The organism is Paradesulfitobacterium ferrireducens (assembly GCF_017310645.1).
GTDB classification, from domain to species: domain Bacteria; phylum Bacillota; class Desulfitobacteriia; order Desulfitobacteriales; family Desulfitobacteriaceae; genus Paradesulfitobacterium; species Paradesulfitobacterium ferrireducens.
Window position 1 is genome coordinate 1 of sequence record NZ_JAFLRH010000007.1, and the last position, 57,671, is coordinate 57,671.

General features: G+C 48.1%; 57 protein-coding genes and 1 riboswitch (1 of these 58 running past the window's edge). Of the genes, 52 read left to right on the plus strand and 5 right to left on the minus strand.

The window, feature by feature from the left end:
- From J0X21_RS02640 to pyk, 26 genes are all read left to right on the plus strand, one after another.
- Nucleotides 1-726 (plus strand): IS1634 family transposase (locus J0X21_RS02640; protein WP_206810271.1); only part of this gene is annotated, 726 nt, incomplete at its 5' end.
- 200 nt (nt 727-926) lie between these two features.
- Nucleotides 927-1,157, plus strand: coding sequence for a hypothetical protein (locus J0X21_RS02645; protein ID WP_328812111.1), 231 nt, complete (start codon nt 927-929; stop codon nt 1,155-1,157).
- A 193-nt stretch (nt 1,158-1,350) separates the two neighbouring features.
- Nucleotides 1,351-2,517 carry a cobalt-precorrin-5B (C(1))-methyltransferase CbiD gene (gene cbiD, locus J0X21_RS02650; RefSeq protein WP_206810280.1) on the plus strand — a complete coding sequence of 389 codons (1,167 nt, stop codon included), beginning with the start codon at nt 1,351-1,353 and terminating at the stop codon, nt 2,515-2,517.
- 113 nt (nt 2,518-2,630) lie between these two features.
- Nucleotides 2,631-2,809, plus strand: a riboswitch (cobalamin riboswitch).
- Nucleotides 2,810-2,904: 95 nt separating this feature from the next.
- Nucleotides 2,905-4,116: a precorrin-6y C5,15-methyltransferase (decarboxylating) subunit CbiE gene (cbiE, locus tag J0X21_RS02655; RefSeq protein WP_206810282.1), complete on the plus strand. Its 1,212-nt coding sequence runs from the start codon at nt 2,905-2,907 to the stop codon at nt 4,114-4,116.
- Complete coding sequence (cobI, locus tag J0X21_RS02660) at nt 4,109-4,807, plus strand: precorrin-2 C(20)-methyltransferase (RefSeq protein ID WP_206810284.1); 699 nt, start codon at nt 4,109-4,111, stop codon at nt 4,805-4,807. Before cbiE ends, cobI begins: the two co-directional genes overlap by 8 nt.
- Entirely contained in the window at nt 4,804-5,571 is a 768-nt protein-coding gene (cobM, locus tag J0X21_RS02665; RefSeq protein ID WP_206810286.1) for a precorrin-4 C(11)-methyltransferase, read from the plus strand. The genes cobI and cobM overlap by 4 nt, the downstream gene beginning before the upstream one ends.
- A complete protein-coding gene (locus J0X21_RS02670) occupies nt 5,568-6,668 on the plus strand; it encodes a cobalt-precorrin 5A hydrolase (RefSeq protein ID WP_206810288.1) in 1,101 nt (366 codons plus the stop codon). Before cobM ends, J0X21_RS02670 begins: the two co-directional genes overlap by 4 nt.
- A gap of 26 nt (nt 6,669-6,694) precedes the next feature.
- Nucleotides 6,695-7,384, plus strand: a complete 690-nt coding sequence (cobJ, locus tag J0X21_RS02675; protein WP_236006040.1) for a precorrin-3B C(17)-methyltransferase — start codon at nt 6,695-6,697, stop codon at nt 7,382-7,384.
- Nucleotides 7,381-8,160: a precorrin-6A reductase gene (gene cobK, locus J0X21_RS02680; protein ID WP_206810300.1), complete on the plus strand. Its 780-nt coding sequence runs from the start codon at nt 7,381-7,383 to the stop codon at nt 8,158-8,160. Before cobJ ends, cobK begins: the two co-directional genes overlap by 4 nt.
- Nucleotides 8,136-8,504: a sirohydrochlorin chelatase gene (locus J0X21_RS02685; RefSeq protein WP_206810302.1), complete on the plus strand. Its 369-nt coding sequence runs from the start codon at nt 8,136-8,138 to the stop codon at nt 8,502-8,504. The genes cobK and J0X21_RS02685 overlap by 25 nt, the downstream gene beginning before the upstream one ends.
- On the plus strand, nt 8,501-9,133 hold the full coding sequence (locus J0X21_RS02690) for a precorrin-8X methylmutase (protein ID WP_206810304.1): 633 nt from the start codon (nt 8,501-8,503) through the stop codon (nt 9,131-9,133). The genes J0X21_RS02685 and J0X21_RS02690 overlap by 4 nt, the downstream gene beginning before the upstream one ends.
- 74 nt (nt 9,134-9,207) lie before the next feature.
- Nucleotides 9,208-10,740, plus strand: a complete 1,533-nt coding sequence (locus J0X21_RS02695) for a cobyric acid synthase (protein WP_206810305.1) — start codon at nt 9,208-9,210, stop codon at nt 10,738-10,740.
- Complete coding sequence (cbiB, locus tag J0X21_RS02700) at nt 10,740-11,693, plus strand: adenosylcobinamide-phosphate synthase CbiB (protein ID WP_236006041.1); 954 nt, start codon at nt 10,740-10,742, stop codon at nt 11,691-11,693. The genes J0X21_RS02695 and cbiB overlap by 1 nt, the downstream gene beginning before the upstream one ends.
- Before the next feature lies 1 nt (nt 11,694).
- Nucleotides 11,695-13,092, plus strand: a complete 1,398-nt coding sequence (locus J0X21_RS02705; RefSeq protein ID WP_206810316.1) for a cobyrinate a,c-diamide synthase — start codon at nt 11,695-11,697, stop codon at nt 13,090-13,092.
- A complete protein-coding gene (locus tag J0X21_RS02710) occupies nt 13,089-13,643 on the plus strand; it encodes a cob(I)yrinic acid a,c-diamide adenosyltransferase (RefSeq protein ID WP_206810318.1) in 555 nt (184 codons plus the stop codon). Before J0X21_RS02705 ends, J0X21_RS02710 begins: the two co-directional genes overlap by 4 nt.
- Entirely contained in the window at nt 13,643-14,560 is a 918-nt protein-coding gene (locus tag J0X21_RS02715) for a GHMP family kinase ATP-binding protein (protein WP_206810320.1), read from the plus strand. The genes J0X21_RS02710 and J0X21_RS02715 overlap by 1 nt, the downstream gene beginning before the upstream one ends.
- A complete protein-coding gene (locus J0X21_RS02720; protein WP_206810322.1) occupies nt 14,560-15,672 on the plus strand; it encodes a pyridoxal phosphate-dependent aminotransferase in 1,113 nt (370 codons plus the stop codon). The genes J0X21_RS02715 and J0X21_RS02720 overlap by 1 nt, the downstream gene beginning before the upstream one ends.
- 512 nt (nt 15,673-16,184) lie before the next feature.
- On the plus strand, nt 16,185-17,030 hold the full coding sequence (locus J0X21_RS02725) for a 3-hydroxybutyryl-CoA dehydrogenase (RefSeq protein WP_206810324.1): 846 nt from the start codon (nt 16,185-16,187) through the stop codon (nt 17,028-17,030).
- 41 nt (nt 17,031-17,071) lie between these two features.
- Entirely contained in the window at nt 17,072-17,854 is a 783-nt protein-coding gene (locus J0X21_RS02730; protein WP_206810325.1) for a short-chain-enoyl-CoA hydratase, read from the plus strand.
- Nucleotides 17,855-17,874: 20 nt separating this feature from the next.
- Nucleotides 17,875-18,648, plus strand: coding sequence for an electron transfer flavoprotein subunit beta/FixA family protein (locus tag J0X21_RS02735; protein ID WP_206810327.1), 774 nt, complete (start codon nt 17,875-17,877; stop codon nt 18,646-18,648).
- A gap of 145 nt (nt 18,649-18,793) precedes the next feature.
- Nucleotides 18,794-19,783, plus strand: a complete 990-nt coding sequence (locus tag J0X21_RS02740; RefSeq protein WP_206810329.1) for an electron transfer flavoprotein subunit alpha/FixB family protein — start codon at nt 18,794-18,796, stop codon at nt 19,781-19,783.
- A 63-nt stretch (nt 19,784-19,846) separates the two neighbouring features.
- Complete coding sequence (locus J0X21_RS02745) at nt 19,847-21,886, plus strand: heterodisulfide reductase-related iron-sulfur binding cluster (protein ID WP_206810331.1); 2,040 nt, start codon at nt 19,847-19,849, stop codon at nt 21,884-21,886.
- A 23-nt stretch (nt 21,887-21,909) separates the two neighbouring features.
- Nucleotides 21,910-23,088, plus strand: a complete 1,179-nt coding sequence (locus tag J0X21_RS02750; RefSeq protein WP_206810333.1) for an acetyl-CoA C-acetyltransferase — start codon at nt 21,910-21,912, stop codon at nt 23,086-23,088.
- A gap of 165 nt (nt 23,089-23,253) precedes the next feature.
- Nucleotides 23,254-24,381 carry a PRK06851 family protein gene (locus tag J0X21_RS02755; RefSeq protein WP_206810335.1) on the plus strand — a complete coding sequence of 376 codons (1,128 nt, stop codon included), beginning with the start codon at nt 23,254-23,256 and terminating at the stop codon, nt 24,379-24,381.
- A gap of 174 nt (nt 24,382-24,555) precedes the next feature.
- Entirely contained in the window at nt 24,556-25,566 is a 1,011-nt protein-coding gene (gene gap / locus J0X21_RS02760) for a type I glyceraldehyde-3-phosphate dehydrogenase (RefSeq protein WP_206810345.1), read from the plus strand.
- A 21-nt stretch (nt 25,567-25,587) separates the two neighbouring features.
- Nucleotides 25,588-27,318 (plus strand): pyruvate kinase, encoded by a 1,731-nt coding sequence (pyk, locus tag J0X21_RS02765; protein ID WP_206810347.1) that lies wholly within the window; start codon nt 25,588-25,590, stop codon nt 27,316-27,318.
- Between the two features lie 61 nt (nt 27,319-27,379).
- Here the strand turns inward: pyk and J0X21_RS02770 are convergent, their stop codons facing one another.
- The gene (locus tag J0X21_RS02770; protein ID WP_206810349.1) at nt 27,380-27,592 is read right to left on the minus strand and encodes a hypothetical protein; all 213 of its coding nucleotides are present in this window, start codon (nt 27,590-27,592) and stop codon (nt 27,380-27,382) included.
- 158 nt (nt 27,593-27,750) lie between these two features.
- Here J0X21_RS02770 and J0X21_RS02775 point away from each other — a divergent pair, with 158 nt between their 5' ends.
- The gene (locus J0X21_RS02775; RefSeq protein WP_206810350.1) at nt 27,751-27,978 is read left to right on the plus strand and encodes a hypothetical protein; all 228 of its coding nucleotides are present in this window, start codon (nt 27,751-27,753) and stop codon (nt 27,976-27,978) included.
- Nucleotides 27,979-28,080: 102 nt separating this feature from the next.
- Entirely contained in the window at nt 28,081-28,728 is a 648-nt protein-coding gene (locus J0X21_RS02780; RefSeq protein WP_206810352.1) for an MBL fold metallo-hydrolase, read from the plus strand.
- Here J0X21_RS02780 and J0X21_RS02785 read toward each other — a convergent pair.
- Nucleotides 28,721-28,897, minus strand: a complete 177-nt coding sequence (locus tag J0X21_RS02785) for a DUF896 domain-containing protein (protein WP_206810354.1) — start codon at nt 28,895-28,897, stop codon at nt 28,721-28,723. The two genes, J0X21_RS02780 and J0X21_RS02785, sit on opposite strands and share 8 nt — an antisense overlap.
- 245 nt (nt 28,898-29,142) lie before the next feature.
- Here J0X21_RS02785 and J0X21_RS02790 point away from each other — a divergent pair, with 245 nt between their 5' ends.
- From J0X21_RS02790 to J0X21_RS02880, 20 genes are all read left to right on the plus strand, one after another.
- Complete coding sequence (locus J0X21_RS02790) at nt 29,143-30,645, plus strand: peptidoglycan DD-metalloendopeptidase family protein (protein WP_206810645.1); 1,503 nt, start codon at nt 29,143-29,145, stop codon at nt 30,643-30,645.
- Nucleotides 30,646-30,946: 301 nt separating this feature from the next.
- On the plus strand, nt 30,947-31,363 hold the full coding sequence (locus J0X21_RS02795; protein WP_206810356.1) for an acyl-CoA thioesterase: 417 nt from the start codon (nt 30,947-30,949) through the stop codon (nt 31,361-31,363).
- Nucleotides 31,364-31,464: 101 nt separating this feature from the next.
- Nucleotides 31,465-31,587 carry a hypothetical protein gene (locus tag J0X21_RS15875; RefSeq protein ID WP_268939335.1) on the plus strand — a complete coding sequence of 41 codons (123 nt, stop codon included), beginning with the start codon at nt 31,465-31,467 and terminating at the stop codon, nt 31,585-31,587.
- Nucleotides 31,588-31,823: 236 nt separating this feature from the next.
- On the plus strand, nt 31,824-32,675 hold the full coding sequence (locus J0X21_RS02800; protein ID WP_206810358.1) for a DegV family protein: 852 nt from the start codon (nt 31,824-31,826) through the stop codon (nt 32,673-32,675).
- A gap of 98 nt (nt 32,676-32,773) precedes the next feature.
- Nucleotides 32,774-33,973: a D-alanyl-D-alanine carboxypeptidase family protein gene (locus J0X21_RS02805; protein ID WP_206810647.1), complete on the plus strand. Its 1,200-nt coding sequence runs from the start codon at nt 32,774-32,776 to the stop codon at nt 33,971-33,973.
- A 13-nt stretch (nt 33,974-33,986) separates the two neighbouring features.
- A complete protein-coding gene (gene ytvI / locus J0X21_RS02810) occupies nt 33,987-35,036 on the plus strand; it encodes a sporulation integral membrane protein YtvI (protein ID WP_206810360.1) in 1,050 nt (349 codons plus the stop codon).
- 88 nt (nt 35,037-35,124) lie between these two features.
- Nucleotides 35,125-36,498, plus strand: a complete 1,374-nt coding sequence (gene miaB, locus J0X21_RS02815) for a tRNA (N6-isopentenyl adenosine(37)-C2)-methylthiotransferase MiaB (RefSeq protein ID WP_407947622.1) — start codon at nt 35,125-35,127, stop codon at nt 36,496-36,498.
- Nucleotides 36,499-36,537: 39 nt separating this feature from the next.
- Nucleotides 36,538-36,930 carry a YlbF family regulator gene (locus J0X21_RS02820; protein WP_206810372.1) on the plus strand — a complete coding sequence of 131 codons (393 nt, stop codon included), beginning with the start codon at nt 36,538-36,540 and terminating at the stop codon, nt 36,928-36,930.
- Nucleotides 36,931-37,004: 74 nt separating this feature from the next.
- Nucleotides 37,005-39,545 (plus strand): DNA mismatch repair protein MutS, encoded by a 2,541-nt coding sequence (gene mutS, locus J0X21_RS02825; protein WP_206810382.1) that lies wholly within the window; start codon nt 37,005-37,007, stop codon nt 39,543-39,545.
- Nucleotides 39,546-39,611: 66 nt separating this feature from the next.
- Nucleotides 39,612-41,288, plus strand: coding sequence for a hydantoinase/oxoprolinase family protein (locus J0X21_RS02830; protein ID WP_206810384.1), 1,677 nt, complete (start codon nt 39,612-39,614; stop codon nt 41,286-41,288).
- Nucleotides 41,285-42,610 carry a histone deacetylase family protein gene (locus tag J0X21_RS02835; protein WP_206810393.1) on the plus strand — a complete coding sequence of 442 codons (1,326 nt, stop codon included), beginning with the start codon at nt 41,285-41,287 and terminating at the stop codon, nt 42,608-42,610. Before J0X21_RS02830 ends, J0X21_RS02835 begins: the two co-directional genes overlap by 4 nt.
- Nucleotides 42,607-44,523, plus strand: a complete 1,917-nt coding sequence (gene mutL, locus J0X21_RS02840; protein ID WP_206810403.1) for a DNA mismatch repair endonuclease MutL — start codon at nt 42,607-42,609, stop codon at nt 44,521-44,523. The genes J0X21_RS02835 and mutL overlap by 4 nt, the downstream gene beginning before the upstream one ends.
- Before the next feature lie 58 nt (nt 44,524-44,581).
- A complete protein-coding gene (locus tag J0X21_RS02845; RefSeq protein WP_206810406.1) occupies nt 44,582-45,376 on the plus strand; it encodes a class I SAM-dependent methyltransferase in 795 nt (264 codons plus the stop codon).
- 14 nt (nt 45,377-45,390) lie between these two features.
- Complete coding sequence (gene miaA, locus J0X21_RS02850; RefSeq protein ID WP_206810409.1) at nt 45,391-46,335, plus strand: tRNA (adenosine(37)-N6)-dimethylallyltransferase MiaA; 945 nt, start codon at nt 45,391-45,393, stop codon at nt 46,333-46,335.
- Between the two features lie 35 nt (nt 46,336-46,370).
- Nucleotides 46,371-46,631, plus strand: a complete 261-nt coding sequence (gene hfq / locus J0X21_RS02855) for an RNA chaperone Hfq (RefSeq protein ID WP_206810417.1) — start codon at nt 46,371-46,373, stop codon at nt 46,629-46,631.
- A gap of 222 nt (nt 46,632-46,853) precedes the next feature.
- Entirely contained in the window at nt 46,854-48,674 is a 1,821-nt protein-coding gene (gene typA / locus J0X21_RS02860) for a translational GTPase TypA (protein ID WP_206810654.1), read from the plus strand.
- A 79-nt stretch (nt 48,675-48,753) separates the two neighbouring features.
- The gene (locus J0X21_RS02865) at nt 48,754-49,719 is read left to right on the plus strand and encodes an AAA family ATPase (RefSeq protein ID WP_206810429.1); all 966 of its coding nucleotides are present in this window, start codon (nt 48,754-48,756) and stop codon (nt 49,717-49,719) included.
- 48 nt (nt 49,720-49,767) lie between these two features.
- Nucleotides 49,768-51,036, plus strand: coding sequence for a methionine gamma-lyase family protein (locus J0X21_RS02870; protein WP_206810437.1), 1,269 nt, complete (start codon nt 49,768-49,770; stop codon nt 51,034-51,036).
- Nucleotides 51,037-51,162: 126 nt separating this feature from the next.
- Nucleotides 51,163-51,702, plus strand: a complete 540-nt coding sequence (gene lepB, locus J0X21_RS02875) for a signal peptidase I (RefSeq protein WP_206810439.1) — start codon at nt 51,163-51,165, stop codon at nt 51,700-51,702.
- Between the two features lie 139 nt (nt 51,703-51,841).
- Nucleotides 51,842-52,918, plus strand: coding sequence for a D-alanine--D-alanine ligase (locus J0X21_RS02880; RefSeq protein ID WP_206810447.1), 1,077 nt, complete (start codon nt 51,842-51,844; stop codon nt 52,916-52,918).
- 142 nt (nt 52,919-53,060) lie between these two features.
- Here J0X21_RS02880 and lexA read toward each other — a convergent pair whose 3' ends face one another.
- Nucleotides 53,061-53,678 (minus strand): transcriptional repressor LexA, encoded by a 618-nt coding sequence (gene lexA, locus J0X21_RS02885; protein ID WP_206810449.1) that lies wholly within the window; start codon nt 53,676-53,678, stop codon nt 53,061-53,063.
- Between the two features lie 175 nt (nt 53,679-53,853).
- Between lexA and J0X21_RS02890 the strand changes: the two genes are divergently transcribed.
- The 4 genes from J0X21_RS02890 (at nt 53,854) to J0X21_RS02905 (ending at nt 56,391) form a co-directional block, all read left to right on the plus strand.
- Nucleotides 53,854-54,213, plus strand: a complete 360-nt coding sequence (locus J0X21_RS02890; RefSeq protein WP_206810450.1) for a LysM peptidoglycan-binding domain-containing protein — start codon at nt 53,854-53,856, stop codon at nt 54,211-54,213.
- Between the two features lie 60 nt (nt 54,214-54,273).
- Entirely contained in the window at nt 54,274-55,077 is an 804-nt protein-coding gene (locus J0X21_RS02895; RefSeq protein WP_206810452.1) for a M23 family metallopeptidase, read from the plus strand.
- Between the two features lie 114 nt (nt 55,078-55,191).
- The gene (locus J0X21_RS02900) at nt 55,192-56,121 is read left to right on the plus strand and encodes a D-alanyl-D-alanine carboxypeptidase family protein (RefSeq protein ID WP_328812133.1); all 930 of its coding nucleotides are present in this window, start codon (nt 55,192-55,194) and stop codon (nt 56,119-56,121) included.
- A gap of 42 nt (nt 56,122-56,163) precedes the next feature.
- A complete protein-coding gene (locus J0X21_RS02905) occupies nt 56,164-56,391 on the plus strand; it encodes a hypothetical protein (protein ID WP_206810454.1) in 228 nt (75 codons plus the stop codon).
- A 138-nt stretch (nt 56,392-56,529) separates the two neighbouring features.
- Here the strand turns inward: J0X21_RS02905 and J0X21_RS02910 are convergent, their stop codons facing one another.
- Together J0X21_RS02910 and J0X21_RS02915 are read right to left on the minus strand one after the other, a co-directional pair.
- A complete protein-coding gene (locus J0X21_RS02910) occupies nt 56,530-57,084 on the minus strand; it encodes a D-glycero-alpha-D-manno-heptose-1,7-bisphosphate 7-phosphatase (RefSeq protein WP_206810456.1) in 555 nt (184 codons plus the stop codon).
- Nucleotides 57,077-57,671, minus strand: the 3' portion of a protein-coding gene (locus tag J0X21_RS02915; protein WP_206810458.1) for a nucleotidyltransferase family protein. Its footprint extends 107 nt past the window's final position; only the last 595 of its 702 coding nucleotides appear in the window; its start codon lies off the right edge, out of view; the stop codon is at nt 57,077-57,079. The genes J0X21_RS02910 and J0X21_RS02915 overlap by 8 nt, the downstream gene beginning before the upstream one ends.

The following is a 57,671-nucleotide window of genomic DNA, read 5'->3' on the forward strand; positions in this document are numbered from 1 at the left end:
CAGCTTGACGAAGAAACCTATAAAGATAAATGCTTTTTCAAAGAACGCTGGATTAAAGAAAATGGCCTGGAACAAAAACTTATTGTCACTTACTCCATCAAGTACAAAAACTATCAACGCCAAATTCGCAATTCACAAATCGAACGTGCTCAGAAATTACTTAATTCGAATCCGACTAAAATTTCAAAAAGCAATCAGAACGACTATAAGCGCTTTATTAAGAAAACCAGCTGTACGTCTGATGGCGAAATAGCCGACAAAGAACTCTACGCCTTAAATAACGAAACCATTATTGCCGAAGAAGCCTATGACGGATTTTATGCGGTTTGTACGAACCTCGAAGGTAGTGCTCAGGAAATCATCCGAATTAACCAGCGGCGCTGGGAGATTGAAGAATGTTTCCGGATCATGAAAAGCGAGTTTAAAGCCCGACCGGTATACTTAAGTCGCGAGGATAGAATTAAGGCACATTTTACTACCTGCTTCATGTCCCTGATCATTTATCGATTATTGGAAAAGAAGCTAGGAAATAAGTTTACGTGTAGTGAAATCATTAACGGATTAAGAGAAATGAATTTCTATGAGATTAAGGGCGAGGGATATTTACCGACCTACACGAGAACCGATTTTACAGATGCGCTGCATGAGACTTTTGGCTTTCGAACTGATTATGAGATTATTAAAAAAACCCAGATGAAAAAATTTTTGAACACTGCTAAGAAATAAAAAAATTACTCACTTTGTTAAAATACAAAAAAGCTTGAACACCTTGCAAATACAGGGCTTTCAAGCTTTTTATAGTTCTTAACTGTCAAAGATGAGATATTAACAAAGCCTGGGCTTGGGTTGCCCAAAATATTTTCTTAGGAATGCCAGGAGTAACAGATACTTTAGTAGTTATTTTCGAATTTGTAGTAGGCATCGCGATGATCTTCGGTATTCGAGTATTCTGGGCAGCATTAATTGCCATGTTCATGAATGTTCAATTTATTGCAGGTGGATCCTTTAACAATTTCGGTTATATCTGGACGAACTTAGCTATGTTAAAGTTTGCGGCTTATGCCGAACTTCTGGGAGTCGATGGCTTCCTCCGGTTTAAAAAAGGCAAAGATGTGCTGAACAAAGGAACTAACAAACAAGCTGTTATGGCTAAATAATTGATTATTTACTTTCGCTCTCTACAAACCCTTAAATATTCACTCCTCTAGACCTCGGCCCAGCCGAGGTTTTTTTTGCCTTGTTTTCGCGTATGGCAGGATTATTCCCTCGGAATGGAGAATAAAAGGAAGGAGGCCAATGAAGAATAAGGTCAACTATTGTCGAAAATCCAAGGTTATAGGAAGGTTAAATATGAGCGCTAGTGCAAAGGACCGGCATCAATGGCGGGAAGGGTATACCACCGGGAGTTCTGCCGCCGCTGCCGCGAAAGCGGCCTGCCTGCAGCTTCAACAGGTTCGTCATCTTATATTAGGCAATGAGTGGGTGGAAGATCAAAAGATCACGCAGGTGAATATTCCCTTGCCGAATTTAAGTAGATTATCCATTCCAGTGAGCCAGTGCGAGGGAGATGAGCAAAGGGCATGGGCATCTGTAATCAAGGACGGCGGAGATGATCCAGATGTCACCAACGGTCTTGAAATTAAAGCTTGTGTGAACTATTTATCCGAACAAGGCTCAATTCTGATTGAGGGTGGGCACGGAGTTGGTACCGTGACCAAAAAAGGCTTGGCGGTACCGGTAGGAGCAAGTGCGATCAATCCCACACCCCGCCGGATGATCGAACAAGCGGTGCGTGAAGTCTTTCCCCTAGAGGAAATAAAGGTTGTCATTGAGGTCCCGCAAGGGGAAGAAGCAGCAGAGCGTACGCTCAATCCCCGCCTGGGGATTATGAGGGGAATCTCCATCCTGGGTACCACCGGCATCGTCAGGCCCATGTCGGAAGAGGCCTTCAAAACCTCGATTCTTCCGGAATTAGATCAGGCCGTTGCTTACGGACACCGAACGCTGGTGCTCACTCCGGGGAATTACGGTTTCCGGACAGCCGTTGAGCAAATGCATGTTCAACCCGAAGCCGTCATTCAGATGAGCAATTTTGTCGGCTATATTCTGGAAGAAGCGGTGTACCGGGGGATTAAACAAATTCTGTTGCTCGGTCATGTAGGCAAACTGATTAAAGTCGCCGGGGGTATCTTTCATACCCATAACCGGGTCGCGGACGCCCGGTCCGAAATTTTGCTCGCTCATTGTGCCTTGGCGGGAATGGAGCAATCGACCCTGCTCAAGTTAGCCGATATACCGACTCTCGAAGGAGCCGTAAAAGAACTGCTGCAGCTTAATCAGGAAGATTTAGTGCATAAGTTGGCCGCATTGGCCAGTGCCCGAGCAGAGGCCTATGTCCAGCGTAAAGTTAAAATCGGAACGGTCTTGACCCTTCTGGACGGAACATTTGTAGGGTGGGATGAGCAGGCCCAACAGCTCATTCAGGATGAAGGTTGGATTTGGCCCGTTAGGGATTAACTATCTATCGCTTGAAAAATACGAGGTGTAATTGCTTGCTTATAGCAGGAATTTCTTTATTGACACCGAATAATATACTAAAATCTTACTGACTACTGACTCCTGACTACTCAACCAAATATTCTTCTTAAGGTCCCTCAGCAAGAGGGGTAATAGGGAAGCCGGTGTGAATCCGGCGCGGTCCCGCCACTGTGAACAGGGAGTTTCCTCAAGAAGCCACTGGCGTTTGCTGGGAAGGCTGAGGACAACGAGGATCTGAAGCCAGGAGACCTGCCTTAAGTTATTCCACAGGCCTACGCGTGATAGGTGGTGTGTCATTCGACCATTGCGAGCCTGTTTAGGCTCTTTTTATTTTTTTTCAATTTTAGAAGAGATAAGGAGAAAACCATGCTTTATGTGATTGGAACCGGCCCGGGACGGCCGGAATGGATCCCGCCTGCTGTCAGAGAGACGGTTTTAGGGTGTGATGTTCTAATAGGCAGCGACCGGCTTCTCCAGCTATTTCCTGAGTTTAAGCAGGAAAAGCACACCCTTAATAAAGATCTGGGGCAAACATATCAGCTGATTTCAGAGTTCCTGTCTCACAGACTTTCCATTGGGGTCTTAGTTTCAGGCGACCCGGGGTTTTACAGTATCCTCTCCGGATTGAGGCGGGAATTTCCGGGAGTAGAGATGACCGTGCTTCCGGGGATTAGTTCCATGCAGCTGGCCTTTGCCAAAGCGGGTTTGCCTTGGCAGGACGCTTCCTTTTGCAGTGTCCACGGACGGGACATCCAGACACTGCCCCGTTTCTTTTCCAGTCCCTTAGCGGTGCTTACCGGGGGAGAAAATTCCCCCCAGCGCGTTGCCCAGGTTTTATTAGGCAGAGGGCTTAACTTAAAGATCGCCGTCGGCAATGCTCTCGCTTATGAAGATGAAGTCTGGGATCTTACGGATGCAAGCGTTTTGGCCCGGTCGGAACAGGTGCTCTCCAATGCTATTCTGATTATCTTTCCTCCTGCAAACAGCGGAGAAGGCCGGGTGAGGCTGGGAATTGCAGATGACGAGTTTATCCGGGGGCGCGTCCCTATGACTAAAGCCGAAGTGCGGGTCCAAGTCCTGGCGAAGGCCAGAATAGCTCCCTCCGATAATATTTTAGACGTCGGTGCCGGAACCGGAAGCATTAGTATCGAAGCAGCCATGCTGGCTCCCCACGGACATGTCTATGCGGTGGAACAAAACCCCGAGGCCCAGGATTTAATCAGGAAAAACCGGGAACGTTTTCAAACTCCGAATCTCAGCTTGATTCCCGGAAGCGCGCCTGCCGTCCTGAACCGCGTTCCTCCGGTCCAGGTCTGCATCATCGGAGGAAGCAAGGGGCAATTGCGGGAAATTCTCACCCACGTCCCCTTGGCCAGCGGCGGCAGATTAGTGATGACTGCTGTTACTTTGGAGAATGCGGCCTCAGGGCTGGGACTTTTAAAAGAACTTGGCTATCACGAGGTTGAAGCGGTCTCTTTGCAGGTGGTACGCTGGCAGGAAGCAGCCGGTCTGCACATGGCGAATTCATTGAATCAGGTCTTTATTATTTCCGCAACGAAGGGAGCAGAACATGAATAAGGGCAAATTTTACGGAGTTGGGGTAGGACCGGGAGATCCGAGACTTTTAACGTTGAGAGCGGTGGAAGTTTTGCAGTCGGTGGATATAGTAGCGATCCCCAAATCCCGTCTGGATCGGGAGAGTGTGGCCTGGGAGATTGCCCGTGAGCATTGCCGGGCCGAGACGAAGCTTCTAGAATTAGAAATGCCCATGACCTCAGATCAGGATGTATTGCTGGAAGCATGGCGGGCAGGAGCCGAAGCGGTGCTATCCCGCCTCAACCAGGGCTTGAAGGTCGCGTTTATTACTATCGGAGATCCCTCATTATACAGCACTTATAGTCATCTGCTTCAGTTTCTGCGTCCAGAGCTTGCGCCGGAACAAATTGAAACAGTGCCCGGGATTAGTGCGATGTCCGCTGCCGCAGCCCGTATCCATGAACCGCTTGCGCTCGGAGATGAACCGCTTTTGATCCTCCCGGGAACGGATAACCTGGAACGTTTTCTGGATTTACCGAATCTGGTGATCTTAAAAGTTTCGCGCACGTTGCCGGAAGTTAAGGCCTCCCTGGAAGATTCCGAACGTAAAGCTGTTCTCTTTACCAGAATCGGGCAAACCGGAGAGGATATTCGGACCCTGGATGATTTAGATCCAAGCGGGAAAATTGATTACTTGAGTTTGTTGTTAGTAAAGATGGGGGGAAAGCAATGAAGGGGGAAGTAATTTTCGTGGGAGCAGGACCGGGGGACCCTGAACTCATCACGCTCAAGGGGATGCGCGCTCTAGGGCGGGCAGACCGCGTTATTTATGCCGGTTCCCTGGTCAACCCAGCCCTTTTGCAGCATTGCCGTCCCAATACCCCGGCCCATGACAGCGCCAATCTGACCCTTGAGGACGTCATTAAACTGATGCGGGAAGGAGTGGTCCAAGGGGAAACGGTGGTGCGCCTGCATACGGGCGATCCCTCGGTCTACGGAGCGATCCAGGAGCAAATGGATGCCCTGGCTGAACTCAGTATTCCTTACTCTGTCATTCCGGGAGTGAGCTCTGTCTTTGCCGCTGCGGCTGCGCTCAAACGCGAGTTTACGCTGCCGGATGTGAGCCAAACCTTGATCCTGACCAGGATGGCAGGGCGGACTCCGGTCCCGGACAAGGAAGATCTCTCCGCTCTGGCCCAGCACCGGGCCAGCATGGCCATTTTCCTAAGTGTTCAGGACATGGGGCAAGTGGTTCGGGAGCTGCTCCAAGGCTATGAGCCCACCACTCCGATTGCCGTGGTTTATAAAGCAAGCTGGCCGGAAGAACAGGTGATCATGGGTACGTTAGCAAATATTGTAGCCAAAGTGCGGACGGCGGGAATACGCAAAACCGCGCAAATCCTGGTCGGAGATTTCCTGAATACGGAGTATGCCCGTTCGAAACTCTATGACCCGCAATTCACCCATGAATTCAGGCAGGGGAGTCCGGAACAGTGAATTCTAAGATTGCCGTTATTGCCTTAACTGCTCAGGGTCTGGTCACCGCTGAGCGCATTAAGAAAAAGTTACTGCACCCACACCGAGATACTAATCATTACCATTCGAGTTCGGACTTGCCCAGCTCCGCTTACACAGTCGAGATTTTCCACCATGAACACTGTGGAGAAAAAGAGCATTCATTTAAGCAGCTGCGCGAGTTAGTTCCCCGGATTTGGGCCCAATTCCCGATCTTAATCTTTGTCATGGCGGCGGGCATTGTGGTCAGACAAGTGAGTCCGCTGCTGCAAAGCAAGGCAGTGGACCCGGCCGTCTTAGTGGTTGATGAGAATGCTAAGTTCATCATCCCGCTCGTATCCGGCCATCTGGGCGGCGCCAACGCCTGGGCCCGGGAAATTGCCGGCCTGCTGGAAGCCACTGCGGTGATCACGACGGCCACCGATGGTCAAGGATTGGTTGCTCCGGACGAATATGCCCGGCGTTTAGGCTGGACTATCACTCCCTTAAAGCAGCTGCCGCGGCTTAACCGCTTGCTTCTGGAGCAAAAACACCTGAGCGTGTGGTCTGAACCCTGGTTGGACCCTAAGCATCCGCTGGCATCCGATCCGAGTTACCGTTTTGTTTCGGAACGGGAAAAGGCTGACTTGATCCTGACCGCCTTTCCTTTAGCAAGGTCCGATTCGGATGAAAAAGTTTATCTTATTCCCCGGATCCTGAGTTTGGGGATAGGGTGCCGCCGCCATAGCGAAGCCGCTGTGATTCATGAAGGAATCAGGCAGGCGTTGGCCCGGATTAAAGCCCCCGCTGAGGCTCTCAAAGGGATATTCAGTATTGACTTAAAAGCTGAGGAAAGCGGGCTGATCCAAGCCGCCGCCGACTTAGGAATTCCCTTTCAAACCTTCAATCCGGCGGAAATTCAGGCAGTAAATGACAAGTATCAGTTAAGCAAGTCCGACTTTGTCAGAAAGAAAATAGGAGTGGATGGGGTATGCGAAGCAACGAGCCTGCTTGGAATCAGAAAGGGCAAGTTAATTTTGCCCAAACTCAAATTAAACGGAGTGAGCCTGGCCATCAGCCAGGAAGAATTTATATTGTAGGCCTCGGACCCGGAGACTCGGCCCACATGACTGCCAGAGTAGCTGAAGTGTGGCAGGAAGTAGACACGGTGGCCGGGTATAAAACCTATATCGAGCTGATCCGGCCGTTTTTAACCCAGCAGGAGATCGTGGCCACTGGCATGCGCCAGGAACTTGAACGCTGCCAGGAAGTCGTGCGTTTAGCCGGTCTCGGTCGCAGCGTTGCCCTGGTCAGCAGCGGAGATGCCGGAATTTATGGCATGGCCGGGATTTTACTCGAGTGCCTGGAACAAGCCGGACGCTTGGATATTGAGGTCGAGGTAATCCCGGGGATTACCGCAGCCAATGCCGCCGCCTCACTTTTAGGGGCGCCTTTAATGCATGACTTTGCGGTCATCAGCCTCAGTGATTTACTGACCCCCTGGGAAGTGATCGAACGCCGGGTACGGCTGGCGGCTGAGGGAGATTTTGTGATCGCCCTGTACAATCCCAAAAGCCACGGGCGGACTTCCCAGATTGAGACCGTCAGAGAACTTATCCTAGAACACCGCCGGCCTGAGACCCCGGTTGGAATTGTCAGGGAAGCCCTGCGCGGAACTGAAACCTCCGTGATGATCAGCACCTTGGACGAGTTTACGCTGAAACCGATAGATATGCTGTGCACGGTCATTATCGGAAATTCCCAGACTAAAAAAATCGGGCCTTACTTAGTCACCCCCAGGGGTTATCAGCTATGAAATTTCTGGTACTTGCCGGAACCCAGGATGGACGGACGATTGGGGAAGAACTGGCCAAAACCGGACATGAGGTGGTGCTCTCGACCTTAACGGAATACGGGGCAAACCTGGCTCAAGCCCAAGGACTTAAGGCGCGCTTCGGAGCGTTTGAACGAGAATCGCTAAGGCAGTTCTTAAAGCATGAGAGTATCCAGGCGATAGTGGATGCGACCCATCCCTATGCACAGGTCATCCAAAAACTGGCCCGCTCCCTGGGCTCAGAATTGAACCTGCCTTATTTCCGGTGGGAAAGGCCCGGCACGGTATTTGAAGATAATCCTTTAATCCGGTGGGCCCTGGACATTGAAGAAGCGTCCAGGATAGCCGCGGCTTCAGGGGAAAAAATTCTGCTCACCACTGGGAGCAACGCTCTGCCGGAATGGGTCAGTATGCCGTGCCTCAAAGATAAGCGTTTGTATGTAAGGGTCTTGCCAACCTCCGCCGTCCTGGTACGCTGTGAATCTCTGGGGTTAACCCCGGGGCAAATTATTGCGGCCCAAGGCCCTTTTACCAAAGAATTTAACCTGGCTCTGATCAGGCAATTTCAAATAGATGTAGTGGTAACCAAGGACAGCGGAAAAAGCGGGGGAACCCGGGAAAAAATCGAAGCCTGCCTTGAGGCAGGAATCCCCCTGGTCATGCTTAAACGTCCGGAACGAACGGGGGAAGGACTTGAACTCTTAGAATTCATCAAGAAGTTGGAGGAAAAGCTATGTCAACCGCCATTATTCTCTTAGGACATGGAAGCCGGCGCGAGGAAGCCAACCTGGGATTGCTTCAGGTTGCCCGCAAAGTCAGTGCCATGCTGGGGCGGGATGTTACCCCGGCGTTTATGGGACATGCCGAACCCAGTTTAACCACGGCCATCCTGGAAAAAATCCGGGAAGGCGTGCGCACGGTTATCATTATGCCCTTGTTTTTATTTCGGGGAATTCACGTAAGCATTGACATTCATGAAGAAATCAAAGGCATCCGGGCCGAGCACCCTGAAGTCGAGATCATTTTTACTTCAGAACTGGGAGCAGATGATATGATTGCCCAGTTAGCCAGTTCCCGGATTAAGGAGGCTATCGGGGGATGAATTTTATCACGAATCCCAGCCAGATTGAAAGTGAGAGCATGCGCTATATTCGAAAGATGCTCCGTCAAACCTGGCCCGAACAAGAACTGCCAGTGGTGGAGCGCTTGATTCATACGACCGGCGACCTGGCACTCGAGGGGGATATCCTGATCCATCCTCAAGCCATTGCCTCCGGGCTCAAGGCCTTGCGCGCCGGAGCCCCGGTCATTACGGACGTGGAAATGGTCCGTTCCGGAGTCGCGAAAAAGAACCTGCAGCTTCTAGGGGGAAAAGCGGAATGCTTTCTCAATGATCCCCTGGTTGCGGCCCAGGCTGAGGCCTGGGGGCTTACCCGCACCATGACCGCCTTGCGTCTCCACCAAAAATCCTTAAGCGGGTCGATCGTTGCTATCGGGAATGCTCCCACAGCCCTGGTCGAAATTATAGAACTGGCCCAGGATCCCACGGTGCGACCAGCCTTAATCGTGGGGATGCCGGTTGGTTTTGTCGGGGCTAAAGAATCTAAGGAACTGTTGTGGGAGCAGCAGGAGTATCCGTCCATTACCGTACGCGGCACCCGGGGGGGCAGCCCCTTGGCGGCAGCTACCGTGAACGCACTCATTTATATGGCGTCCGGGCGTATATCTTAGCATCGATCTCAAGTCAAGCAGGTATACCGTACGCAGTATAAAGCGCAGGCAGTATAAAGAAAGATGGGGGAAGAATGACAAAGCGAGCAGCGTCCTTGATGATTCAGGGGACATCGTCCAGTGTGGGTAAAAGTGTGCTGGCGGCGGCTTTCTGCCGCATTTTCTACCAGGAGGGCTATCTGGTAAGCCCCTTTAAGGCTCAGAATATGGCCTTAAATTCCTTTGTGACCCTGGCCGGAGGAGAGATGGGCCGGGCCCAGGTGGTGCAGGCCCAGGCTGCCGGGAGAGAGCCGGACGTGCTCATGAACCCAGTCTTACTTAAGCCGAGCGGACAGGCGAGTTCTCAGGTGGTGATCCTGGGCAAGCCGCAGGGCAACCTATCCGCCCTCCGCTATCACGGGGAATACCAGCAAAAGACCTGGCCAGTTGTGCGCTCTTCCCTTGCCCGTCTGCAGCAGGAAAATGAGATTCTGATCATAGAAGGCGCCGGCAGCCCCGCCGAAGTGAACTTAAAACAAAATGATATTGTGAACATGCGCGTAGCTCTCGAAATCGAAGCCCCCGTGCTGCTGGCGGCGGACATCGACCGGGGCGGAGCCCTGGCCTCGGTGGTCGGGACTCTGGAACTCTTAGAGCCGGAGGAAAGAGTGCTGGTTAAGGGAATTATTCTTAATAAATTTCGCGGGGATTTAACTCTCTTGCAGCCGGCCCTTGATTTCCTTGAACATAAAACCGGAATTCCGGTAGTGGGAGTGGTTCCGTATTTCACAGATTTCCGGATTCCGGAAGAGGATTCTGTGGCCTTGGATATGGAGTCCGGCACCCAGGAATCCACGGCCGGTCAATTGGATATTGCGGTCATTCGCTTACCTTATATCTCGAACTTTACGGATTTTGACGCCTTGAAAGATGAAGCAGATGTCACGGTTAGATATGTCAATAAAGTTTCGGAGCTTGGGCAGCCGGATCTGATCATATTGCCCGGAAGCAAAAATACCTTGGGCGACCTCCAGTTTTTGCACCAAAGCGGCTTAGGTCCGGTGCTTCAGGAATGGTGGCACAACTCAAAACCCATCATCGGAATCTGCGGCGGATATCAGATGATGGGGCTGGTGGTCCGTGACCCGCAGCACACGGAGTCAGACCTAGAGGAAATCCCGGGACTAGGGATCCTGCCTTTGGAAACTGAGTTTTCCCCTGTGAAATATACCGTACAAACCCAAGGAATTGTCGTGGGAAACGGAGCCTTCTTCAACCGCTGTTCCGGGTCGGAAGTATGCGGGTATGAAATTCATATGGGCCGTTCGGTCGCTTCTTCTCAGAACCAGCCTCTTTTCAGCCTGCATGCAGAGAATCGGAACTACCCTGACGGTTTGCAAGCCAAGAATGCTTTTGGCACCTATCTTCACGGGATCTTTGATAATGACCCCCTGCGCCAGGCATTGCTGGAATGGCTCTGGGAAAGGCGCGGGCAAAAGCGGAGCGTTCATCAATCTGTCTCGCAAACGGCGCTGCGGGAGCAGGCTTTTAACCGCTTAGCGGACTTAGTACGGCAAAACGTCGACTTGGCTAAAATTCGCGCCATGATGAAGCTGGATCAGAAATGATGACTCACGTGACTCTAGTTTTATCAGCCTTTATCTTAGACCAGCTTATCGGAGACCCGCCGTCTCTTCCGCACCCGGTGATTCTGATGGGTAAAGCCATCTCTTGGCTGGAGGATTGGTTAAATGATGGCACTCCTGCCAGGCGCAGATTGAACGGAGCTTTAATGGCTATCGGGTTAACCTCGGTTACATTCTTCTTAACCTGGGGTTTGCTGAAGCTGATCGGCTTACTCTCTCCGGCAGCCTCCGTGATCCTGGAAGTATACCTGATCTCGACCGCTATTGCTTCCAAGTCTTTGCGTGCGGCCGGGCGCTCGGTGCTGCAGCCGCTTCTGGAGCGTGACCTGGCCAAGGCCCGCTTGCGCCTGTCTTGGCTGGTAAGCCGGGATACCTCAAAACTGCGCTCAGCCGAGATTGTGCGCGGTACTGTCGAAACCCTGGCTGAAAACTTTGTGGACGGGATCCTGTCTCCGCTTTTTTATGCAGCCATCGGCGGAGCACCGTTGGCCTTAGCCTTTAAGGCGGTAAGTACGCTTGATTCCATGGTGGGATATAAGAATGAACGCTTTCGGGACTTTGGCCGGTTTTCCGCGCGCATGGATGATGCAGCCAATTATATCCCTGCCAGGCTTTCCGTTCCCATCCTCCTCTTGGCAGGGGCGCTTTTACGGATGCCTGTAACAAAGGGATACAAAATCTGGAGGCGCGACTCCGGCTCCCATCCCAGTCCCAATGGGGGAAATCCGGAAAGTGTGGTCGCCGGTTTGCTCAAGATTCAGCTGGGCGGAATCAATATTTATCATGGGCAACTTCATCACCGGGCCGAAATGGGTGAGCCGGTGCGCCTGCTGCAACCGCAGCTGATTCAGGAGTGCCTTAGCTTAGTCCGAGTAAGCGAATGGCTGGCACTCTTCCCAATTTTAGCACTGGCCTGGATCTTAGGAGGAATTTAAGATGCACATACCCCGCGTTGTTCTGGCCGGAACGCATAGCGGAGCCGGCAAGACCACCATTGCCACCGGCATCATGGCCGTATTGCATCAAGACGGGTTTCCTGTCCAGGGATATAAAGTTGGGCCGGACTATATTGACCCAACCTATCATACTTTGGCTACGGGCAGGCCATCCCGCAATCTCGACCGCTGGTTGCTCTCCTCTCATCTAAGAGAGGTTTTTGCCCGCAGTGCCAAAGAAAATTGGGCAGTCATCGAGGGTGTGATGGGGATGTTCGACGGCATGAGCGGAACGCCCGGTTATGGCAGTACCGCCGATATCGCCCGGGAGCTGAAAGCTCCGGTCATTCTGATCGCGGACGGCAGCTCCATGGCTCGCAGTGCCGCCGCTTTAGTCTACGGCTACCAGAATTTTGAACAGGGGCTTCACCTTGCCGGAGTGATATTTAACCGGGTTAAATCAAAGATGCAAGAACAGATCTTACGCACAGCCATCAAGGAATTGGACCTTCCGGTCTTGGGCTGCCTGCCGCTTGAGACCAATCTTCGGCTGCCGGAACGACATTTGGGCTTAGTTCCGGTTGGCGAGCACAAGCCCAGGGAAGAATATATTGAAGATTTGGCTATAAGCATACGCCAATATATCGACATCGATCTGCTAATAGAAATTATGCAGAGTGCGCCTGCCTTTCAGCCTACATCCGAATACAGAGATTTGAATGAACAACTTAAAGTAGACGCTAACCTTGAACAAGACACTCAGCTTAAAAGCCGATTCCGTTTAGGGTACGCTTGGGATGAAGCATTTTTGTTTTATTACCGGGATGCCCTTGAACTGATGCAGCGGCGGGGGTTTACACTCATTCCGTTCAGCCCGCTTCATGACCGGTCTTTGCCCCCGGAGCTCGATGGGCTCATGCTCGGCGGGGGATTTCCGGAGTTGTTTCTCGAGCAGTTAAGCCAAAACCAGTCCATGCTTGAGTCCATCCGCAGGTTTCATGCCGGCGGCAAGCCCATCTATGCTGAATGCGGAGGGTACATGTATCTTGGGCAATCGATTGCAGATTTTAACGGAAATTCCTACCCGGTGGTCGGGATTATCCCCATGCATTCCGAGATGACTTCCCGTTTGCAGGGGATCGGCTATCACCGGGGAGAATTACTCAAGCCCTCTTTTCTAGGCAAGGAAGGCACTTTGGTCCAAGGGCATGAATTTCATTATTCCAAAGTAACTTTTGACAGTGAACCCAAACCGGCTTATCGCCTCATAAAGGGAGAGAGTGAGCGCTTGGAAGGGTATGCCCATCAAAATATTTTTGCTTCCTATTTGCACTTGAATTTTGCCGGACAGCCTGAACTTATTGAGTTTTGGCACCAAACAAACGGGGTTTCACCATGATTACAGTCTATACCGGTAATGGAAAAGGCAAAACCACCTCCGCTTTAGGAGAAGGATTGATTGCTTTAAGCCAGGGGAAAAACGTATTAATGATTCAGTTTCTTAAAGGGAGCACCTATGCGGGGGAACTCAGCGGTTGTTCCCGTTTAGGTGTTCCCGTGCTTCAATTCGGAGTAGGCTGCGTCTGGTCCGGAATGATTCGCACCGGCTTAAAACATTGCAGCGGCTGCGGAGACTGTTTTCGCCAAAATCGTGACCCCGGAATTGCAATCCCCTTGGTGCAGCAGGCAGTATCCTTGCTTAAACAGAGGCTAGCGTCAGACGAATATGATCTGATCATTCTGGATGAAGTCAGCCATGCACTCAACTATGAGTTCTTATCCTTATCGGAATTAACTGGGCTCTTAACGACAGGATGCTGTGACTGGATTTTAACCGGACGCAAAATGCCTGAATCCTTGCAGCCTTTGGTTGATCACTGGTGGGAATTGAATCTGCGGAAACATCCCTTTCAAGAAGGGCTTAAGAGCCGGAGGGGGATTGAGTATTAATGAAGCCAGCCGTAGGGAGAGCCCGCTGCCCGGGAACTTGCGGGGAATGGGTTCAAGGTGCCCGGGATGGGCAGCCTTTTCTAATCGACTGCCCCATCGACCGCTATGCCGAGGTTGAGGCCACTCTTAAACCCGAGCGTCCGGGATGGACTGTTCCCAGAGCGAAGACAAAAGCAAGCCGGGCTTTGGATTTGTTTTTGGCTGAACGGGGACTGACAACGGGCGGGGAATTGCGTTTTTTATCCCAACTCCCGGTTGGAAAAGGAATGGCCAGCTCTACCGCCGATATTGCCGCTTCTGTAGCAGCGACTTTGTTTGCCCTGGGAGAGACCCCGGACGCCGCCGAATTGGCCCATCTGGCTTTGCGGATCGAACCCAGCGACAGTGTCATGTTTCCGGGAATTACGGAAATCAACCATGTTCAGGGCAACTATTATAAAGTCCTGGGACCGTCGGTACCAGCACAGTTTCTGGCGCTTGACTGGGGGGGAATGGTGGATACCATTTCCTTTAATTTGCGCTTCGACTTAGCCGGACACTACCGCAAGTATGAACATAATATCGGCAAAGCCCTCGGGCTGGTAAGAAGCGGAGTTGAGCACGCCGACTTGGAAAAGCTGGCCCTCGGGGGAACGATTAGCGCCCTGTGCAATCTTGAGATTAATCCAAAACCGCATTTCGGGAAATTTAAGGAATGGGTTCGCCTAAACGGCGGGCTGGGAGTGATCACGGCCCATAGCGGCACCTTGCTTGCCGGTGTTTTTGAAAGCGATCGGCCGCTGAAACACCTGATCCCGGATGCCGAAGAACGCTTTCAACCGGCCTCTGTCCATTATTATCAGGCCCGGGACGGGGGAGTGCAAGGGGTAGAAGACTGGAATGAACCTACATTTTATCAACGGATTGAGGTGAGATGATGCACGGGGGCAATTTGCGACAGGCGCAGGAGATCTATGGCAGAGAAGATTTTATTGATCTTTCGGCCAATATCAACCCTTTCGGCCCCCCTCCTTCGGTGTGGTCCGCTTTAACCCGGGCACTTCCTGAGATTGTGCATTATCCTGATCCTGAAAGCAAGGAGCTCCGGACCATGTTTGCCCGCCGCTTAGATGTGCCGATGGAACAAATTCTAGTAGGCAACGGAGCAGGGGAATTGATCTATACCGTGGTTAATGCCTTAAAGCCGAGAAGAGTTGCGATTCCGGTTCCGGCATTCAGTGAATATGAACGGGCAGCCTGCGCTGTCCAGGCTGAGGTGATTACGATCCCTTTAGGGGAAAAGGGGTGGAGATCTTTGCCTTCGCTCGCTTCACCACCTGAACGAAATGCTTTTGCAGCTGCCTGGCGCAATCATTTGACAGGGTGTAACCTGCTTTTTCTATGTTCTCCCCATAACCCGACAGCGAGTATCCTTTCCTACCGTCATTTTCTAATCATTTTAGAAAGTGCCCGAACAGTCGGATGCAAAGTGATCTTAGACGAATCATTTCTGGATTTTGTTTCTGACGATATCTGCTGGTCGGGACGGACTGAACTTAAAGAGAACTCTCACTTAATCGTACTTTATTCTTTAACGAAATTTTACTCTCTTCCGGGACTGCGCTTAGGTGTGTTGATGGCGCAGGAAAATCTAGTTTCTCTGTTAAAAGATTATCGCGATCCTTGGTCTGTGAACGTCTTAGCCCAGAAGGCCGGAGTGAGTGCCCTAAAGGATCCGGAATTTCGGGTAAATACTCTGGAAAAACTGGCTCAGGCTAAGGAATACCTGTATACGGAATTTACCCGGAATAGATTCCGCCATCTTGAGCTCTTACCTTCCTCGGTTAACTTTGCCTTAATTAAAATCTTGGACCGGCCGGCCTCTCTGTTAGTTCAACAACTGGGGAAAAAGGGCATCTTGGTCCGAGATTGTACAAATTTTAACGGCTTAACCGGAGAGTTTATCCGAATAGCGATCAAAGATATTCCGAAGATGAAAGCGCTAATCGAAGCTTTGTCTCTGCTTTACGGCAGCGACAAAACGGAGTAAACACTTCAGACATGTAGTTTAGACGCCATCGTTCACAAAAAGGAGCCATGTCTATGCATTTATGCATACGCGCATAGAAACTCTTATGGCCCGCATGGATTCGCTAAATAATGAAGGGAGAAATATACGAAACTCTACATTTTCAATTCTTGCTATGCAATTTTGCAAACCGGCACCGATAAAAATCGAAGTTGTTTCGCCCTCGAAGAACAACCGTTCACCGTCGTAATTATACCGTTGGATGCAAATAATCTACCACTGGGATAAAATATGCTGAATCTTTCAACGAAACCATGTAAACTTACAGTCAGGGAACATGCTCTATAATGCATTAAGGCAATTTTTATGCAGATATGCATAAAGCATTTATTCGACTTATTGCCTTAAACTATAGAAGGATGTACTCTAATATTTATCGAATATTTTCTAAAGGTAAATCTTTATCTGGAGTTGTGAAAAAATAAACTTCTGGAAAGTTTACCAGAAAATGTGGAAAAGGAGGGAATAGAGAGTTGAATACCATTATGGTCATTGGCGCTGGGCAGATGGGGAGTGGGATTGCTCAAGTCGCCGCCCAAGCCGGATACGCAGTCATTTTGAATGATATTAAAGATGATTTCGTGGCTAGGGGTATCAGCATTATCGAATCTAACCTTAACCGGAGTGTTGACAAAGGTAAACTTGACAGCGCTGAGAAAGACGCTATCCTAAGCCGTATTTCCCGGTCAACATCGCTTCAGGATGCAGCGAACGTTGATTTGGTAGTTGAAGCAGCTGTTGAGAATATGGCGATCAAAGCGCAAATTTTTTCCCAGCTTGATGTAATTTGTCCTCCCCATACCATCTTAGCGACCAACACTTCTTCTCTGCCGATTACCGAAATCGCAGCGGTTACGAAACGCCCGGAGAAGGTCATTGGGATGCATTTTATGAACCCTGTCCCGGTGATGAAGCTGGTGGAAGTTATTCGTGGCCTGGCTACAAGTGACGAGGTGTATAAGGAAGTCGAGACAGTCAGTATCCGTATGGGTAAAACTCCCGTAGAAGTCAATGATGCTCCTGGTTTTGTAGCCAACCGCATTCTTATTCCAATGATTAATGAAGCGGTCTATACCTTATATGAAGGGATCGCCAGTGTCGAATCGATTGACAATGTCATGAAGCTGGGCACGAATCAACCCATGGGACCGTTGGCACTCGCTGATTTGATCGGTTTGGATACGGTCTTGGCTATTATGGATGTTTTACATGAAGGGCTGGGAGATAAATACCGCCCATGTCCTCTGCTCAGAAAATATGTAAAAGCCGGCTGGCTTGGCCGCAAAACCGGACGAGGTTTTTATGTATATGAGAAATAAAAACATAAGCTGATTTTTTATACAGGGAAGGGGGGGATTGGATGGAATTTAGTAATATTCTAGTCGAACGGAAAGCGGATATTTTCATTATCACCATTAATAGACCCAAAGCCTTGAACGCGCTAAATTCAGAAACTCTACTCGAACTCTCTGCCGCCTTCGATCAAGTAAAAGAAGATCCTACGATCAGGGTTGTCATATTAACCGGGAGCGGGGAAAAAGCCTTTGTGGCAGGAGCGGACATTGCCCAAATGAAAGATATGAATCCAATGGAGGGACGGCGTTTCAGTCAATTGGGCCAGGAGACTTTCAGAAAAGCCGAACTGCTGCCCCAGCCTGTTATTGGAGCCATTAATGGGTTTGCCCTCGGAGGAGGCTGTGAATTAGCGCTGGCCTGTGATATTCGAATTGCCAGCGACAACGCCAAATTCGGTCAACCGGAAGTGACCCTGGGCTTAACCGCCGGTTTTGGCGGCACTCAGCGTCTGCCGCGTCTGGTGGGTTCCGGACTGGCCAGTGAAATCCTTTTTACCGGGGAAATCATTGACGCGCAAGAGGCCTATCGCATTGGCTTAATTAACCATATCTATTCCAAAGAAACTCTAATGGATGAGGCCTTGGCCTTAGCCCAAAAGATTGCCAAACGGGCACCGATCGCGGTTCAATTGACCAAGAGCGCGATTCAAAGAGGTTCGAATACCGATCTGGACAGTGGCTTGGCCTATGAAGCCGAAGTTTTCGGTCTCGTTTTCAGCAGTGAAGACCAGAAAGAAGGCTGCAGTGCTTTTGTAGAAAAAAGACCTGCAAACTTCAGCGGACAATAAGATAAGGAGGAAAGGAAAGCATGAATATCGTTGTATGCATCAAACAGACCTTTGATACCGAAGCAAAGATCGTTTTAGACGGCTCTGGGAAAATCGACTCCAATGGAGTGAATTTAATTATTAACCCCTATGATGAGTTTGCTATTGAAGAAGGAATTAAACTCAAAGAAAAATTTGGCGGAGAAGTGACCGTGGTTTCGATGGGTTCCAGCCGGGCGGCTGAGGCATTGAGAACCGCCCTGGCCATGGGAGCGGACAAAGCTGTTTTGGTCAGTGATCCGGCATTGGATGGAGCAGATGAATGGGCGGCTGCCGAAGTCTTGGCTACAGCCGTGTCATCCTTGTCCTATGATGTAGTCTTAGCCGGCCGCATCGCCATTGATGACGGTTCCAGCCAAGTTGCCGTCCGCCTGGCAGAGAAACTGAATATCCCATCCGTAAGCAGTGTCTTAAAACTTGACATTGACGGTTCCAATGCGACCGCTACCCGTGAAATCGACGGCGGCACGGAAGTGATTGCTCTTACTCTTCCCGCAGTATTTACTGCCCAAAAGGGCTTAAATGAACCCCGCTATCCTTCGGTTGCCGGAATTATGAAAGCGAAAAAGAAAGAATTAAAAACCCTTAGTTTAGCTGATCTTGGCCTGTCGGGTTCAGAGATTGCCGCTAAAATGAAAGTGGAAAAATTCAGCTTACCTGCTGCCCGTCAAGCCGGACGCAAATTAGACGGGGATGCGGCCCAGGCTGCCCGGGAATTAGCTCGCCTCTTGCGCGAAGAAGCCAAAGTACTATAAGACAATAGTCTCCGGTACGATACTGTCCTGTGGACAGTATCGCCGAAGGTGCTACTTCTAAGGAACGCTACCGCCTGAGGATAGACTATTGCCGAAATTGCACACTCTTAAGAATAGCATGTCAATTGAAGGGGGAGTAGAAAAAATGGCCAAAGGAATCTGGATTATCATCGAACAACGCAATGGACAAATTCGTAAAGTTTCTCTTGAATTGCTGAGCCAAGGGCGTCTAATTGCTGATCAAGCGGGCGAAAACTTGGTCGCTGTAATTCTCGGGCAAAATATTGAGGGGTTAGGAGGAGAAGTTGCCTCTTACGGAGCAGACAAAGTTATTTTAGTCGAGGACGATAAATTAGCGGAATATACCACAGGTGCTTATACCTCCGTCCTCAATCAATTAATCCGCAAGGACGAGCCTCAAGCTGTATTAATTGGAAATACGGCTGTGGGGAAAGATTTAGCCCCCCGGTTAGCCCAGCGCTTAGGCGTAGGGATGGCTTCTGACTGTACCGGAATGGAATATGACGCCAATTCCTTCTTAACCTTCAAACGTCCGGTTTATGCCGGTAAAGCGTTTGCCCATATCGTATCCCAAGCACGCCCGATTGTGGCTTCCATTCGTCCTAATACCTTCCCGGTGGCTGCGGCTGATTCCAGTCGTCAGGCTGAAGTGGTGAAAGCGGACACTCAAATTGATCCCGCTGATTTGAAAGCGATTGTCAAGGAAGTTGCGATTGCCGCGTCCAAACGGCCTGAACTTACCGAAGCCAATATTATCGTTTCCGGTGGCCGGGGCATGAAAGGACCGGAGAATTTTGGGATTCTGGAAGAACTGGCTGATGTGATCGGGGCTGCGGTTGGCGCTTCCCGTGCCGCCGTTGATTCCGGCTGGAGAGAACACAAATTCCAAGTCGGACAAACCGGGAAAACAGTATCTCCCACGCTCTACATCGCCTGTGGCATTTCCGGTGCGATCCAGCACCTGGCAGGAATGGGGTCTTCCAAGTTTATCGTAGCGGTCAATAAAGATCCGGAAGCGAATATCTTTAACGTAGCCGATTACGGTATTGTCGGCGACCTGTTCGAAGTCGTTCCCCTGTTGAAGGAAGAGTTCAAGAAACTTGTTAATCAATAAGTTCGAGGAGAGCGAAGCGCCCTTGCGGCGCTTCGCTCTAATGAGGGGAAGGAGTAAACTGCAATGCCTACACGTGAAGTGTATTGGAATATTGAAGGTGAACACTGGCTTTATGCCTTCTTTATTATTGCCTTGGCGATTTTCGGGTACGGAGTGTACCAACGGATCCAGTTATGGAAACTGGGACAGCCGGAAAACCGCTGGCAGGATATCGGCCAAGGAATCAAGGATGTCTTGGCCTATGGCTTTGGCCATAAACGGATTCTCAAAGACGCATACCCGGGCATCATGCATTTTGCTATTTTTTGGGGCTTTGTCTTCTTATTTATCGCGACTGCCATCATTACCCTGCAAGCCGATTTCAAACTCCCGGTTTTCCAGGGAGGGGTTTATTTATTTGTTAAATTTACATCCAATCTTTTCGGTCTGCTTGCCTTAATAGGGATTGTGGTTGCCGCTTTCAGGCGTTATGTCCAGCGGCCAAACCGCCTTGACAACAAACCGGATGATGCCATTATGCTCTTGTTATTATTTGTTCTTTTGTTCACCGGTTTCTTGATTGAGGGAGCCCGCATGGCTGCTAAGCCGGATCCCTGGTCTTCCTGGGGTTTTGTCGGTCAATGGCTTGCATCCGTTCTGCAAGCTATGTTCAATGAATCCCAGCTTCTGGCTTTCCATCGCTTCTTATGGTGGTTCCACCTGATCTTAGCGATGGGTTTTGTGGCGTATTTCCCGTACTCCAAACTGTTCCACATCATCCTGGGTCCGGTCAACCAATTCATGCGCAAACGCGGCCCTATCGGAATTCCGGAAATCATAGATTTTGAAGATGAAAGCATCGAAACCTATGGCAAAAGCCAGCTGCGTGAGTTTTCCTGGAAAACTCTCTTTAATACGGATGTGTGCCTGCGCTGCGGACGCTGCCAGGATAACTGTCCTGCCTATTTAAGCGGGAAACACCTAAGCCCGAAACGCGTGATTCAAGATATGCGGGTCTTAATGGAAGAGACCGGTGCCGCCCTGAAAGAGGCCAAGAAGAAAGCGGTAGCGGTACAAGGCGCTGAGGAAGCCGCAGCAGCTGCTGAAAGTGCGGAAGAATGGACCGGGCGGGCTCTGATCGGGGAAGTCATTCCGGAAGACGACCTTTGGGCCTGCACAACCTGCCGTTCCTGTGAACAGCAGTGTCCGGTATTTATCGAGCACGTGGACAAAACCATCGACATGCGCCGCAATCTGGTCTTAATGGAGAGCCGTTTCCCGTCCGAAGCCCAATTGGCCTTCCGCAATATGGAGAATAACGGCAACCCCTGGGGTATCGGCTGGAGCACACGGGCCGATTTTCTCACCGGTCTGGGGGTAAAAACCTACGAGGAAAATCCGGAGGCGGAAATCCTTTACTGGCCCGGCTGCTCCGGTGCCTTTGACGCCCGCAACCAGAAAGTTTCTGCAGCCTTGGTTAAACTCTTGCAAGCCGCCAATGTCAATTTTGCCATTCTCGGAAACGAAGAGAAATGCTGCGGAGATTCTGCCCGCAAACTGGGAAATGAATACCTATTCTATTCCTTAGCTACTGAGAACATTGAAGTCATGAAAGGGTACGGCGTGAAGAAGATCCTGACCCAGTGCCCACACTGCTTCAATCTCCTCAAAAATGAATACCCGCAATTCGGCGGAGAATTTGAGGTCGTGCACCATACGGAATACTTGAAAGAACTGATGAATTCAGGAAAGCTTAAGTTAACCAAAGGTCACGGGAAGACGGTAACCTACCATGATTCCTGCTATCTGGGCCGCTATAACGAGATTTATGAGCAGCCGCGCGAACTCCTGAAGGCAGTCGGATTGGATATAAAAGAGATGGCCCATACCAGGGAAAAAAGTTTTTGCTGCGGTGCCGGCGGCGGCCGCATGTGGCTTGAAGAACATGAGGGAGAGCGCATCAATGTCATGCGTACAGATGAAGCCCTGGCGCTGTCTCCTGACCTGATCGGAACAGCTTGCCCGTTCTGCTTGACCATGATTAATGACGGCATAGCCGGAAAAGAAGCAGGAGACCAAGTGAAGGCTTTGGATATTGCGGAAATTCTGGAGCAAGCGCTCTAAAGCTTGTAAGGAGGAAGAGATGAATGAATGACATAGTAATCGTCAGTGCAGCCCGTACCCCCGTCGGTTCTTTCGGAGGGGCTTTCGGACAGATTTCCGGAGTAGAATTAGGCTCCATCGTTATCAAAGAAGCGATTGCGAGAGCCGGCCTGGCTCCCGAGCAAGTCGAAGAAGTCATTATGGGAAATGTCCTCTCCGGTGCCCAGGGACAAAATCCCGCCCGGCAAGCCTCAATGAAAGCGGGAGTACCGCAAGAAGTTCCGGCGTGGACGGTAAGCAAGGTCTGCGGTTCCGGGCTGAAAGCGGTTGTCTGCGCAGCCCAGGCAATTCTTGCCGGAGATGCCGATATTATTGTGGCCGGCGGCATGGAAAGCATGTCCCAGGCTGCTTACGCTTTGCCGAAGGCCCGTTTCGGATATCGTATGGGCAATGACACCTTTGTCGATACCATGATTGTTGACGGTTTAACCGACGCTTTCCATAACATTCACATGGGAATTACCGCCGAGAATATCGCGGAACAGTTCGGTATTTCCAGGGAGGAACAGGATCAATTTTCTGCAACCAGCCAGAATCGTGCTGAGGCTGCGATTAACGGCGGGAAATTCGAAGAGGAAATCGTTCCGGTCGTGATTCCCCAGAAAAAAGGGGATCCGGTCGTGATCAAGCAGGACGAGTTCCCGCGCTTCGGCACAACCCCGGAGGCATTAGCCAAACTGCGCCCGGCATTCAAGAAAGACGGAACGGTCACTGCGGGGAATGCCTCTGGTATTAATGACGGTGCAGCGGCAGTCGTGGTGATGTCTAAGCAAAAAGCACAAGAGCTCGGGCTGACCCCCCTGGCAACCATTACCTCCTGGGCTTCCGCCGGGGTTGATCCCTTGATTATGGGAACCGGACCCATTCCGGCGACACGCAAAGCTTTAGCCAAGGCCGGACTCAATATTAAAGACATCGACGTGGTTGAAGCAAACGAAGCCTTTGCCTCTCAAGCGTTAGAAGTTGTGAAAGAACTTAAGCTTGACCTGGATAAAACCAATGTCAACGGGGGAGCCATTGCTTTGGGGCACCCCATCGGAGCCTCCGGAGCCCGGATCCTTGTAACCTTGCTGTATGAGCTTAAGCGTCAGGAAGCACGCCGCGGACTCGCGACCCTTTGCATTGGCGGCGGACAGGGGATCGCCATGATTGTGGAACGATAAGAATTGTAATTGCATAAATCGTAACTATCTCCACACTTTAATCATAGCTTTTGATAGAACCCGTTTACGGGTTCTATTTTTTTGAGTCCATTCTGTAACTTCTTGCTTCCTTGCTGAATACATATGTTCTGCGAAGAATGCCATCAGGCGAAAGGAGAGAAAAGGATGTCACATGTGCGAAAGATGTTTCCAGGAGCGGTTACTTATCAAGGGTTTTTTTCTTATTACAACTATATCATCGAACCGAATGCCCAACATATCTATGTGATCAAAGGCGGCCCGGGAGTTGGAAAATCGACCTTTATGAAAAAGATAGGGGATGCGATGCAGCAGTTTGGCTACGACCTTGAGTACCATTGCTGTTCTTCGGATAACAATTCCATTGACGGGCTCGTGATCCCGAAGTTGGGAGTTGCTTTGCTGGACGGTACAGCTCCTCACATCGTTGATCCCAAAAATCCGGGTGCGGTAGATGAAATCATTAATTTAGGAGAGTATTGGAACGAAGATATGATGCGCAAATCCAAACAGGAAATTATGGATAGCAATTATCAAATCAGCCGCTATTTCAAGAGTGCTTATTTTGCCCTGTCCGAAGCCAAGATCGCTCTGGTTGAGTGGGGATTTTACACGGAAGCCTGTCAAAATTGGTCGGTCATTGACCAAATGCTTTTGCGCGTTGAGCGGGAACTATTTAAAATGACTCCCGTAGGACATGGGGAAGAACGGCATTTGTTTGCCTGGGCCCATACTCCGCAAGGGAAGACCCAGTTTATTGACAGCCTCTTAAATGGAATCAGTACCCTGTACACCCTTCAAGGCGATCCCGGAAGCGGCAAGTCTACCTTCCTCTCTCAAATTGCTGCGCGCGCCCATGCTTACGGTTTATTCGTCGAAATTTATCACAACACCCTTGACCCCACTCAGATTGATTTAGTGATTATCCCTGAAATCGAAACGGCCTTAGTGATTACTTCCGAACCATATTCTTATTCTCCGGCATTTAAGGGTAAAATCACTGAGCTCGATTTTAACCAAAGCCTGAATCAAACTCTCTTAGGGCGTTATGAGGAAGATATCGACGACTGCCGCCGGCGGGTTAACCAGCATATCCAGAGAGCGCTTAAAAATTCTAAACAGGCTAAACAAGTGCATGATTTGATGGAAACATATTATATTCCGGCCATGGATTTTGCAGCCATAGACCAAAAGCGCATTTCTGTCTTGCAACAAATACTCTCGATGCCTGAACAGGCTATTGCGGTAACTAAAATTACCGGAAACCAAGTTTAGGTATCAACTATCCATTGCCTATTGGCTTGCAATTATTTTATATAATTGCAAGTTTTTTTCTTTTTGGGGTAATCTATAGAAAGCCAAATCCCAGGATATATTTTAACCCTGCAGGAATTTAATCATCTGCGCAGAATATTAATTTCGAATAAAAAATAAAGGGGATGTCTGATTATGACCGTAAAAGTTGCAATTAATGGGTTTGGCCGCATTGGTCGTTTATCTTTGCGTGCCGCTTTGGCTAAATCCGCTCCCATCGAAATCGTAGCCATCAACGACTTGGGGAATCCTGATTTATTAGCTCACCTCTACCAATATGATTCCGTTCACGGAATCTTGCCGTATAGCGTTGAACTTGACGGGAACTCCATGATAGCTAAAGGACAAAAAATCCAACTCATCTCTGAGAAGAATCCGGAAAATCTACCCTGGGGCCAATTAGAAGTAGATATTGTCATTGAGTCTACCGGCCGCTTTACCAACCGTGAGGCTGCCCAGCAACACCTTAATGCCGGGGCCAAAAAAGTGATTATTTCCGCACCGGCCAAAAACGAGGATATTACAATTGTCATGGGAGTAAACGAGACAAAGTACGATCCGAAAAACCATCATATTGTTTCAAACGCCTCGTGCACGACCAACTGTTTAGCCCCGGTCGCGAAGGTTCTGATGCAGGAATTTGGAATTGAACAGGGCATGATGACTACTACTCACTCTGTCACCAATGATCAACGGATTTTGGACTTAGAGCATAAAGACTGGCGCCGCGCGCGGGCTGCTTACCAATCCATGATTCCCACCACAACCGGGGCTGCTAAGGCTGTTGAGCTGGTACTGCCGGAGTTAAAAGGAAAGCTTAACGGGTTGGCTGTACGAGTTCCTACTCCGAACGTTTCCTTAGTTGACTTGGTTGTAAACCTGTCCCGCGCTACCACCAAAGATGAAGTGAATGCCAAACTAAAACAAGCAGCTGAAGGTCAACTCAAAGGATATCTTGAGTATACCGAGTTGCCCCTGGTATCTCATGACTTTAACGGAAATCCCGCCAGCTCCATCGTAGACGGCTTGTCTACCATGATGATGGGGGATAAGATGGTGAAAGTGCTTTCTTGGTATGACAATGAATGGGGCTATTCCAACCGGATTATTGATTTACTCCTGTACATGAGTGCTCAAGGCCTGTAAAAAGATTAGGGGAAGGGTTAGATGAGAAGAACAAAAATTGTATGCACCATTGGACCTGCAACAGATTCCCGCGAACGAATTCAAGAACTCCTAAAGGCGGGAATGGATGTTGCGCGCCTAAATTTTTCTCACGGTTCCCATGAGGAACATGAACGACGCATTTCCTTGCTCAAAGCAGAAGCAGCCCAGGCCAACAAACATTTGGCGATTTTACTGGACACCAAGGGTCCTGAGATTCGGACCGGTATCGCTCCGGCGCCGGGGATTACCCTTATGTATGGTGACCATTTCAGTCTGGACACAAATCCGGAAGAAGGAAATCAGAACAGAATCAGCATCACTTACCCGGAGCTTTGGCGCGAAGTAGAGCCAGGGATGCATATCTTAATTGATGACGGGCAGATTGATCTTGAAATCATAGACGCGCGCGAACATATGATTCAGACCGTGGTGCGCAACGGTGGAGTTCTTCTATCCAAAAAAGGGGTTAATGTACCCGGTGCACCTATCCAGCTTCCCGCTGTCACGGAAAAGGATAAAGAAGACATTGCTTTCGGGGTTAAGCATGATCTTGACTTTATTGCAGCTTCTTTTACCAGAAAAGCGGAAGACATTTTAGCCGTCCGGCGCGTGGTTGAAGAAAACGGAGGGGATATCCATATTATCGCTAAGATTGAGAGCAGGGAGGGAATAGAGAACCTTGATTCAATCTTGGAAGTAGCGGATGGGCTTATGGTAGCGCGCGGGGATCTGGGAGTTGAGATTCCGGTTGAAGAAGTGCCGCTTTATCAAAAAGAAATGATCCATAAAGCCAATCTCCTTGGGAAACCGGTCATCGTGGCAACCCAAATGCTTGACTCTATGATTCGCCAGCCAAGACCTACCAGGGCCGAAGCCAGTGATGTGGCGAATGCGATTCTCGACGGCACGGATGCCATTATGCTCTCCGGCGAGACGGCGGCCGGACAATTCCCGATTGAAGCCGTAAAAATGATGGATCGGATTGCGCGTACAGCTGAGAAAGAATATTGGGGAAGGCGTGCAACGCGCCATCCCCAATTAAATGTTGCGGAAGCCATCAGTTATGCCAGCTACACGATCGCGGGAGATTTAGACGCTTCAGCCATCCTGACTCCGACTCAGTCAGGATTAACGGCACGGATGATTTCCAAATACCGTCCTAAATCACTGCTCATTGCCGCCACACCGTTTCCCTCAACGGCTAAACGCTTATCCCTGCAGTGGGGGGTAGAACCCATATTAGTTGAAGAAAGTTCCGGTACGGATCAACTTCTTTCAACTGCCGTCAACGCAGCCCTAACCAAGAAACTGCTCACGACAGGGGATACGGTAGTGATTACAGCCGGAGTTCCTGTAGGGAAAGTGGGCGGCACTAACATGATCAAAGTGCAAGTCGTCGGCAACGTGTTGGCCAAAGGGACCGGAATCGGACGCAGATCAGTATCCGGCAAAGCACGCCTGCTAAATTTTGCTTCTGAAACCATTATACCCGGGGAAATACTTGTTGCCGATCACACTGACAGTGAATTCATCCCGCTTATTGCCAAAGCCGGAGGGCTTGTCGTTGAAGAAGGCGGGCTGACCTCGCACGCAGCCATTGCAGCCTTACAGTATGGAATTCCTGCGATCGTGGGTGCCAAAGGAATTATGACCAAATTAAACGACGGTCAGCTCATAACGGTGGACGCTATGGCAGGAGTAATCTATGACGGGGTTGTAACTATCCTATAAGCAGCATGTATAACATGGTTGAGCGAAAAACCGGCAGCACTCTCACGCTGCCGGTTTTTCGCTACGCCTGGTCATCGACCAAATCTTTGTCAATCGTGCTATGCGAACGTTCATTCAGTACTTGAATCATACCCTCTTGTTCAAGCTCTGAGGCTATCTCAAAGAGCGATTCTTTTCTATCGTCTGGTAACTGGTTCACAAACCGATTTATTTTAACCGGCGGAACAAGATTTCTAATCTTTACTCCACCATACTTTAAAATGCGTTCTGGCAATACAATCCCCTCCTTTATCTGCTTGGCCTTAGTATGAACCAATAACCTTTTATTTTATTCTCTTATATAAGTATAACTATTTTTATTAAGTTCAAAACTTCACAAATACTTTTAAAGTATGATAAAATTGGCTCAGAAATCAAACTGAGGTGGAAACAATGAGCATACATGCACGGCTTCTTTGTCGCTGCGGCTACGAGCACGTGGATGAATCTTTCATTGAGTACCGGCGGGATGCCATCAGCAACCAAATTAAACTCTTTTGCCGCAAGTGCGGCAAAAGATTATTCACCGAGTATATTACCACCAGCAGCCGTGAGTTTCGTAAGATTTTCCTTGATACTCAGACTAAATTTGAAGAACAAAAGAGCTCCGACAGGAATTAGCTATACCCTTGTCGAACAAAATAAATATTGATTTGATGTATAAAATGCTGTTATTCCTCATTGACCAGAATAACAGCATTTTACTAAAATGGGGGTAGGTACTTGCTAATCACAGATGGGATACACCTTATTGAACAAGTGAAAGGAAGCCATTGTTTTCTGGTCACTGATCCGGAACCTTTTATCGTGGACACAGGTCTCCCCGGTCAGGAAAAGGCAATCATCAATTTCCTCAAACAAACAGGAATTAAGCCCCAGGATTTAAGGGGAATCCTACTGACGCATTATGATGTAGATCATGTAGGCAGTGCGGCCGCCTTACAAGAACTTACTGGAGTTGAACTTTATGCCCATGAGCTTGAAATTCCATATATCAGCGGACAGGCTATCCGTCCGGGGCTGAAACGCTGGCTCCCGTTGCTGGTACGGCCTCTTCACGGTAAGCTTACATATCCGCTCAAGGTTATACCGCTCCAAGATAGAGACAATTTTTGCGAATGGGAAATCATCCATACTCCGGGGCATACCCCCGGTCATATTGCCCTATACCGAAATGGTGTGGGAATCGTAGGGGATCTCTTCCAAGGGGGAAATATCCGCTTAGCCCCTGCTTTTTTTACCTGGGACAAGCATAAACTAATGGAATCGGTACAGAAACTGATACAATACCCATTGCGCTGGATATTGCCGGGCCATGGACCGGCTACAGCGGCGTCCGCTCGTTGGCTTGACCATTTTAAGATTAAGTAAACTCGACTCGATTGAGGGTCTGGCGAACTTGTCCGCGAATAAAGGTTAAATATTCCTGGCGCAGGGCTTCTTGCTCTGCCTGTTCCCATGCCTCTAAGCCCTGAGTGCGCTGTTTCGACGATAATTCGTTGATTCTTGCAATAACGGCGTTAATTTCTAGCTGTATCATTTAACCTCTCCTTTAAGTTTTATTTAACTAGTATAGCATAGATAGGTTTAATCGTATAATTTTGGTTTTCTATTAACCTAACTTAATGTTATAATAGGGGAGAGCGGTTTGTCGAGTGAAAGGGGGAACGAATGAAAAAAAGAAGACTAAAGCAATCTAAGTCAATAAAAAAAGATTCAAGCAAAATAAAAGCGTTTAATCAAAAAGAGCTTAGATCGCAAAGACCGGATTCCAGTTTAGCAAAAATGAAAATATTCACTCACTTGAAGGATAGACTTAATTTTAATCAGCTCCGGTCATTGCCCAGGATTGTGTCCGGGGGGAGTCAGAAGCTTAAGAGTTTGCTTTTAAAAGCCAAAAGTTTGACACCCTTCCGGAGTATTTCCTGGAAGTCACCGAAAGTATTAACTGCCATTTTCACGGTGCTCATTGCTCTTACCATAGGTATTGTATACCTTAACCAAACCACCGCTGCTGCTTATCTTGTAGTCAACGGGCAAAAAGTGGGGATCGTTAAGAGTAAAGAAGCAGGACAAGCTTTAGTGCAAAAAATATTGCAGGAACGCGGACAAGCCGTTCATACCATAGCCAAAACTCATGATCAAATTGAGTACATCAATACCCGTGTAAAAAAAGGAGAGTTTTGGGAACAAGCGCTGACTCAAAATCAACTCGGGGAAAAATTAAATACTTATTTAGACGGCTACAAATTAACGGTTGCAGGGGAAGCCTTAGCCGTTTTACCCAGTAAAGAAGAGCTTGAACAAGTTCTGAAAGACTATCAGGACTATTATACTAAACCGAGTGAATTTAATAAAATTTCCTCTGTTGAATTCTTAGAGTCAGTAGAATCTGATGCAGTTGAGGTTCAGCCTGAAGAGGTCAATACTGCCGAAGAGGTTAAGCAACTTTTATTTGACGGAAGAACAAGCGTTACGGAATATACCGTAGAAGAATACGATTCTTGGTGGCTTATTGCTCGCAAGAATGATATGAAAACCAAAGAAGTACTGGCGGGAAATCCGGGGACAACCGAAGACACGATTTTACAGCCTGGACAAAAAATCAAGCTAGTTAGTGTGAAACCATATCTGACCGTTCTTAGTAAAGGGGTATTTACCGGCAAAGAAACCATTCCTTTTGATGTGGTTACCAAAACGGATACTTCGGTTGCTTCCGGTCAGTCTAAAATCGTACAGGAAGGCAGTGACGGGGTTAAGGAAGTAACGTATGCTTACGAACAAAAAAACGGTAAAGAGGTTACTAAGACCGTTTTAGATGAAAAAATACTTACTCCCGCCGTCAATCAGATCGTGGCGAAAGGTCCTGCCGTCGTACAAGTTGCCTCAAACTATAGCGCATCCCGAGGTTCCGGGCAGGTTGGCGGATTAAGCTGGCCTTTGGGAGGACATATTAGTTCATATTATGGCTACCGCTCCCGCGGATTCCATACCGGGCTGGATATTGAAGGAGACACGGGGGATCCCTACCAAGCAGCTGCTGCCGGTACGGTCATCAGCGCAGGGTGGAGCGGAGGATACGGGAAAATGATCTTGATTGACCACGGTAATGGAGTCGTCACCCGCTATGCCCATTCCTCCAAACTTCTTGTATCACCGGGACAAAAGGTAACTAAAGGACAGACCATTGGTACGGTCGGTACGACAGGAAATACTACGGGCCCACATTTACATTTTGAGGTCATTATTAACGGGGATACTGTCAATCCGCTTAAATACTTACGTTAACTTAGTACTGGTGCAACTAAAAACTTTATTTCCATGAGCGCCGCGGCGGCGCTCTTCGTTTTCTTCTGGTAAAGAAAACATGGCTTGCGCCCGTTACTGCCAGTTGCAGTAACGCACTTGTTAGCCTTTCAGGCGCAGGCGGAAGCCCGTTAGTCCGTGGAGGACTAACGCACTTGTTTAGTTGCACTTATGCACCTTCGAGGCTATACTTCTGATATGCTAAGATAATCTCTGTCCATAAAAATAATTTGACGCTGAAGGCTGCTTGCCAAGGAATCCAAGCAAATAACAGGAGGAACTTATGGATTTATCCGGAAAAACCACCATTAAAGTGCGTTATGCCGAAACCGATCAAATGGGAATTGTCTATCACTCGAACTATTTAATTTGGTTTGAGGTAGGGAGGACTGAGCTTTTTCGGCAACTTGGACTGCCTTATACTCTATTCGAAGAACAAGGTTTGGGCTTAGCCGTCATCGAAGCGACTTGCCTTTATCGTAAACCGGCCCGCTACGATGAGGAATTAACGATTACTACCGTTGTAGAAGAAATATCATCGCGGAAAGTTACCTTCTCATACAAAATACACCGTGATCAGCTTTTATTGGCTGAGGGCAGTACCCGGCACCTCTTTATCAATAAGGAAGGACGCCTAACCGATGCCCGCAGCTATCCCATCTGGACTGAAGTAGAAAAAGTTTTGTCGGCTCAGAAATAGAGCCAAATTTTTAGATTATTTGCTCAAAGGTCTCTTGTTTTTTTCAGGTTATCGTAGTATTATGTATACAAGATACTAAATGCCCGAAAGAAGGGAATTCTATGTTTCTTGTCACTTGGATTGAAGGAGAAGAGGTTAACTATCGCCTTGTTCGGAAACAAGAACTTCCTCGTTTTTTAGCCATTTCAGGGATGAATGTCATTGTACAGAATCTCGGCACGTGATTCTTCGTGCAGATAATCTCCATACACAATTTGTACAGCGGAATGTCCTACCACTTGTTACGGACATTCTTTTTTTTGTTCGGAAATCTTTTTTCCTTGTATTCATTCTTTTAATTTTATTCCAAACCTTCATTTTGAAATTGAATATCCTCTGGTTTTCAGGTAAGGCTAGCAGGAGAACGTTGGGTTTGTCCCGAATAATTATGAATTGATTGTATGAAAAAGGGGGTATTTTTATGCCTTATACTGTAGTGGTTGACAGTTCCGCAGATATTCCGCCCAAATATGCGGATCGGGTCTTGATTGTGCCCATGCCGGTAACGATTGATGATAAGACCTATTTAGAAGGAATAGACCTGTTTCCTGAAAACTTTTACCCCCTTTTCTCCTCATTACAAATTCTGCCTAAAACATCACAACCGAATCTCAAGGATTTACTCGACCGCTATGAACAAGCGTTAAAGGGCGGCAATGAGGTAGTCGCCATTCATCTTTCTTCCGGCCTGAGTTCGACTGTATCCAGTGCCTTTTTAGCGCGCGATATGTGTTCTCAGCCGGACCGCGTGCACGTGATAGACAGTCTGGGGGCAAGTTTCGGATACGGCCTGTTAGCCCTTCAGGTTGCGGCTGAAATTAATTCGTATCATTCCTGGGAAGACGCTGAACGGTTTATTTTAGAAAAAATACAGAGAATGCGCTATGTCTTTACCTTAGATACCCTTGATTATTTAGTAAAAGGAGGACGGGTCAGTAAAACCGCCGGTTTTATTGGAGGGCTGCTGGATATTAAACCGATCCTGCACATCACCCCAGACGGTAAAATCGAGCCGTTTGCCAAGGTTCGTTCCCGCCGGGCCGCCATTCGCAAATTAGTAGAGATTATGGAACAGGAAGTAAAAGATTCCGAGCCGGAAATCATCGCTATTTCGCATTCAAATTGTCCGGAAGATGCTCTGACTTTGGAAGAAGAAATTCGCAGCCGCATACCTGTGAAAGATGTATGGGTAAGCCAAATCGGTTGTATTATTGGCAGCCATACCGGACCGGGTACGGTCGCCCTTTTTTACCCAGTCTCAAAGCGCGTATAAAGGAAACTTATTTCAGATGGGGTTTTAACCCCATCTGAAATAAGTTGAACTTATCCCCAACGGGGATAAAATAGGGAGGACACAATTATTTGGCAGCAATGGTCAAGCAAAGTTTAATCATCATCCTTTGTCTTATCTCTTTAATGCTTGGAGTTTCCCCGGCCTATGCCCTAACTAAGCCGGAAGTGCGCGGAGAGGCCGCTATTCTGATTGATGTGCAATCCGGGCAAACTATCTACGCCAAGAATCCTGACCAAGTATTACCGCCGGCCAGTACCACCAAAATAATGACCGCTCTTCTGGCCATTGAAAAAGGGAAATTGAGCGACCCTGTCGTTGCCTCTCCCACTATGCTCAATAGTAAACTGGTGTATGGCACTCAGATCTACTTAGAGCCCGGAGAAGTCATGAGTTTGGATAACCTGCTTTACGCACTCCTGCTAAACTCAGCCAATGATGCGGCCGTAGCGATCGCCGAATATATCGGGGGAGATGTCGACACTTTTGTTAAGCTAATGAATCAAAAGGCTAAAGAAATAGGAGCTGAACATACTACTTTTAAAAACCCCAGCGGTCTCAATGAAGAAGGTCACCTGACGACAGCCCGGGATCTGGCATTGATTACGCGGACGGCGCTCAAGAATCCGGATTTTGTCAGGTATGTCAAAACCAAATCCAAAGTCATTCCGCGTTCTGCCGAAAATGTACCGGTCGAAATGTTCAATGAGAATAAGCTGCTTTGGCGCGATCCTTCGGTTGACGGCGTGAAAACCGGGTATACCACTCAGGCTGAGAATTGCCTGGTCGCTTCAGCGACCCGTAATGGCCGCCAGATCATCGGAGTGATTCTTAAATCTCCTGGCGGGGAGATTTATAATGATATGCAAAACCTCTTAGATTATGGTTTTAATGAATATGATAACTCCGTGTATAAACCTTCAGGAACTGCAATTTCAAGTATGTTGGTTGGCAAAGATACGGTCGACTTAATTTTGGGCTCTCCTATCATTGTAACCTCCAAAAAAGGAGAGCCGGCTCCGGTTTTACGTTTAAATGTCATTCCTCTTTCGTTTCAGGTTCAAGAAGTTGAGCAAGGACAAATCCTGGCCAATTTAGAAGTCTGGCAAGGGCAACAGCTCTTACAGAAAATTCCCCTTATGGCTGCACGGAAAGTTTCTTTACCCAAATCAGCAGGTATACTGAAATATTCATTAGTGCTGATTTTCATTGGAGTTTTCATCCTGGGGCTATGGACTATTGCCCGCTTAAGCAAGCGCTATCAATATCCGAAGCGTTGAAAGGGGTTTATCCGTGAATCACGTAACCAAGTCTTTTTTAATCAGAACAATTAAGTTTGTTCTCTTTTGGATTGTCATCGGTTTAATGATTTATTTAATCGGGCATTATATCCACCTCTTCCTACCCTTTATTTTAGCTTTCACTATGACCGCGGCCATTAATCCTTTAAAGAATTGGTTTATGCGAAAGTTTAGGATGCCGGTTGGCCTTTCTGTTCTAACGGCCATGGTGGTTGAATTGGGGGGGATGGGGGCAATTATTGCCCTGCTAATCAGCCGCTTTATCCGTGAGATCCAAGATATTTATATTCACTGGCCTTTTTATAGCCGGTACATTTCCGGACTTTTGACAACTTGGTTAAATAAAATCGAAACCATGTACCTTAAACTCCCTCCCGATTATGTAGAAACGGTAAGGAAAGTCGTCAATGAATTCTTAAATTCGTTTCCAAATTTCTTGACAGCCGGTATTTCAGTAGCAGTAGCCATTCCGGAATTAATAATTGTCATAGTCATCGCTTTAGTGGCTACCTATTTTATGGCTAAGGGAAGTACCCGCTATATCTCTGATTTTGTCCGTATTTTTCCGCAGGAGTGGCGCGAGAGCTTAATAGAATTAGGCCGGGATTTTGCACGCGCTTTTTCCGGCTTTATTAAAGCGGAACTGATCGTGTTTCTAATTACTTTAGCTTGCTCGATTATTGGACTCATTCTTTTCCATGCAAAATATGCGATCATCCTTGGCACCATCACCGGGATCTTTGGCATTTTGCCCGTACTGGGTGTGGGAATAATTTTAATTCCCTGGGCTGCGATTGCTCTTATCCTCGGAAATAATATCCTGGCACTGGAGCTGGTTTTTTTAACCGTTCTCATATCCGCTCTGCGCCACATTATTGAACCTAAAATACTTGGAGACAATATCGGGCTTGACCCACTCTTTGTCTTAATCAGCATGTATATCGGGCTGGCAGCCACCGGAATCATCGGCCTTATCCTAGGGCCTTTCATTCTGATTGCTTATAAATCCCTCCAAAAAGCAGGGGTTTTTCACGATTTATAATTAGTCAGGATTGAAAAGTTTGTCCCTCTCCGGCTAATAAGCTATAATAGGGAAATACATTGCAGACATTATGATTAGTTCCGGTAAAATAGGAGTGACAAAATTGCCTAAGAGTAATAATCAAAGTGACAAAAAAGTAGCGACCATTGTTTTCGGCTGCCAGATGTCGGAGCGGGATGCTGAAACTCTGACCACCCTCTCCGCTGACTTGGGGTATAAACCGACTGAAGAATTGAAAGAAGCCGACTTAATTATCATTAATACCTGCTGCGTCCGGGAAAGCGCTGAAAATAAGATTCTGGGCAAGATTGGAGAACTTAAGCGGCTCAAAGAGAATAATCCCAACTTAAAGATTGCAGTCAGCGGGTGTATGGTGCAGCAGCCCGGAGCTTTGGCCAAACTGCAGAAACGTGCACCTCACGTGGATATCTGGACCGGAACCCATAACCTGCACAATTTCCCGGCCATGCTTGAACACTCACATGCCAAGGGGAAAATAGCGGAGGTCGTGGATACCCCCTTGGCCATAACCGAACTTCCGCGCCGGGAAAAGGGAAAACTGCGTGCCTTTGTCAATATCATGTATGGATGCAATAACTTTTGCACCTATTGTATTGTGCCCCATGTACGCGGCCGGGAAAGAAGCCGTCCTGCCGCAGAAATCATCGGGGAAATTAAGGACTTGGTTGCCAATGGCTGCCGGGAAGTTACGCTTTTGGGGCAAAATGTGAATTCCTACGGACAAGATTTCACTCCAACCTATGACTTTGCTGATCTTTTGCAGGAAGTTGACCAAATATCCGGCTTAGCCCGGGTAAGATTTACCACTTCTCATCCCAAGGATCTCTCGGATAAACTGATTGAATCGATTGCCCAGGGGCGGCACCTGTGCGAGCACATTCATCTTCCGGTGCAGTCAGGAAGTAATTCGATTCTAAAAAGCATGAACCGTCAATATACAAGGGAATACTATTTAAGCCGGGTGGCAAAAATCCGAGAAATCATCCCCGATGTCAGTCTGACCACGGATATTATTGTCGGTTTCCCTGGAGAAAGCGAAGACGATTTTGCCCAGAGCCTGGATTTAGTGCGCCAGGTCCAGTACTCACAGGCTTTTACCTTCCTTTACTCCAAGCGCAGCGGAACTCTTGCGGCGGTGATGCCCGATCAGGTTCCTTTGGATGTTAAGAAACGGCGGCTCCAAGAATTAATGAAAATCCAGACGGAAGCCAGCCTTAAGTGGCGGGAGCGGATGGTGGGCCGCATTTATGAAGTTTTGGTGGAAGGTCCCAGTAAAACTAATCCTGAGCGTCTAACCGGCCGTACCCGGGGCAATGAGTTGGTCGTATTTAACGGGGATTCCGAACTGGTAGGGAAACTCATACCGGTGCAAATGACGGAAGCCGGTTCTTGGACCTTAGTAGGGGAAGTTGTCTATAACGGTCATAAAGAGCAGGAATAATTTCATTGATGTAGAATTAAATAAGGTGGAGGTGTTTTCATGTCTTCTGATGTATATGAAAAGGCTCAGCTTCTGGCCGATGCCATCGCTGGCTCTTCTGAACTTAAGGAGCTGAGAGAAACGGAGAAAGCGATGCTGGCGGACCGGGAAGCCCAGGATATCATTGCGGAATTTCAAGATTCCCAGCAAAGTTTGGCTGAACTTCAGCGGGAGGGCAAAGAGATTACCCAAGTCGACCGTAACAAAGTGGCAGAGATTGAGCAAAAGGTTGAAAACAACCATTTAATCGCAGCTTATATGGAGGCTCAAGACCGGTTTACCGGAATGCTCGATTACGTGAATTCCCTTCTGGCTCAGGCCATCGCGGGTGAGTCGGGTTCCGATGGGGCGACGTGCGGGACCGACGGGTGTGCTACCTGCAGCGGCTGCTAATTAAAAAATTGTAACCCGTACAAAAGATTAGAGGAAGGGCACAAGCTCTTCCTTTTTTAGGAGTAAAAGAGAACATGACCACCCCCATGATGTTACAGTATCAAGAAATTAAAGCCCAAGCACCGGAGGCCATTTTATTTTTCCGTCTCGGTGATTTCTATGAAATGTTTGGGGAAGACGCCGAACTTGCCGCCCCTATCTTAGAAATTGCTTTAACAGCCCGGGACGCCGGCGAAGGACAGAAAATTCCGATGTGCGGGGTTCCTTTTCACGCCGTGGAGCACTATTTAACGAAGCTGGTCAATGCCGGATATAAAGTGGCAATTTGTGAGCAAGTCCAAGACCCCCGCCTGGCCAAAGGAATTGTGAAACGGGAGATTGTCCGGATTATCACACCGGGTACCCTGACTGACAGTTCCCAACCCGAGAAAAGCAATGTCTTCCTAACCGCAGTCTTTCGAGATACCGAGTGGGGACTGGCTTTTCTTGACCTTTCTACTGGAGACTTCTCCATTTTCCAGACACCGCATTGGGAAACCGTGGTCTCCGAGATTGAAAGAGTACACCCGGCAGAAATTGTTCTGCCGCCTAACCTCTACCAACGTAATAAATTTTGGACCAAATATTACTGTACGGTGCGCCAAATCACCGGTAAAAACAGCGGTTTGCTGGAGCGCTTTCCGGCTCAAGCCGGCCTCTTACTCGAACTTCCAGCGGGGGCCAAAGCAGCGGAAAACCTCTGGACCTATATCCAAGAAAATATCCCAGGTCTGGATCCAAGCCACATTCTTGAAATTCAGAATTACCGCCAGGATCAGTGGATGATTCTTGACCCCTGGAGCAGGCGCAATTTAGAGCTGACGGAAAGTCTCAGGGGCTTTGGCAAAAAAGGAACCCTGCTTTCCGTGCTGGACTTAACCAAGACGGCCATGGGAGGCAGGCTCCTACGGCGTTGGATCGAACAGCCCCTGCTGGTTCATTCGGAAATTGAACGCAGGCTGAACGCAGTGGAAGAATTTACAAACGATTCTTTGATCCGAACTGATCTATTTAAATTACTAAGCGGAGTATACGATCTAGAAAGGCTAATCGCCCGGGTTTCTTTTGGAAACGCCAACGCGAAGGATTTGCTGGCGCTGGCCCAGACGTTGGCCGTGCTTCCTCAGATTAATGAACTGGCGCAAACCAGCCAAGCCAAGCTTTTTAAAGTTCTGAGCCAATCCCTGCAGGGATTGGACAGACTCGCCCATACTCTAAGAGAAGCTTTAATTGAAGACCCGCCCGTTTCTCTTAAAGAAGGGAACTTAATCAAAGCCGGGTACTCCCAGGAAGTGGATGAACTGCGCACCTTGGCTTCCGGGGCCAAGGAATGGATTGCCCGCCTTGAAAGTGTTGAACGGGAGCGTACCGGTATCCGTTCTTTGAAAGTAGGTTATAACAAGGTCTTCGGTTATTTCCTGGAAGTGACGCATGCCAACCAACACCTGGTCCCGTCTGATTATATCCGCAAACAAACTTTGGCTAACGCGGAACGCTATATCACGCCCGCCCTGAAAGAATACGAACAGAAAGTTCTGGGAGCGCAAGACCGGCTTATCCAGGTGGAATATGAACTTTTTCTTAAGCTTAGGGAGGAAGTGCGTGCCCATACCGCTGAAATCTTAACTGCGGCCCACGCCTTGGCAGAAATCGATGTTTTCCTCAGTCTGGCCGAAGTTGCAGTACGCTACCACTATATCCGCCCTGAGATGGGAGAGGGGTATGAGCTGAAAATACGGGAGGGCCGCCACCCCGTGGTAGAGCAAATGTTAGGGGCAGGTGAATTTGTCCCGAATGATACTCATATCAATTCCCAGAATCACCTGGCACTCATTACCGGCCCCAACATGGCGGGAAAATCAACTTATATGCGTCAAGTCGCCTTAATTGTGCTCATGGCTCATATCGGCTCTTTCGTCCCTGCCCGGCAGGCCTTAATTCCCCTGGTGGACCGAATTTTTACCAGAGTAGGCGCGTCGGATGACCTCGCGTCCGGCCAGAGCACCTTTATGGTCGAAATGCAGGAAGTCGCCCATATTTTACGCCATGCAACCGTCAAGAGCCTGGTCATTTTAGACGAAATCGGGCGCGGAACCGCAACGTTTGACGGGTTAAGCATCGCCTGGGCGGCCGTTGAATATTTAAACGAAAATTTGCCGGCTAAGGTCTTGTTTGCAACCCATTATCACGAATTAACCCAGCTTGAGGAGAAGTTGGAAGGGATTTTTAACCTGCATGTCGCGGTCAAGGAACAAGGGGAAGAAATCGTCTTTTTGCATAAGATTCTGCCCGGTCGCGCCGACCGCAGCTATGGAATCCAAGTCGCCCGTATCGCGGGACTTCCAGAGTCCCTGCTTAGGAAAGCCAAGGCACTTTTGTTGGAATTTGAAGACAGCCAGCCTCATCTGAACCAAGAACCCCGGAAAGTGACTCAGTTCAGTCTCTTTAATGAACCGGTGCTGCATCCGTTACTCCAAGAGATTGCCGCTTTGGAAGTGGATGATATGACACCCCGGCAGGCCTTGGCTTATTTATTTGATGTGCGGGAGCGTTTGCATTCTCTACAGACTTTATAATTCCTGGCGCACGCCCAATATTCAGGCGATACTTATATAACACAAGGGAGTTTTTCTTGGGGGGGGATGAAAGTGGCAGGACGGGTAGGTATTGATGTCGGTGGTACTTTTACCGATGCCGTTTTGATGCAAGGGAACCGGATACTTGATAAAGCCAAAGTACCTACCAAACCTAATCATTTGCTGGAAACGATTATCCAGGCTATTGATGCCTTAAAGATCACAGGGAAGCAGGCGCTTGAGCAGATCACGGTCAGCACCACCTTGGTAACCAATGCCATTTTGCAGGGGAATCTGCCTCCGGTTGAACTTTTGCTGTTACCGGGGAGCGGCGTGAAACTGGAATCTTTTCCTTGGCCAATATCTTATCAAATCCTTTACGGAACCATTGATTACCGGGGCCGGGAAATTAATCCCCCCGACCAGCTTGAATGGCAGCGACTCTTGCAAAAACTTCACCAGCAAAAAAATCTTTCCCATGTGGCGATTGTCGGTAAGTTTTCCCATCGCAACAAGAGCCATGAGGAGCAGCTGGCCCATTATTTAAGGCGCGCATTCCCCACCCTTAAAATTGCCTTAGGGCATCAATGGGGGCAATCCAACTTCTACCGGCGCAGTCTTACGACTTATTTGAATTTAGCCAGTAACGACCTATTTGGCCAGTTTGCTTCAGACCTTGAGCAAGCCGTCGCCGCCAGAGGATGCAGTGCTCCGATTTTTGTTTTGAAAGCAGACGGCGGGGTTCTTCCGTTGTCCAAAATACGTCCTGTAGAATCGATTTACTCCGGACCCACCGCCAGCGTCCTGGGAGCCATGGCCCAGAGCAGCCCTTCCCAGTCTTTTGTCATGATTGATATCGGGGGAACCACCACGGATTTAGGGCTGGTTCTTTCGGGCGAACCCCTGATCAGTTCAAGCGGCGCCAAAATAGGACCCTATTCGACCCTGGTACGCTCGTTGGCCGTGCGTTCCGTTCCGGTTGGGGGAGATTCCGTCATCCTTACCGACGGATCCAATTTTTCTCTCGCCAATTACCGCCTGGGCCCGGCTTATTGTCTGGGCGGACCGGCACCGACACCTACGGACGCCATGTGTTACCTAAAATTAATCCAATACGGTGATTCTAAACGGGCCGAACAGGTTCTGGCTTCTTTGCTGCAGCCGGAGACCCGTACCCCAGAAAAGTTGCGGGCCTTAGCCAGCTCAATTTTAGACGTATTTGTCGAACGCATTGTACGGGAAATCAATGCCTTACAGCAAGAGTGGCAAAATGAACCGGCTTATAAAGTCTGGGGAGTCCTGCATCCCCATGAATCCCTCAATTTCCATTTATGGATGAGCGGGGGCGGGGCTCAGGGAATCGCCTCCGTGCTGGCCCAGCGTTTACATACCTCCGTGCGCATGGGCAAATACCCGGAGGTCTCGAATGCCATCGGCGCAGCGATGGCCAGGCCCACCTTTTCCTGTACCCTTCATCTTGATACTGTGCTCCGGCAATACCGGATTGAAGAAACCGGGGAACAAGGGCAGTGGCAGGGATCAAAACGTCCCCACAAAGCGATTAACGGATTTCTCGAAGAAATTGTGCAGCGGGAAGCGCAGGAGAAGGGGATCGTGCTCATGGATTTGCACAAAGATCCCTTCGACTTTTTTCCCATTGTTCAGGGGTTTCAAACCGTAGGCCAGATTGTTCGCGGCGCTTTTCATGTGCCGCCCGGAGTGATAGGGAGGGTAGAAGAATGAAGCCAACGGGAATTCTCTTTTTTCCGGCATTTGACTGGTCTTTGGGAGAAACCCACCCTGAACGGGAAGAGCGCTTGCTTTATACCCAAGAACAATTATTTGAAGAAGGAATTTTGGATCTCCCGAACATCCAACAATACGCGCCCGGACTGGCTCCCATGGCTGAGGTCCTAAAAACCCAAGGGATTTTCCCTTCCCCGCAGGCCCAAGATTTAGACGCCCACCTGATTGCAGCGGGCAGCGCCCTGGTGTTGGGGGAAGCCTGGGGCAAGGGAGATATACGGAATGGGTTCGCCCTGGTCCGGCCCCCGGGACATCATGCCGGAGCCACAGTCCTGGGCAACCGGGGATTCTGTACCCTTAATAATGAAGGGATCTTGGTCAATTACTTGCGGACACACTTTGGAGTGAAAAAAATTGCGATTGTGGATACCGATGTGCACCATGGCAACGGAACCCAGGATATCTTTTACCACGATCCCAATGTCCTTTTTATTTCACTGCATCAAGACGGCAAGACCTTGTATCCGGGCAGCGGCTTTACGCATGAAAAAGGCGGGCCCAACGCCTGGGGGCAGACGATTAATATTCCGCTCCCCCCGGGAACCGGAGATGAAGCGTTTCAATATGTTTTGGAAACCTGGGTTTTGCCAAAAATTCAAGAATTTAACCCGGAGTTGGTGATAAACTCGGCCGGGCAAGACAACCATTTTACCGACCCGCTGGCCTCGATGAACGTCTCCGCCCAAGGGTACGGCAAGATTACCGAGCTGCTCAAACCGGACTTAGCGGTGCTGGAGGGAGGGTATTCCATTGAAGGGGCTCTTCCTTATGTTAACCTCGCCATCTTATTGGCCTTGGCCGGACAAGATTATACCAACGTGCGCGAGCCGGATCAACCCCGCCGCCCTCACATTCCCTTAAAAACCCTTAAATCCTATGTTTCAGAACTCGCTTATGAGTATAAGCAGGCAGAGCCTCAATGGAATGTACGCAATGAACTGTACCTGCCGCCGGGAGAATGGATCTACCTGCCCCATTCGATCTATTATGATACGGAAGGATTTCAGGAGATACGCCATGACCGGGTTCGGCGCTGCCGCCACTGCGGCGGCACGGTATTTATTGAATCCAGGCGCCCCCCGGAACCGGCAAAATTCGCTCTGGTGCGGATTCCCTTTCAAGCTTGTCCGGAATGCGCCCAAGCCGGTTACGACCTCTGGGATACCCTTGGCGGGCGTTACCAGGCAGTCCTGCTTCAGGACCAGGACAGAAACCGGATTGAGTTTTGGCAAGCCGATCAAGGAGTGACAGCGTTTTGACACCCACGATTCAAGTACTGGATGAGCACGCGGCTAATCAAATTGCTGCGGGAGAAGTAGTGGAACGGCCTTTGTCCGTGGTCAAAGAACTGGTTGAAAATGCGCTCGATGCCGGAGCCAGCCGGATTGACATTGTCGTTGAGGGAAACGGTGTTCCGTTAATCTCTGTGAGCGACAACGGGCACGGAATCCCTGCGGCCCAGTTGCCGCTGGCTCTCTTGCGTCATGCGACCAGCAAAATAACCCGGATAGAGGACTTGAGCACTTTGAATACCTTAGGCTTCCGGGGAGAAGCCTTGCCGAGCATCGCTTCGGTTTCGGTTTTCGAACTCTCAACCCGCTACCGGGATGAACTTTCCGGAGCCATGCTTAAAGTTCAAGGAGAGCAAAAACCCTCCATCCGCGAGATCGGCCGCCCCCAGGGAACCACGGTAAGCGTGAGGGACTTATTTTTTAATACCCCAGCCCGGCGCAAGTTCCTGAAATCTCTCAATACGGAGTTCGGATTAATCAGTGATATGGTCTCGCGCCTAGCCTTAGCCCGGCCCGATGTCGCCTTTACTTTAACTCACCCGGAACACGTCGTCCTTAAAACCCCCGGACGCAGCAAACTGTTAGAAGCGGTGGCAGCGGTCCTGGGCAATGACATTGCCCGCCGCCTGCTTCCGGTGTCTGTGGCCAGGGGAAATTGGCAGCTCACAGGTTATATCAGCCCCCCTGATCTCGTCCGCGCCGGCCGCCAAGGGGAAACCTTCATCATCAACGGGCGTGTGATCCGCTCGAATCTGCTCAGCCATTCATTAAGCGACTCTTATCATACCCTGATCCCCGCCAAACTGCATCCGATCGCCGTACTTCAGTTATCCATGCCTCCGGCTGAATATGACGTCAATGTTCATCCGGCCAAGATGGAAATTCGTTTTACCCGGGAACAGGAACTGGCCGAGTTCATCACCGGGGGAATCAGGGAAGTACTCCTCGCCCGGCATGCTCCCACTTCTCTGGGTTTTAAGACAGCATTCCCGCTGCCGTTAAATAAACCACCGGTAGACAAATCACCGCTAGCTAAACGAGTGCCCGTAAATCCAGAGCCAATAGGTAAACTGGGTAAACCAGCTTCTACAAACCCGCTGCAATTAGCTATTACTGCTATTTCAGACCCGATGAGAACCGGAGAAAAACTTATTATAACCCCGGATTCCGGCAATGCCTCTAACCTTTACTCACGAGCAGAACCAGACTTACATTCAGAACCGGACGTACCCGATGGGTTCCGTATAAGTGAACGTTTAATAAGCGAACCCGTACAAGCTACAGAACCCCCGGCACCGCGCCTGGACGTGTGGCCTCTGGCACAGGTATTTAACACCTATATCCTGGCCACCGACGGCTCCAGTCTTTTTATAATTGACCAGCACGCTGCCCATGAAAGAATTAATTATGAACGCATCCTGAACCAGCTAAAAAAAGTAAAGCCTGGCTCACAGGAACTCTTAATTCCGCTTCCACTTGAGTTTACGCTTCAAGAAGAGATGGTATTGCTTGAGCATTTGTGGACCTTAAGGGAGTTTGGTTTTATTATGGAGCATTTTGGCCCCCAGACTTATTTAATGCGCGGGATTCCGGATAACATCCAATCAGGGGAGGGAGAAAGCCTGATCCGTGAATTCCTAAACATCATCATAACTACATCTAAAACACCCCATATTGAAACTCTCAGAGAGGAATGGGCCTATCTCATGGCCTGCCGCCATTCAGTTAAGGCAAGAGAAAACCTCACCCTGATGGAAATGGAACAGTTGCTGGCCCAGCTTAACCTGACAGAAAACCCTTTTACCTGTCCGCACGGCAGACCTACGGTTGTGCAAATCAGCCAATCCGAGCTGGAAAAGCGGTTTTACCGGACAAATTGAAGTCTAACCCCCAAATATCAGGCAATACTAGAGAATAATGGAAAACTAGGTGGAATCGATGCTGGAACCGGTTAGGATTACCGTATCATCACAAGACCCAAGACACTTGGCCAAAAAAGAATGGTTTTTAAGCCAGCCCGGGTGCCAATGGAGCCCAGCGGCAGCAGATCCTTCCTTAACTCAACCCTGTTTAAGCATCACGTCTAAGGGAGTTTATCTAAGTTATCAGGATGAACGCTTAAGCTTTCACCCCAGTATGGCTTTGCTAAGGCTCATGAATCTTTACCGGGGCCTTCCTGACCGGTACTTGGAAGCAACAGCGCTTCAAAAAGGGGATGTCCTCTTGGACGCTACGCTTGGGTTAGGGACAGATGCTCTTGTGGGTGCCTGGGCTGTGGGTAAAGTAGGAAAAGTCGTGGCCATTGAAAGGTCTCCTTATCTTGCGGCCATCGTTAAAGACGGCTTGCTCCATGAAATCCAGGTTCCACGGGTGAAGAACCCGGAGAAGAGACGGGCCTGGGCTGAGCTGAAACAGGCTGCCGTGAACATTGAAGTACACTTCGATGACCATTTTAGGTTTATGCAGAATTTACCTTCCTCCGGCGTTGATGTGGTTTATTTTGATCCCATGTTTCGCCGTACTCAGGACAAATCCTCATCCATAAAACCGCTTCACCTCTGGGGCAATCCGGAAAAATTAAGTCCGGATGCTGTCAGGGAAGCTTGCCGCGTCGCCCGCAAGCGGGTCGTGCTTAAAGAACGTAAAGAGAGCACGGAGTTCGTCCGTTTAGGGTTTGAAATCATGCCGGGCGGCCGCTACAGTACAGTCGATTATGGAATAATTAAACCATAACCGGAGGTCTGCGCATGATTCCTTTCATTGTGATTGTCGGTCCGACTGCTGTCGGCAAATCCGACTTAGCCCTCAGACTCGCGAAAGAAATAAACGGGGAGATCATATCCGGAGATTCCGTACAGGTCTATCAGAAACTGGATATTGGCTCAGCCAAACCGTCCCTTAGGGAAAGACAGGAAATCAAACATCACTTAATTGATGTGCTTGACCCTGCTGAACCATTCACAGCCGCCCAGTTTCAAAAGATAGCATCCAAGCTGGTTTCCGAAATAAAGAAACAGGATAAAGTCCCGATTTTAGTCGGGGGGACCGGGCTCTATGTCAGATCCCTGCTTGATCCCTATCAGTTTCAGGTAGACGGGTCGGGAGAACTTAGAGAAAAATGGGCCCATTTCTTAAAAGAATATGGGAAAGAAAGACTTTATCAAGCGTTAGTTCAGGCAGATCCTGAAAGCGCCCGGCGCCTTCATCCCAATGACACGGTCCGGGTCATGAGGGCCTTGGAAGTATTTGACCTGACAGGGGAGAAGATGTCCAGCCGCAGGCAGAATCTAGATAAATCTTATGCACCTTTAGATCCTTCCATAGTCTATATTGGTTTATCGGCCCCGCGTGAAACTTTATACGAACGGATTAATCAACGATGTGACCACATGCTCCAAAACGGCCTAATCCAAGAAATTTTGAACATCATGCAGGCTGGCTATTCTCTTGGTTTAAAACCGCTTCAAAGCATCGGTTACCGCCACGGCGGATGGTTTGTTAACGGGTTGGTGAGCAAGGAGGAAATGGTCCGCCTTTTAAAAAGGGATACCAGGCGCTTTGCTAAACGCCAGCTCACCTGGTTTCAAAGAGATCCTCGCATTACCTGGTATGACATAAGTCAAATCAGCCCGGAAGAACTTACTGCCAGGATTCTTAAGACTTGCAGAGCAATCAAAACTCGTGTAGAATAGAAAAAGTAGAAACAGATGGTGATGGAGGGAAATATATGAATAAATCGGCCATCAACTTACAGGATACCTTTCTGAATCAAGTTCGCAAGGAAAATTTACCGGTAACGATTTACCTTGTTAACGGATTTCAGTTGAAGGGAATCGTTAAAGGGTTTGATAATTTTACGGTTGTTCTTGAATTTGAGGGCAAACAGCAAATGGTTTATAAGCATGCCATCTCCACGGTTATGCCGATACGCCCGATTAACCTTGCAGCCGCAGCGGCCAGTGCCCAAGAAGAGCTGAATAAGCAGTAATCTTCATACTTAAAGTAAAACAAATGAGCGGTGTCGTTCAAGCGGCAAGGGATTCTGATTAGTTGATACTCCCGAGTTAAAATCTCGGCTAGAAAGCCGGGATTTTTTATTTTTGCATTCAATTCGTACTTGTGCTATTATAAAGTTTAGTGTTTTTCTGGAAAACTAAAGGCAAAGACGCTTAGTCAACAGTTAAAAGTAGAATGGGGAATGAACGCGGACATGCAGGTTATTAATCTAAGAAATATTGCAATTATTGCCCATGTTGACCACGGGAAGACGACGCTGGTTGATTCCATGCTCAAACAAAGCGGGACATTCAGAGAAAACCAGCAGGTGATGGAACGGGTGCTCGATTCTAATGATTTAGAACGGGAACGCGGAATTACCATTCTGGCCAAAAATACCGCCGTGCGCTGGCAGGGCACCAAGATTAATATTGTAGACACACCGGGGCATGCGGATTTTGGGGGAGAAGTAGAACGCGTCTTAAAAATGGTGGACGGGGTTTTATTAATCGTGGACGCCTTTGAAGGTCCTATGCCCCAGACCCGTTTCGTTTTGCGCAAAGCTTTGGAACTCAAACTTGTTCCCATCGTCGTGATCAATAAAATCGACCGACCGGATGCGCGTCCGGAAGAAGTGCTGGACGAAGTCCTGGACTTATTTATCGAATTGGGAGCGGATGATGAGCAAATAAACTTCCCGGTGGTTTACGCTTCAGCCCGCCAGGGAAAAGCCAGTCTTCATCCGGATAACCTGGAAGAGAGCCTGGAACCGCTGTTCAGGGTAATCCTGGAGCATATACCGGCTCCTCAAGCGGACCCTGATGCACCGCTGCAAATGTTGATTACAACCTTGGATTATGATGACTACGTCGGGAAAATCGTTATTGGCCGGCTCGTGCGGGGAAGAATCAGCCAAGGGGAAAATATCGCCTTAATTAAGCGGGACGAGAGTTTTGAAAAAGCCCGTGTCGGTAAAGTCTTTCTCTTTGAAGGCTTAAACCGGAAAGAAACCCCAGAGGCCGAAGCAGGAGAGATCGTCGCCCTCACCGGGCTTTCCGGTGCCAATATCGGCGAAACCGTGGCTTCCGCCCTTAATCCGGAGGCCTTACCGCATATCGAAGTGGATGAACCGACACTGACCATGAACTTTATGGTTAATAACAGCCCCTTCGCCGGCCAGGAGGGGGAATTTGTCACTTCCCGCAAAATCCGGGAACGTCTCTTCAAAGAAATCGAAACCAACGTCAGCCTGCGGGTGGAAGAGACTGACTCGGCTGATATTTTCCGAGTTTCCGGGCGCGGGGAGTTGCACCTTTCCATTCTGATCGAAAACATGCGCAGGGAAGGGTATGAGTTGCAAGTTTCTAAACCGGAGGTTATTTTTAAGAGTATCGAAGGCGAAAAATGTGAACCTATTGAACTACTACTGTGTGACATCCCGGAAAGCGCCATGGGCAAAGTGATGGAACTCTTAGGGCAAAGAAAAGCCGAATTACTGAATATGACTAATCTATCTCCGACCCAAATCCGCCTGGAGTTTAAGATTCCTGCACGCGGACTGATTGGCTTTCGCGGGGAATTTCTTACGGAAACCCGGGGGGAAGGAATCATGAGCCACGTTTTTAACGGGTACGAACCATATAAAGGAGAAATCTCTGGGCGGCAGCGCGGCGTGTTGATTGCTTTCGAAGACGGAGAAGCAACCACTTATGGCCTTAATGCCGCTCAAGAGCGCGGAACAATATTTATCGAACCGGGGACTAAGGTTTATGAGGGTATGATTGTCGGGGAAAACAACCGGGAACAAGATATTGAAGTGAACGTGGCCAAGAAAAAGCATGTCACCAACATGCGCTCAAGCAATTCCGAAGAGGCTTTAAAGCTTGACAAACCGAGAGTTTTTTCCCTAGAACAAGCCTTAGAATATATTCAAGAGGATGAATTAGTAGAGATTACACCGAGCAGTATTCGCCTGCGCAAAAAATATTTAGACCGCCAGGCGCGTGTCCGTTATGCCAAAAGTAAAGCCAATTAAAGATTTTTGACTTTGATTTCCAGGACACCTTTCAATCCTGTCAGCGTATAGTAGTAAAGGACAGGAGGTGCCTGTTTAGATGCCGATTCGCATAACCTTTCGGACAGAGAATAACCTCCGCCCGGTCATTCATTCGGCAGTAAGGGCGGAACCAGAGAGTGCGGCACTCAAGCCGGATAGCTTAGGTCCGGGTAAAATTCGTAAGAATTCCGATCCAACCACTGCGGACAAAGATAAAGTGGTTGAAATCATCAAGGAACTGGATGCCTTGGTGGGCTTGTCCAATGTTAAAAAACTAATCCGGGAACTACAAGCCTATGTGGAAATTCAGAAAAGGAGAAGCCGCGAAAAACTGACAGCAGATTCTCTGGTCTTGCACATGATCTTCCGCGGCAACCCTGGGACCGGAAAGACAACGGTGGCCCGGATTGTGGGTAAATTATTCAAAGAACTGGGCACCTTGCAAAAAGGGCATGTAATTGAATGCGAGCGGGCCGATCTCGTGGGCGAATACATCGGACATACCGCGCAAAAGACCAGGGAACAAGTCAAAAAGGCCTTGGGAGGGGTGCTTTTTATAGATGAAGCCTACTCCTTAGCGCGCGGCGGGGAAAAAGACTTTGGCAAGGAAGCGATTGATGCTCTGGTTAAGGCCATGGAGGATAATAAAGATAATTTAATATTAATTTTGGCCGGGTACCGCCATGAGATGGAATGGTTTTTACAAACCAACCCCGGGCTGCGCTCACGCTTTCCGATTCACATCGATTTTCCGGACTATAACTTAGATGAACTTCTGACGATCGCGGAATCCATGTTGGAAAAAAGAGAGTATGTGTTAGGGGCTGAAGCCCGCGAAGCCCTGCGCCAGCGCATCCAATTCCTTTTACATAGTCATCCCTATGCCGGGAATGCCCGCTTGGTCCGTAATTTAGTTGAACGCTCCATTCGCAAACAAGCGGTACGGCTTTATCAGAAGTCTACCTGTTCACGTGAAGAGCTGATGCAAATACTGCCCAATGATTTAACCATCGATGACATTTAACAGCATCAGGGTTTCTACCGTTTTTTTGAATTAAGGAGGGACAAGCCCTTGATCTCTTACAGTGATCTTCCATCCGTCATTGCTCAAGCACTGCGGCAAGCGAATGAAATCTTAGCTGAGCAGGAAAGCCGCTTAGATGAAACTGCGAATTCTAATCACGCTAAAGTACTGAAAGCTTTTCGGGAAGAAAGAGTTACATCTTATCATTTACACGGTACGACCGGATATGGGCTTGGGGACAGCGGACGGGAAGTTTTAGACAAAATATTTGCCAAGATCTTAGGGACAGAGAGTGCTTTAGTCAGAGGGCAATTTGTCTCCGGCACCCACGCTATCGCCGCTGCATTATTCGGGGTCTTGAGGCCGGGAGATCACGTCCTTTCCGTCACCGGCGATCCCTATGATACGCTTGAAGAAGTTATTGGTATCAGAGGAAACGGCCAGGGCAGCCTTAAGGACTTCGGGGTCAGTTATCGTTCTATCCCTTTGGACCAACACGGAAAAATTCAATACCGGTTTGTTTCAGAGCACATTACGCCGAAAACCCGCCTCATCCTGGTTCAACGTTCTCGCGGTTATTCTTGGCGCAATTCGATTACCATTACTGAAATAGGGGATTTGATTCGATTTCTTAAGGCAAAGTACCCAGACCTGTTAGTTTTTGTAGATAACTGCTATGGGGAACTGGTGGAAACAAAAGAACCCGGGGATGTAGGAGCAGATTTAATGGCTGGGTCACTGATTAAAAATCTGGGGGGAACCTTAGCTCCAACCGGCGGTTATATTGCTGGCAGGGAAGAGCTGGTTGAGTTAGCTGCCCAACGTTTAACCGCCCCGGGAATCGGGGCAGAGGTTGGGGCAACCCTGGAATGGCAACGCCTGTTTTTCCAGGGATTGTTCCTAAGCCCTCTTACCGTTATGGAATCTCTCAAAGGAGCGATCTTTGCAGCAGCTCTTTGGCAAACCCTAGGTTTCGAGGTTCATCCCGCTCCGGACGTGCCGCGAACTGATTTAATCCAAGCAGTTAAATTAGGTTCCCGCGAACGGATGCTGGCTTTCTGTGAAGGGCTTCAGCAGGGTTCGCCGATTGATGCTCATGTCCGGCCGATTCCATCTTCCATGCCGGGTTATGAGGATGAAGTGATCATGGCCGGGGGAACTTTTATCCAAGGAGCTACCAGTGAATTTTCAGCAGACGGACCCTTGCGGGAACCGTACATCGTCTATCAACAAGGCGGGATATCCCATACTTATGTCAAATTAGGGAATATCCTAGCCGCACTTAAGTTATGGGAAAAAGGGCTGATCCCTGATTAATACCTAAACTAAAGCCTTACTTTAAATTCTTTATATCCTTTCAAAAAAGTGTTAAAATTAACTGGTTTATAATTTGGGCATGTTAAGTCTTTATCGTAATCACAAATAAGAAAATGAGGTGACAGCATGGGTGGATCGGAAAAAGGCACAGGGCGCTTTGTATTCGAGCTCGTGCAAATACTTATTGTCGCTTTTGCCTTATCCTGGCTCCTGCGTACGTATGTCGTAGAAGCCCGTGTCATTCCAACCGGGTCAATGCTACCAACCATTCAATTGCAAGATCGGATTATTGTAGACAAATTCTTCTTTAAACATTTTGACCGGATTAAAAGCGGAGATATCATCGTATTCCATCCTCCTGAGAAAGCTCATGCCACTGACGATTTTATAAAAAGAGTCGTTGGCTTACCCGGTGACAAAGTAGAAATAAAAAACAACCATACTTATGTAAACGGGCAGCAATTATATGAACCCTATCTACTGGAGTCAGCGGGAGAAAATTACGGACCGGTGGTTGTACCCCAGGACTCCCTTCTTGTAATGGGAGACAATCGCAACCATAGTGCTGATTCACGCGAATGGGGCTTTTTGCCCATTGAAAATGTAACCGGCAGGACTCTTTTCCGTTATTGGCCTCTGGGACATTTCGGTGCTCTTGCCCGTTAGGCAAGAGCGCTTTTTTCATTACTTACCTCACATACCGAACCTTGATGCATATATTTTAAAGAATACTTAAGTTTTCGGTAAGTAGTCTCTATTTTTCTAAGAGAGAACACCCTTCAAACGAGAGGAGTCAGGTGCGATTATGGACAATCAAAAATTACGGGTAATCATTTTATTTGGCGGGCAGTCGGGCGAGCATGAAGTTTCCCTGCAGTCTGCGAAATCCGTTCTCCAAGCAATTGACCGCGACCGCTATGATATTCAGACCATCGGCATCTCTAAGAAAGGTCAGTGGTATTGGGGAGTAAATCCTGAAAACCTTAGCCTAGAGTCCGCCGTCGCTGTGACCTTAGTTCATAATCCTGTTGATCCGCGGTTTATTTCCCTGGATGGAACCCCCTTGCCAAACAGCGGCCGCTTTGATGTTGTTTTTCCCGTACTTCACGGTCCTCAGGGGGAGGACGGTACCATTCAAGGCCTTTTTGAAATGGCTAACTCGGCCTATGTAGGATCAGGCGTCCTTGGCTCTGCCTTAGGAATGGATAAGGACCGCATGAAAGCAGTTTTTAAGGAAGCGGGCTTACCCATTGCCAATTATTCAACCTTTTTGCGCTCCAAGTGGCAAAACTCTCCTGCCAGCTGTTGGGAAGCTATTGAGCGTAAGCTAGGTTATCCCTGTTTTGTCAAACCTGCAAATCTCGGATCCAGTGTGGGAATCAATAAAGCACATAACCGGAACGAGTTAATTGAAGCTTTGAATATTGCCAGTCGCTATGACCGCAAAATGATTGTTGAAGAACATATTAACGGCCGCGAGATCGAGGTAAGTGTCTTGGGTAATGATTATCCGAGGGCATCTCTCCCCGGAGAAATCCTGCCTGCCAAAGAATTTTATGATTATGAGGCCAAATATCATGACACCGGATCCCGCCTGGTGATTCCGGTCAAACTAGAAGATTCTGTAATCAAAGCCTTGCAGGAACATGCGGTAACGGCGTTTCGGGCTGTAGAAGCGGCCGGTCTAAGCAGGGTCGATTTCTTTCTTACTCCGGATAATAAAATCATTGTTAACGAAATCAACACCATGCCCGGATTTACACAGATCTCAATGTATCCTAAGCTTTGGGAAGCATCAGGCTTAGCTTATTCAGCTCTAATCGACCGTCTCATTACCCTGGCAATGGAAAGGTATCAAGAAAAGTTCACCCTTAAAGAATAGTTTAAGAAGAATATCAGCCATCGAAGAAAAAGTGAAGCTGACTAAAGCGGAGCTGGGTTTTTTTCATAAAACCAGCTCCGCTTTTAAGTATTTTTTAATAATATGTAAGATTAAGCCAAATGCTTCCCTAAATGAACGTCACTTAATGAACCATACGATAAACCCCAATGACCTTTCCCAGAATTCGAACATCCTGGGAAAAAATTGGTTCCATGCTTGAGTTTTCAGGCTGTAGGCGAATTAGGTTCTTTTCTTTGAAAAAGCGCTTCACTGTGGCTTCTTCTCCAATTAAAGCTACGACAATGTCACCATTACGTGCTACTTGCTGTTGACGAACGACAATTAAATCTCCGTCCAAAATACCGGCTTCAATCATGCTTTCTCCCTGAACCTTCAACATAAAAACCGTATCTTCATGGACAATATCTTTTGGCAGGGGAAATGTATCTTCTATATTTTCAACTGCCAGAATCGGTTGTCCTGCCGTTACTTTCCCGACGATGGGAACATAGGCAATATTCTTTTTATGATCATTTTCATCCATCGAATCAAGGATTTCAATCGCTCTTGGTTTGGTAGGGTCGCGTCTGATATACCCTTTTTCCTCTAACGTCTGAAGATGACCATGAACCGTTGAGCTTGACATCAAGCCGACAGCATCCCCAATTTCGCGGACCGAAGGCGGGTAGCCTTTCTGCTTAATTTCTTTCTTAATAAAATCAAGAATCGCAATCTGACGCTGTCTAAGATCGGAATACACGCTCAAAAACACCCCCTAAATCAGCTCATATTTATTTTAGCATTTTTGCAAATAAAACGCAAACAAATGTTCGATAAATTATTGACAAAAACATCTGTTCCCACTATACTAACTTCATAGAACTAATGTTCGAGTAGTTTTCGGACATATTTTCTTGAAAACGGAGGAAAGAGCCATGCAATATGTTTCATTAGCTTACAAACCGAAATACCGGAGGCATCATAAAAAAAGTAAAAGAGCGGCATTCAACTTGGTTGCCGGATTTATTGTTTTTGCAATTGTACTCTCGATCTGGATGACCTTTAATACTTTTACCAGCTCCTCACATAATAGCCGCCCTGAACTAATCTATGAACCCGTGGTTGTTCATGCGGGTGACACGTTGTGGAAACTGGCCCAAACTTCAGGGCTGGAGCAAGATCCCCGTGCAATTATTATCATGATCAAAAACTATAACGCTTTACCCAATGGAGTAATTTATCCGGGTCAAGTAATTTACATTCCCAAACTAACCACTCAACTGGCTTATAAATAAGTAATAGTAATTGTCTTTCACATTCTCCCATAACCTTAGATCAAGGGGGGAATGATAGCTATGATGACCCATACGCGTGGTTTTGTGCGGACTGCCCTCAAACATTGGCTAGGTCAGATTATTTTAATCCTAATTATCGGAATATCTTTCTGGTTACTCATCCATCAACCCCGAAGTGTTCCCCCTAATCTTTACCCATACCTAACCTCACTTAAACCAGAGCTGGTTTTAAGCTGTATCCGGGATGGAGATAGTTTCAGTCCGAATCGTTGGGCTGATTTGCTCGCTATAAAATCTACTCTATCAGCAGCCGAAGCGAAAGACTTGCTTCTTCAAATAAGAAACCATACGGAATATAACGATCTTAATTGGGGTAACCTGAGTCAGGGTGTTCGTAATACGATTACACAAAGAAGAAACTATTTGATCAGTTATCCGTTTTACCTACCCGGTGCCTATGTTTTCCCGGTGCAAGGAAAGACCTGGTATCAGGATAGCTTTGGGGCAGACCGCGAAGGCGGAAAAAGGAGACATGAAGGAACGGATTTATTTAGTCCGGAGGGAACGCCAATCATTAGTGCAAGTTCGGGCAGAATTGAAAAGCTTGGCTGGAATAGGCTAGGGGGGGAAAGGGTGGGGGTTCGCGGCGATGACGGCAACTATTATTACTACGCTCATCTCAAAGAAATTAACCCCGCTCTAGTTATTGGCCAACGAATTAATAAAGGAGATTTACTCGGAACCATGGGCCATACCGGCGATGCTCTGACGACTCCGGACCATTTGCATTTTGGTATTCAGCTTCCAAATGAAGAATGGATTAATCCCTATCCATTTCTGGCTGTCTGGCAGCATTTCTCTTAATCTTTCAACATTTGCAATAACCCTTGCAAAACTTGTTCTTATATAGATTCTTGGGTATAATGAGCCTGAGCCAAGTAAAATACTATCTTTGAACCCCTAAAAGGAAGGTTATAAGTGAGTTCACATCGTAATCCCAAGGTTTTTTTGATCATTCTAGGATTCATTCTAATCTTAGGTTTTATCTTTCTGCCTATGATAGGTTATAGCGCAGCAGAAGACCGCACTATCCAAGCGGAGACTGCTCTTCCTAATAAAAGCTACATACTCCGAGAAGTTAAGAGTAAAGAAACCCTATTGGCTGAAAATGAAAACCTCCGGAGTGCTCCTGCCAGCACCACGAAATTATTAACAGGCCTAGTAGCGCTTGACTACGTTTCCGAGAATGACCTTATAGAAGTTGGTAATGAAGTAAATGCGATCGAGGGGTCTCGCCTTGGGCTTAAAGCCGGGGATAAAATATTTGTTCGGGATTTGCTAACTGCGATGTATTTAATGAGTGCGAATGACGCTGCTGCAGCCCTTGCAGTTGGGGCCAAAGGCTCTATTCCTGAATTCGCCCGTGCAATGAACGAGTATGCCAAGAGGCTTAGCCTAGATGATTCGAATTTTGTAAACCCTCATGGCTTACCGGATCCGAACCATTATACAACGGCCAGCGATTTAAGTAAGATTGCTTTGGCGTTTATTCAAAACCAACAGCTTCTGAATTACGCAAAAACAAAAGATTCTAAAGTTACTTGGATGGATTACAAAGGACGAACACATAGTACTATAATTCACAATACCAATCAATTGCTTGGTATATACCCAGGGAATCAAGGACTTAAGACCGGCACCACTCAGGAAGCCGGTCAATGCCTGGTCAGTTACACGACAGGCCCGGATGGCGATCTCCTTTTGGTCCTTTTAGGAAGCCAGCAGCGCTATACAGATGCAGTTAAACTCATAGATCAGGGTTATGCCGGCTTAAGGACACAAGCTGCCTTAATGCGGTCCGCGGCTGATCCAATGTCTATGATAAACAGCCCCGGGTTTATTCCATAAAAGAACGCATATGATTACCATTCTGGTCGAGGTGAGCATGTAATGAAAAAAGTCGGAGAACCATGTATCTTAGAAGATCGGAGGTGTTCAGAATGCGGAGAATGTGACCGCTGCGAATTGGATTCTGGTAAAATTTGCGACAACTGCGGCGATTGCCTTAATGAACCTAAAGCAGATTATCTGGAAATTATCATTGACGATATTTTAATCAATACCGAAGAACCCGCACCCAAGACTAAACAAAGTTATTCCATAAAAAAGCGTTCGTAAAATAGTTAGTTCTGTGTCAAAGGATTATTCATTTGAGTCCTATAATAGATATTATGTAAAGTTAACAATTTCTTTCACTGTTTAGCCTCCCTTATCCTGTCAGAACGTTAATGTTAACCTGAACCAGATTCATATCGGTTACATAAAAAGCCTTATATACGTCTCATATAAACCGATCAACTCCGGCAACGCTTTAATGTGATAATAACACAGCTCCAACCGGCTTGCAGCGGTTCCGAACAGCACGTTGAACTTAATACCTGCGCGCATCCCTGCCATGAGATCGGTCTCATTATCCCCTACCAAGATGGAATGTTCAAGGTTGAGATCAAATTCTTTTTGAGCCTTCAGAATCATTCCGGGGTTCGGTTTGCGGTCAAAGCTGTCTTGCTGATAATCTCCCTTCCCGTATTGCGGATGATAGGGACAGTAGTATACCTTTCGGATATCGATATTTCGCAGGGAAGATTCACCCATCATCCATTGCGTTAAAGCCTGGAATTGGGCCTCTGTAAAATATCCTCTTCCGATCCCGGCCTGGTTCGTTATCACAATCAGCAAATATCCATGGTCTTGAAAATACCTTAAGGTATCGAAGATCCCTTCCATAAACTCGAAATCTTCAATCTTATGCACATATTCTTTGTCAACATTGATGACCCCGTCTCGGTCCAGGAAGAGTGCTTTATTCATTATCTCCCCCGGATAAGACCAGTTCATTTTGCGCTTTTCGGTAATCCTCCGGAACCCCGATATCAATAAAGTAAGCATCTGAAACCACAGCAGCCAATGCCAGCTCATTTACATAATTCATGAGAAAATCTTCGAAGCCAAACTTTTGCGGCAATTGAAAGCGTTTAAAGAGATTCCGCTGCAACACGTAAATTCCGCCGTTAATGGTTCCACTGGTTCTTAATCCTTTGCTGGCAAATCCTATGATCTTATCCTCCTGGGTAAGAACGTTTCCATAGCGGTCATAATCCGTTAAAGTCTTTAAGGCTAAGGTCACATCCGCTTGCAGCGCTGAATGCTTTTGTACTAAGTCCACAATATTTACATCAAAATACGTATCTCCATTCAAGACGACAACTTTTTTTTCCTCGACTTTTGCCAGGGCTTTCTGAATGGCTCCTCCTGTTCCTAACGGCTCAATTTCCCTTGAGTAATCAATTTCGATTCCGAGATAGCTATGTTGAAAATAATCTTTGACCTTTTCATGCAGGTATCCGGTAGCAAGAATGACTTTGTCGACCCTTTCTCTGCCCAGGTATTGCAAAAGG

What these genes read in the sequence shown, in the direction of transcription:
- J0X21_RS02645 (WP_328812111.1), top strand. Translation starts at nt 927, where the DNA reads ATGATCTTCGGTATTCGAGTATTCTGGGCAGCATTAATTGCCATGTTC.
- cbiD (WP_206810280.1), top strand. Translation starts at nt 1,351, where the DNA reads ATGAGCGCTAGTGCAAAGGACCGGCATCAATGGCGGGAAGGGTATACC.
- cbiE (WP_206810282.1), top strand. Translation starts at nt 2,905, where the DNA reads ATGCTTTATGTGATTGGAACCGGCCCGGGACGGCCGGAATGGATCCCG.
- cobI (WP_206810284.1), top strand. Translation starts at nt 4,109, where the DNA reads ATGAATAAGGGCAAATTTTACGGAGTTGGGGTAGGACCGGGAGATCCG.
- cobM (WP_206810286.1), top strand. Translation starts at nt 4,804, where the DNA reads ATGAAGGGGGAAGTAATTTTCGTGGGAGCAGGACCGGGGGACCCTGAA.
- cobJ (WP_236006040.1), top strand. Translation starts at nt 6,695, where the DNA reads ATGACTGCCAGAGTAGCTGAAGTGTGGCAGGAAGTAGACACGGTGGCC.
- cobK (WP_206810300.1), top strand. Translation starts at nt 7,381, where the DNA reads ATGAAATTTCTGGTACTTGCCGGAACCCAGGATGGACGGACGATTGGG.
- J0X21_RS02685 (WP_206810302.1), top strand. Translation starts at nt 8,136, where the DNA reads ATGTCAACCGCCATTATTCTCTTAGGACATGGAAGCCGGCGCGAGGAA.
- J0X21_RS02690 (WP_206810304.1), top strand. Translation starts at nt 8,501, where the DNA reads ATGAATTTTATCACGAATCCCAGCCAGATTGAAAGTGAGAGCATGCGC.
- J0X21_RS02695 (WP_206810305.1), top strand. Translation starts at nt 9,208, where the DNA reads ATGACAAAGCGAGCAGCGTCCTTGATGATTCAGGGGACATCGTCCAGT.
- cbiB (WP_236006041.1), top strand. Translation starts at nt 10,740, where the DNA reads ATGACTCACGTGACTCTAGTTTTATCAGCCTTTATCTTAGACCAGCTT.
- J0X21_RS02705 (WP_206810316.1), top strand. Translation starts at nt 11,695, where the DNA reads ATGCACATACCCCGCGTTGTTCTGGCCGGAACGCATAGCGGAGCCGGC.
- J0X21_RS02710 (WP_206810318.1), top strand. Translation starts at nt 13,089, where the DNA reads ATGATTACAGTCTATACCGGTAATGGAAAAGGCAAAACCACCTCCGCT.
- J0X21_RS02715 (WP_206810320.1), top strand. Translation starts at nt 13,643, where the DNA reads ATGAAGCCAGCCGTAGGGAGAGCCCGCTGCCCGGGAACTTGCGGGGAA.
- J0X21_RS02720 (WP_206810322.1), top strand. Translation starts at nt 14,560, where the DNA reads ATGCACGGGGGCAATTTGCGACAGGCGCAGGAGATCTATGGCAGAGAA.
- J0X21_RS02730 (WP_206810325.1), top strand. Translation starts at nt 17,072, where the DNA reads ATGGAATTTAGTAATATTCTAGTCGAACGGAAAGCGGATATTTTCATT.
- J0X21_RS02735 (WP_206810327.1), top strand. Translation starts at nt 17,875, where the DNA reads ATGAATATCGTTGTATGCATCAAACAGACCTTTGATACCGAAGCAAAG.
- J0X21_RS02740 (WP_206810329.1), top strand. Translation starts at nt 18,794, where the DNA reads ATGGCCAAAGGAATCTGGATTATCATCGAACAACGCAATGGACAAATT.
- J0X21_RS02745 (WP_206810331.1), top strand. Translation starts at nt 19,847, where the DNA reads ATGCCTACACGTGAAGTGTATTGGAATATTGAAGGTGAACACTGGCTT.
- J0X21_RS02750 (WP_206810333.1), top strand. Translation starts at nt 21,910, where the DNA reads ATGAATGACATAGTAATCGTCAGTGCAGCCCGTACCCCCGTCGGTTCT.
- J0X21_RS02755 (WP_206810335.1), top strand. Translation starts at nt 23,254, where the DNA reads ATGTCACATGTGCGAAAGATGTTTCCAGGAGCGGTTACTTATCAAGGG.
- gap (WP_206810345.1), top strand. Translation starts at nt 24,556, where the DNA reads ATGACCGTAAAAGTTGCAATTAATGGGTTTGGCCGCATTGGTCGTTTA.
- pyk (WP_206810347.1), top strand. Translation starts at nt 25,588, where the DNA reads ATGAGAAGAACAAAAATTGTATGCACCATTGGACCTGCAACAGATTCC.
- J0X21_RS02775 (WP_206810350.1), top strand. Translation starts at nt 27,751, where the DNA reads ATGAGCATACATGCACGGCTTCTTTGTCGCTGCGGCTACGAGCACGTG.
- J0X21_RS02785 (WP_206810354.1), bottom strand. Translation starts at nt 28,897, where the DNA reads ATGATACAGCTAGAAATTAACGCCGTTATTGCAAGAATCAACGAATTA.
- J0X21_RS02790 (WP_206810645.1), top strand. Translation starts at nt 29,143, where the DNA reads ATGAAAATATTCACTCACTTGAAGGATAGACTTAATTTTAATCAGCTC.
- J0X21_RS02795 (WP_206810356.1), top strand. Translation starts at nt 30,947, where the DNA reads ATGGATTTATCCGGAAAAACCACCATTAAAGTGCGTTATGCCGAAACC.
- J0X21_RS15875 (WP_268939335.1), top strand. Translation starts at nt 31,465, where the DNA reads ATGTTTCTTGTCACTTGGATTGAAGGAGAAGAGGTTAACTATCGCCTT.
- J0X21_RS02800 (WP_206810358.1), top strand. Translation starts at nt 31,824, where the DNA reads ATGCCTTATACTGTAGTGGTTGACAGTTCCGCAGATATTCCGCCCAAA.
- J0X21_RS02805 (WP_206810647.1), top strand. Translation starts at nt 32,774, where the DNA reads ATGGTCAAGCAAAGTTTAATCATCATCCTTTGTCTTATCTCTTTAATG.
- J0X21_RS02820 (WP_206810372.1), top strand. Translation starts at nt 36,538, where the DNA reads ATGTCTTCTGATGTATATGAAAAGGCTCAGCTTCTGGCCGATGCCATC.
- mutS (WP_206810382.1), top strand. Translation starts at nt 37,005, where the DNA reads ATGACCACCCCCATGATGTTACAGTATCAAGAAATTAAAGCCCAAGCA.
- J0X21_RS02830 (WP_206810384.1), top strand. Translation starts at nt 39,612, where the DNA reads ATGAAAGTGGCAGGACGGGTAGGTATTGATGTCGGTGGTACTTTTACC.
- J0X21_RS02835 (WP_206810393.1), top strand. Translation starts at nt 41,285, where the DNA reads ATGAAGCCAACGGGAATTCTCTTTTTTCCGGCATTTGACTGGTCTTTG.
- J0X21_RS02845 (WP_206810406.1), top strand. Translation starts at nt 44,582, where the DNA reads ATGCTGGAACCGGTTAGGATTACCGTATCATCACAAGACCCAAGACAC.
- miaA (WP_206810409.1), top strand. Translation starts at nt 45,391, where the DNA reads ATGATTCCTTTCATTGTGATTGTCGGTCCGACTGCTGTCGGCAAATCC.
- hfq (WP_206810417.1), top strand. Translation starts at nt 46,371, where the DNA reads ATGAATAAATCGGCCATCAACTTACAGGATACCTTTCTGAATCAAGTT.
- typA (WP_206810654.1), top strand. Translation starts at nt 46,854, where the DNA reads ATGCAGGTTATTAATCTAAGAAATATTGCAATTATTGCCCATGTTGAC.
- J0X21_RS02865 (WP_206810429.1), top strand. Translation starts at nt 48,754, where the DNA reads ATGCCGATTCGCATAACCTTTCGGACAGAGAATAACCTCCGCCCGGTC.
- lepB (WP_206810439.1), top strand. Translation starts at nt 51,163, where the DNA reads ATGGGTGGATCGGAAAAAGGCACAGGGCGCTTTGTATTCGAGCTCGTG.
- J0X21_RS02880 (WP_206810447.1), top strand. Translation starts at nt 51,842, where the DNA reads ATGGACAATCAAAAATTACGGGTAATCATTTTATTTGGCGGGCAGTCG.
- J0X21_RS02890 (WP_206810450.1), top strand. Translation starts at nt 53,854, where the DNA reads ATGCAATATGTTTCATTAGCTTACAAACCGAAATACCGGAGGCATCAT.
- J0X21_RS02895 (WP_206810452.1), top strand. Translation starts at nt 54,274, where the DNA reads ATGATGACCCATACGCGTGGTTTTGTGCGGACTGCCCTCAAACATTGG.
- J0X21_RS02905 (WP_206810454.1), top strand. Translation starts at nt 56,164, where the DNA reads ATGAAAAAAGTCGGAGAACCATGTATCTTAGAAGATCGGAGGTGTTCA.
- J0X21_RS02910 (WP_206810456.1), bottom strand. Translation starts at nt 57,084, where the DNA reads ATGAATAAAGCACTCTTCCTGGACCGAGACGGGGTCATCAATGTTGAC.